Raw genomic sequence first — 57,671 nt, forward strand, 5'->3', positions numbered from 1 at the left:
TATATCAGAAAAAAAACACAAGCGGAGATCGCCGCGGCGTATAAGGTGTCGCACGTGCAGATCGGAAATTATCTGAAAGAGGCGCAGCGGAAAGGCATCGTTACGATTTCGGTAAATCTTCCGGTGAGTAAAGACGAAACGGACAACCTGAACGAGCTTTTTAAAACGATTTTTCATATAAAAAATATCGTGCTCGTGCAGGGCAGCGACAATTCGGATAAAGCGCTCGAGCGCGTTGCGGAAAAAGCCGCTTCGTATATGCTCGAAACGCTTCCGAATAACGTGTCGAGCATCGGTATCGGCTGGGGTAAGACGATGCACGATGTGACGCTTGTAAAAAATCGGGGAGAGCGGAAATCGAATTGGGTATATTACCCAGCGTGCCTGCTCGAAGCCGACGGCGATAATCCGTATTTCGATACGGTGCGCCTTACCCGTAACCTTGCACAAAATTGGGGAGGCAAAGTCGACGGCGCTTTCATAGATCGTTTGCTTATCGAAAGGAAATTCCCCGACCGGCGGATCGCGTTGAAAGAAAACGGCGCATGGCGGTCGCTTCATGTCCTTGTTGCGGGATTGGGATGCGCGACGAGCCGCTTTCCTTCGCAGCGCGAGGGGATGTTTACGAGCGAAGTGTTTAAGGAAATCAACACGAAAAATATCGTCGGCGATATCCTTCACAATTATTACGATATCGACGGCAATCTGTATACGATCGCAGGCAACGAAATACTCATCCCCGTCGACGATATCGCCCGCGTTCCGTGGGTCGTCGCGGTCGCGTGCGGTTTTACAAAAGTGGAAAGCATCATCGGCGGTTTGCGTACCGGTCTTATCGATACGCTCGTAACGGATATTCAGACGGCGCATCACGTCATCGATTATTTAAAATGACTGCCCGAGCGCGCGGCACACACGGGAGGATGCAGTCGATGGAAAGGTTTCTCATCGTCGTCGCAGGAAAGGCGGGAAGCGGAAAGACGACGCTTGCAAAAAAGCTTGCCGCTTTGCTCGGCTTACCGTATTTCGATTACGATACGCTCGTGCAGCCATTCCTCGAAGCGATAGAACAGAAGTACGGCATCGGAGAAGACGGCAGAAATCGATTTTACCGATCGTGGCGGAGCGCGAGCTACCGCACGCTGTGGGATGTTGTTTTGGAAAATATCCGGCTCGGACAAAGCGCCATTCTGTCGGCGCCGCTTTCCGAAGAGTTGCGCGATGCGGATTATCCCGAAAAGCTCTTTGCAAAATCGGGAACGCCGTTTTCGCTTTTGCTGTGCTATATGGCGCCTCCGCCCGATATGCATTATACTATGCTCGCACGGCGCGCGTCGAAGCGGGATTCCGAAGTGCTCGGCGATCGGAAAAAATTCGATGCTGAGTATGCGGTGCAAAAGCCCGCATGGGATAAAAACTGCGTGCTCCTGCTCGATTCCGGCGACATCGATACGAATATGAAGCTCGTATTGCAGGCGATCGAAGAGAGAAATTTTAAAATCGGAGAGAGCTGATCCGTATTTCGATTTTTCGGCGTCTGCGAAAGTCATCCGACGCAAAACTGCAGTCGGCATTTTTTCAGCGAAAGCTGCAAAGATTGTTTTGAACATATTTTTTGGAGGTATATATGGCATTGGTAACGATGAAGTATGAAATGACGAAAGCGGAAAAAGGAAATTACGCCGTTCCCGCGTTTAACTTTTTTTCGTTTTCGAATCTTATCGGCATCGCACAAGGAGCGAAAAATAAAAACAGCCCCGTCATTGCGATGGCAACGGTAAACGGCATGAAGATCATGGGCGAAAAAGCGACGGTGAAGATGTGCGAAGGCGTTTCCGAAGATTACGGGATCAATATGGTACTGCACCTCGATCACTGTCAAGATTACGACATGATCCGCCGCTGCATCGACAACGGTTTTACATCGGTCATGATCGATGCGTCTTCGAAAAGCTATCAGGAAAACGTCGACATCACTTCCCGCGTCGTCGAATACGCTTCCAAGTACGGCGTAACGGTTGAAGCGGAACTCGGTCACGTCGGCGGAAAAGAAGACGACATCTCGGTTGATGAAATGTCCGCGCTTTTTACGCAGCCTGAAGAAGCGGTCAAATTCGTCAACGCGACGCACGTCGATTGCCTCGCCGTCGCAGTCGGAACCGTACACGGTTTTTACAAAGCGACGCCCAAACTCGATTTTCCGCGCATTGCAAAGATCCACGAATTGCTTCCGAACGTTCCGCTCGTGCTGCACGGCGGGACGGGTGTGCCCTATGACGACTTCCGCGAATCGATCAAACGCGGCGTGCGCAAAATCAATATCGGTACGGAATTCAAAGTGCACGGCGTTTTCGACGTTGCAAAAAAAGGATTTGCGGAATCGCAGAGCGAAGATCCGCGCGCCGTTGCAAAGCCGGTTATCGCAAAGTGCGCGTCCATCGCCGAAGAATTGATCGACGTGATGGGCAGCGCGAATAAAGCGGGCTGAGCCGAATTGCCGCTTGGGTATGCCGTGTTTTAATAATTTCGAGGATAATACTATGAGCGAAAAAACTGTGCTTGTCGTCTGTTTGAATCCGACATTTGAATTGACCGTCATACTCGATTCGTTTTATGAAAACGAAGTGAACCGCAGCGGCAATTATTTTACCTTTCCTTCGGGAAAGGGCGTAAATGTCACACGCGTGCTGACTCAGCTCGGCACGCGTGCGACTGCGTTGACGCATCTCGGCGGAAACGGAGTGCAGGAATTTATCGACCTGTGCGATGCGGAGCATATCAAGCTCGCGTATTTTACGACGGAGAGTCCCATCCGCACGTGCATCAATATCGTCAACAATGAAAAAAAGACGAGCACGGAAATCGTGGAGGAGCCGCTGCCGGTAGAAGAAGGCGCCGGAGCGCGCGCGTTCGATTTATTCGATTCGCTCATTCCGGACACCGACGCTCTCATCATTACCGGCACTCGCGCCCGAGGTTACGGAGCCGATCTCTATCCGCGCATGGTGCAGCGGGCAAAAGAAAAGGGGAAACTCGTCGTACTCGATATGCGCGGAGACGACTTACGGAATTCGCTTGCCGCTCGTCCCGATGTCATCAAGCCGAATCTTTCCGAATTGATGGCGACAGTGGAAAACGGACGCATCGTTTTGGAAAACGAAAATTCCGATGCGCTCTTTGAAACCGTTCGTTCGGTTACGAAAAACATATTCGATACCTACGGGGCGAAGAGCGTCATAAGCCGCGGCAAATTCGATACGTGGGTGTATGACGGAAGCGAGTTTTTCGCTCTCCCGAATAAAGACGTACCCGTCGTCAATACGATAGGCTGCGGAGACGCGCTCACGGCCGGCATGACGCATCGCCTGCTTTCGGGCGATGCGCTGAAAGACGCTGTGAGCTTCGGTATGGAGTGCGCGCTGAAAAATGCGCAGTCGCTTCGGCACGGATTGCAGTGACGGACGGACATAAAAATAGAGACTCCGAACAGCAACGCCACCCGGAGCCTCTACCGTCCAACATAGTTGGACATCGGAGAGAGTTTATCAGCTTATTTACAAGCTTGCTTAAAATATACTATAGTGGCGGCGTAATGTCAAGTATTTTTTGTAAGTTTTTTCGGAAAATCAAATTGATCGATATCGCCGTGTTCGCCGTCTTTGCGGCCGTCACGGTGTATGCGTTTTCGTTTGCGTACAGCGGCGGCGTTGAACGCAGGGAGCTCGTCGTGCATACGCCTCGCGGCATCTTTGCGTACGATATGTCGAAAGACAGAATTATCGATATCGAAGGCGCTATCGGCATATCCCGCATCGAAATCTCAGACGGTGCCGCGCGTTTTCTCGATTCCCCTTGTCCGAATAAAACCTGCGTGCAGTCCATGCCGATACGCGAAACGGGAGAATGGTCTGCGTGCCTTCCGAACCAAGTGTTCCTCAGAATAGAAGGCGGCAGCGCAGGCTCCGTCGATGCGACGGTGCGCTAGAGACCGAACGCAGGGGCGCTGAACGCACGCATAAGTTTTTCGAGCCTTTTGACTGGCTGCATTCGATGACGATGCCCTTGACGAGTGCCTCCGACAGACGTGCCTCCGACGACGTGCCTACGACGATTGCTCTTTCCCCCGCGATCCGCTATACTGTACCCTATATCGAAATACGGATCTGAGTCTATGGCGAAAAAAATCGAAAAGCCGGTGATATATTCCGCCCTTGAAGTTGCCAACATCTGCGGCGTTGTAAATCAAACGGCGATCAACTGGATAAACAGCGGCTATCTCAAAGCCTTCAAAACGCCCGGCGGTCAGTACCGCGTGTACCCCGACGATCTTGCCGATTTTATGAGCGAGCGCAATATGCACATCCCGATGAAACTGCTCAGCGCGTGTACGGATCGGGAGTCATACAATTCTTCGACGCTGCTCGTCATTGACGACGATAAAACCTTTAATACGCTCGTCGCCGATTTTCTTCACGACCGTTTTCCGGATCTTGAGATAATTCAAGCCTTTGACGGCTTCGATGCGGGCGTGCAGCTTTTTTCGAAAAAACCTCGATGTATCGTTTTGGATCTCAATCTTCCCGGTATCGACGGCTTCGAGCTTTGCCGCAAAATCAACGCCGACAATTCATACGGAAAACCCGCCGTCATCGTCGTAACCGCGCTGGAAAGCAAAGAAGATGAAAACCGCATCGTCGATCTCGGCATCGAAAAATTTTTCCGGAAACCGCTGAAACTCGAATTGCTCGCCGACGCGATCGACCGCGTATTCAAAGATTGATACAAGGATTCATAAGGGCGGCTTTTTGCGATTGCATCGCAAAAAACAGGCTTTTCGGGGTTCCGCCTTTCGGCTTCATTCCTGCGCTCGCTTTATGCTCGCTTCGGAACTTTCGCCCCTCCAATCCTTGCCGCATTCAATTTTAATAATCGAAGTAAACTCGGTAGTGAGCGAAACAAACGAAGTAAAGTACGGCTCTATTCGTGCGGAGTGGTTATCTCACATGCCGACTCGTGGTTGTCGATTTGATTATTTTTATATTATATGTGATAATACCCCATTATGGAAAATTCAAAACGAAGCGTTACCTGCGGAGAACTGCGCAAAAGCGATGTCGGCAAAACCGTCGTCTTAAACGGCTGGGTACACCGTACGCGTGATTTGGGCGGCATTTTTTTTATCAGCCTGCGCGACCGCTACGGCATAACGCAAGTGCTCGTCGAACCCGATGCGGCACAAAGCGTCAAAAAAACAGCGGCTTCGCTCAAAAGCGAATACTGCATTGCAGTACACGGCACCGTTTCCGCGCGGGGCGATAAAGACGTCAACGCCGACATGCCGACGGGTGAAATCGAAGTTGTCGCGTGCGATATCGAAATTTTTACGGCTTCCGATCCGCTGCCCTTTGCGATCGACGAAGTGCACCAAAAAGACGGAAGTATCGTATTGCCGAATGAAGATTTGAGGTTAAAATACCGCTATCTCGATTTACGCCGCGCTCCGATGCAGCATCATATCATATTGCGCTCTCAAGTGACTTTCGCCGTCCGCGAATACCTCACGCAGCAGGGCTTTCTCGAAATAGAAACGCCGACTTTTATTAAATCGACGCCGGAAGGTGCGCGCGATTATCTCGTGCCTTCGCGCGTACATGCGGGGAAATTTTATTCGCTGCCGCAAAGCCCGCAGCTCTACAAACAGCTTTTGATGGTTTCGGGTTTCGATAAATATTTTCAGATCGCCCGATGTTACCGCGACGAAGATGCTCGCGGCGACCGGCAGCCTGAGTTTACGCAGATCGATATGGAGATGAGCTTTACCGACCGCGAAGAAGTGCTCGGCGTAACCGAAGGCATGATGGGCTGGGTTTTTAAAAAGACAATGAACGTCGATTTGCCCGCTCGCTTCGACCGGCTTTCGTGGGAGGATGCGTTCGATTTGTACGGTTCGGATAAACCCGATCTCCGCTTCGGTTTGAAAATGCAGGATGCGGCTTTTATGGCAGAACTATCGGATTTCAACGCGTTCAAAGCGGGAGCTGCAAACTCAGGGCGCGATATCGAACGGCACAAACGCTCGGCGATAAAAGCGCTCGTCGTCAAAAACGTCGCCGACAAGTACAGCCGGAAAATGATCGAAGCGCTCGAAGCGGTCGCAAAGACGTATAAAGCGAAGGGGCTCGCGTGGATGAAAGTCGACGGTGAGGGCGCGTTCGAAGGCGGCATCTCTAAATTCTACGCGGGCAAAGAAAAAGATATTTGCGAAAAGTTCGGCGCCGAAAAAAACGATTTGCTTTTGTTTGTGAGCGACGAAAGATGGCAGACCGCCTGTGTCGCCCTCGGTGCCGTGCGCAAGCAGCTCGGTAAAGAGCTCGGCCTCTATGATCCCTCCGATCGGTTTCACTTTGTGTGGATTATCGACTTTCCGTATTTTGCATGGAACGAAGACGAGGGCAAATGGGAAACGGAACATCACATGTTTACGCTTCCGCAAAAAAAATATTGGGACACGCTCGAAAGCGATCCGGGTGTCGTCAAAGGCGATCTCTACGATTTGGTGCTCAACGGCTACGAACTTGCATCCGGTTCCATGCGTATCAACGATCCCGAACTGCAAAAACGTATTTTTAAAATCGTCGGCTACAGCGAAGAGCGCGCGCAAAAAGCGTTCGGTTTTCTCGTGCGCGCATTTCAATTCGGCGCTCCTCCGCACGGCGGCATCGCACCGGGTCTCGACCGCCTCATCATGCTCATGGAAGGGGAAGAGAGCATCCACGAAGTGATCGCTTTTCCGAAAAACAATTTGGCCGCTTCTCCGATGGACGAAAGTCCGAGCGAAGTGGAGCGGATGCAGCTCGATGAACTGCATATCGCGGTGACCGAAAAGGAAGATGCAAAAGACGTATGAAAAACGTTTTCGATTTTAATAAGATCGGAGAAAATCGCGCTTTAATAAAACGCTGTTTCGGAGTGCCTTTGTTCAGACAATATTTTCAAAAAGCGATATTCGCCTTATTAATTATTATTTTTTCTACTTGCTTTACTTCCTGCGAGCGTTCCGAGGGGCCGCGTACCGAAGCGCTTATGGGAACAGTATGCACGGTGAACGCGTACGACGACGGCACGAAATCGCTGTATGACGAACTCTTTGCGCGGCTGCATGAAATCGATGAAACATTCAGCGTCACTATCGAATCGTCGGAAATCTCGGCGATAAATAAAGCTGCCGGTGAACGAAGCGTTTCCGTTTCTTCCGATACGGCTTACGTCGTCAAAGCGGCGCTTTCTTACGCGGAACTCACCGACGGCGCATTCGATCCGACTGTCGGTCCGCTCGTAAAGATTTGGGGCATCAACACCGATCACGCGCGTGTGCCCGCGCAGAGCGAAATCGATGCGGTGCTGCCCTTGATAAACTGGCGCGATGTTTCCGCAGCGGACGATAATACCGTCATGCTCAAACGGCGCGGTATGGCGCTCGATTTGGGCGGCATCGTCAAAGGCTACGCTGCAGACGAATTGACGAAAATTTTAAAAGCGCGAAAAGTACGCCGCGCCATCGTCGATTTGGGCGGCAACATCTTCGTGTACGGCAAAAAAAAGGACGGCTCTCCGTGGCGTGTCGGCATTAAAGATCCGAACGATCCCGAAGGTGTGCCGGCTATCGTTTTGAATGTGGCAAATTCGACGATCGTGACGAGCGGCGTCTACGAGCGTTTTTTTACGGAAAACGGCGTACGCTATCATCACATACTCGATGCAAAAACGGGATACCCCGCCTCAAGCGGTTTGCTTTCTTCGACGATCGTATGCGAATCGAGCATGGCGGCGGACGCGCTTTCGACGAGCGTTTTCGTGCTCGGCAAAGAAAGCGGTATGGAGCTGCTGCACAGGATACAGTCGTCGGCCGGTACGCCTCTTGCCGAGATTCCGGGGCTTCACGCGCAAGTGCTCGGCATATTTATCGAAGAGGACGGAAGCGTAAGCGCATCGAAAGCGCTTGAAGGTTCGCTCGAAGCGGCTGCCGTAACGTTCGAATAGCCGTCAGCGTGTCCAATACGCTTCGGCTCTCGCGATGATTTTTGCAAGCGCCGAATCGTCGGGGGGAAGAGCAAAGAGGCTCCCCGCGCCGCTTTCGGGATTTCGCCTCAGCATTTCTTTTTTTTCGACGATATACGCACCCAACTCCGCACTCAGCTCACGCGCAAAAAAGAGGGTGCGTTCTTTGAACGTATCGGATGCCGCCGTCTGCAGCGTGTACGCCTCATTTGCATTCCCTATGTCATCCGCGTCGTTTGCATATCCTGCGTTTTCTGCATCGGGAACGCCTGCCGGCTGCTTTCCGGATTTTGCGCTTGTGCCGAACAACTCTTTCAGTCTGCATCCGTTTTTCGAAAGCTCAAGTTTTTCCTCCGCGGCGAATCGCGCGATAAAAGATGCCGTATCGTCCGCGATCTTTTGCGTTTCGCGTTCGGCTGCCCGAAAAGCTTCGGATGAAAAAAATTTGCTCGAATGGATAAACGCGTACATTTGAAAGAGCGGTTCGATTTCGTACGAACGGAAATACTGTTTGACGATTTTTGCAAGCGCATCGGAAAACGAAAGCTGGGCGAGTGAATCCGCGCTTTCGGGAATAAAGCGGACGCCGCTCATATACTCGGCACAAAAATCGATCGCCGCTTCACAGATCGCATCTCTGCTCGAAAAGTGATTGTAGAGAGAGGCTTTGTTTACGCCGAGGAGAGAAGCGATGTCGGCAAGGGAGACTGCGCCCGCGCTTTTTTCAAACGCACACGTGAGAAAGGCTTGTATTATTTTATCGCGGTCGATCCGTTTTTTTGCCATGCCGTCATTATATCGAAATGCGGCGTACGTGTAACGGGTGCGGACGGCATACGCGTTTATTTCATCGCGAGCGCTGACAGACCGTCGGCTAATAATTGACATTTTGGGTACCGAATTTTATACTTTCGTAAACGGACAAAACTGCATACGCAGTCTTTTGTCCCTTTTTTCATTTTGTACAGGAGACATAACAGTATGAAAAGAATTATGTTTGCACTTTTTGCTGCGGCAGCTTTATTCGGTCTGATTTCGTGTTCGAAAAAAGCGCAGGTGAACATCGCTTCGGCGGAAGATTTGAACGGAAAAACACTCGGTTGTCAGGCGGGAACGACCGGTGAAATTTACATTCAGGAAGAAGTGAAGGGCGCGACGCTGAAATCCTTTAAGACGGGCATGGATGCGGCCCTCGATTTGAAAAACGGTGCGATCGATGCGATCGTACTCGATGAGCTGCCCGCAAAAGAAATCGTAAAGCGCAACCGCAGTTTAAAAGTGCTCGACATCCGCTTTGCAACCGAAGAATACGCGATCGCCGTAAAAAAAGGAAATACCGCTTTGCTCGATTCGATTAACAAAACGATCGCCGCGATGAAAGCGGACGGAACCTATGAAAAGCTCGTAAAGACGTTTATGCCTGCCGACGGCGAGATCGTCGTCCCTGAGACGATTGTGTCGAACGGGAATCAAATTATTAAAATGGGAACGAATGCGGCATTTCCCCCGTTCGAATACATCGAAGGTACGGATCCCGTCGGTTTCGACGTGACGATGAGCCAGATGATCGCGCGTGATCTCGGGAAAAAACTGCAAGTCATCGATATGGCTTTCGACGGATTGATTGCGGCTCTTCAATCGGATGCTATCGATTTTGTAGCGGCCGGCATGACAGCGACCGACGAGCGCAGAAAAAACGTCGACTTTTCCGAACCGTACTATTCGTCGAATCAGGTTATCATCGTCAGAAAATAATTGATAGATCGAATATCGAGTTTGGAAAGTATTAGCTAATAGCGCTGTGTTTACGGCGAGAACCCGCCCGCTTAGCCGCGGTCGAGCTTTTTAAGTTAGGCTTCCGTAAGCCTAACGCTCGAAACGGCACGCAGCCGGAACCTCGCCGTAAACATAAGTTTATTTGTTTTCCAAACTCGCCATTCAATTGTTGCGCGAAATGGTTGGAAAAGGACTATCTTAAAAATTACTTATTTTTTCGACAGTCCTGCGAGTTTTAGAAAACTCGAAATTGACCCTAATATTGACTGCAACGTTTTGAGCCGGATATCGCATTCGGCTCAAAGCGATTTACGAGGAGCGGATTGTGTTTCAAATGTTTTATGACACGATGATTTCGCATATGCGCTGGAAGCTCATATTTTACGGGCTCGGTACGACACTGCTCATTGCGATCTGTGCCGTCCTCATCGGTTCGGTGCTCGGTTGCACGTTCGCTCTTTTTAAGATTTCAAAAAATAAAGTGCTGCAAAAGATTTCGCAGATCTACACGACGGTTATACGCGGCATACCGATGGCGACGCAGCTGATGATTTTTTATTTTGTGATCTTTTCGCCGATCGGCATAAGCAATGCGGTGCTCGTCGCGATCATTGCCTTCGGCATTAACTCCGGCGCCTACTGTACGGAAATTTTCCGTGCAGGCATTCAGGGAGTCGATGCGGGACAGACGGAAGCGGGCCGCTCGCTCGGTCTTTCGTGGCGGCAGACGCTTGTTAAAATCGTTATGCCGCAGGCGTTCCGCGTCATCATTCCGACGTATACGAGCGAGTTTATCGCACTCATCAAAGAAACGTCGGTTGCAAGTTTTATCGCGGTAGTCGATCTGCAAAAAGCCTGCGACAATATCCGCAACGCCACGTACAACGCATGGCTTCCGCTTTTGTCGTGTGCGGCGGTCTATCTCTGTCTCACGGTCGGCTTGACAAAACTGTTTTCGATTTTTGAGAAAAGGATGGCGCGCAGTGATCGAAGTTAAAAATTTAATAAAAAGATTCGGAGGAGACGCAGTTATCAACGATATCTCCGAAGCGATCGTTAAAGGCGAAAAGATTGTCATCATCGGACCTTCGGGTGCGGGCAAGAGTACCTTTTTGCGCTGCCTCAATCTGCTCGAACGTCCCGACGGCGGCAGTATTTTTTTTAACGGCGTCGATATAACCGCCGAAAAGACGAACGTCGACGAACTTCGCGCAAAGATGGGTATGGTCTTTCAGCACTTCAATCTTTTTCCGCACTTGACCGTTTTGCAGAACATCACGCTCGCGCCCGTCACGCTCAAGCGTCAGACGAAGACTGAGGCCGAAGTGAATGCGATGAAACTCCTCGCAAGAATCGGTCTTGCCGATAAAGCTTCGACTTATCCGTCGAAATTGTCCGGCGGACAAAAACAGCGCATCGCGATCGTACGCTCCCTCGCGATGAATCCCGACGTGATGCTCTTTGACGAACCGACGAGTGCGCTCGATCCCGAAATGGTCGGCGAAGTGCTCAACCTCATGAAAGAGCTCGCCGAAGAGGGCATGACGATGGTCGTCGTTTCGCACGAAATGGGATTTGCGCGGGAAGTCGCTACGCGTGTGCTCTTTATGGACGGAGGAGTCATTGCGGAATCGGGAACGCCGGACGATATTTTCAACCGGCCGAAGTGCGAACGGCTGCAGCAGTTTCTAAAATCGGTTTTATAAAAATTATTAATCCTATGCCTGAGACGGGTTTGTTGTTTTCGCCGAAGGATTTGCGGCGTCTCATTTTGCCGCTCATCGTCGAACAGCTCCTTTCGATATTTCTCGGTATGGCCGATATCGTTATGGTGTCGACACTCGGCGAAGAAGCGGTGTCGGGCGTCTCTCTCGTCGATTCCCTGAACGTATTGCTCGTCCAGCTCTTTGCAGCCCTCGGTACGGGAGGCGCCGTCGTTGCCTCACAATACATCGGGCACGGCGCTCACGATATGGCGTCGAAAACCGCAAAGCAGCTTCTTTATACGATCGTCGCCGTCTCTCTTGCCGTTTTAGCGCTTTGTCTCGCGTTTAACCGCCAACTCCTTTCGTTTTTATTCGGCAGCATCGACGACGGCGTTATGAGCGCTTCCCGCACGTATTTTTTTATTACGATTTTTGCGCTCCCTTCGATCGGTTTGTACAACGCGTGCGCGGCGCTGTTCCGCGCTCAGGGTAATTCCCGCGTGTCGATGCTCATCTCGCTTTTGATCAATGTTTTGAATATCGGCGGCAATGCGATACTGCTCTACGGCTTTCACCGAGGAGTCGAAGGAGTGGCGTTTCCGACGCTCGTGTCGCGAACTGCGGCAGCCGTCGTTTTGCTCGCGCTTTTGTACAGAGGCGGAACATACAACGGACATCCTGCCGTTTCGATACGCGGCATATTCCGTTTCGAATTCGACGGAGGAATCGTCAAACGCATCCTCTCGATCGGGGTTCCGAACGGACTTGAAAACAGCATGTTTCAAATCGGAAAGATACTCGTACTCTCGCTCATCGCGACGTACGGTACGACGGCGATCGCCGCAAACGCCGCGGCGAATACGCTCGCTTCGTTTGAAACGCTGCCCGGTTCGGCGATGAGTCTTGCCATGCTCACGGTCGTAGGCCAGTGCATCGGTGCGGGAAAAGCGGAACAAGCCGAATACTATACGAAAAAACTGCTCGCGCTCGCATTCGCTTCGATGGCCGTGCTGAATGTGCCCTTCCTTTTGTGTGCGCCCACTCTTTTGCGCCTGTATGCGCTTTCACCCGAAACGACGCGCCTTGCGTGGTATATGACGCTTTTGCACGGCGTGTGCGCCATGCTCATTTGGCCCGTGTCGTTTACGTTTCCGAACTCGCTCCGCGCCGCCGGAGACGCCGTGTTTACGATGATCGTTTCGATGATTTCGATGTGGGTCGTACGCATCGGTATGAGCTATGTGCTCAAGTGGACGGGGATGTTCGGCCTTACGGCACAATTCGGCTGGCCGCTTTCCTTCGGCGCCCTCGGCGTCTGGTTTGCGATGATACTCGATTGGATCGTGCGCTCATCCTGCTTCGTCTGCCGTTTCCGAAGCGGCAGATGGAAAGAAAAGCGCATCATATAAAAACCGCCGCAGTGCGCGGCGATAAAGAATCGACAAGGGATTTGATCTCTTCAATTATAATAAAGGCAGTGACATCCTGCGTACGTGTAAACCGTTAAAAGAGTATACGCTATTCGTAGCTGCCGTACGGAAGCACACAAAGCTCGACAGTGAAAACGGTTTTAAGAATGCGATTACGGAGTGCATTCAAAACGACATTTTATGCGAATATTTACAACGGAAGTCGAAGGAGGTACGATAACAAGTATCGGCTGAAATTGCGCCTCCGCTTGTTATCTCGAGTTTGCGCTGCAAACTCGACTATAGTACGTGTGCGCTGTTGCGCACAGAAAAAACTTTTTCGGAAGTTACAACTTCCTGCAAAAGTTTTTTGAGAGGAATAAATATGTTATCAGCCGAATATGATTACGATGTCGATATAGCTGTGCAGCGGGAAGAAGCGTCGCACCAAAAAGCGCTTCAAGATGCAAAGAACCTCAAGCGGCTCGGTGTTTCCATAAGCATTATCACAGAAGCCGTCGGTCTCACTCGAGAAGAAGTCGAAACGCTGTAAATCGTTCCTTAAATAAATATATTTCATAACATGTATCTGCAATCCGATATCCGATTAGACAGATATATTGATTCGCGGGATTATAAATTTAATAAATAATAAAAGAACGATGCTTATACAAGCCGTGATAATCATTACTGCGGTAAACAGGGTAAATAAACAGTTACTGTACCAGATCGATTTTGATACGGCTTTTTTATGTTTATTCGAATCTGCCACATAATACATTCCGTTCTTGCGGCAATCGTTTATCGCATTGCCTCCGATTTTTTTATCAAAAAATTTTAAAATGGTTATGGATACTGAAGCACTTATGACGACAATAATGGAACTTATATACGGTTGTTCCCTCACAATTTTATGAATCCCCTCAAAAAATTTTCCTGAAAAAAATTGCCGATCGACCGCCATAAACAGACAACTCAATACGGTATACAGCAATATTCCTAATTGCATTTTTCTTAAGAGCGTTTTTTTACAGTCCTTATAAACCCATATAAAAACGATGGCACATAATAAGAATATCGGCCAGAATCCGGAAATGCCGTGCAATTCGAGGAAATCCAAGAGATGACCGAATATGGATTTAAGCATTTCATGCTTATAGTTTTTGACGACTGTTTTCTTATTCTGAGGTTTTATAAGTTACAACATCGCATTTTTAAAGTTACCTCTAAAAACTGCAGTTTTTAGAGGTTCCCTGTATTGAAATTCGCTATTGAGCCCGTATTCTTTTATCTCACGGCTGCAATCGTGACTTTTTGTACGCCTTCTGAATAAGGCGCGACCGTATAGGGCTTGAAATAAACGGTGAGTTTTTTGCCGTCGTACGTGAACGTTTGGTAATTGCCGGCTTCCGGTATGGTGCCTTCGGCTATCCAGTCCGTGCGCGCTTTTTGCGCTTCCGCTCCGTTTCCTCCGTAGTTTAAGCGCTTCATAAAATAATCTTTACATTGCGTTGCGATATCTTTGATCGATAAGCCGGACGCTTCCGTGATCGACACTTCTTTTTTCAGCGCTTTGTCGTAGGTGATCGAGTCGAGCAGCGTTTCTCCGTGTGCACCTCCTTCATAGCGGTACGCCGTAAAGAGCATCGAAATATAGTTGTCGCTTACGATGATCGAATCGCATACGGCTTTATATTCGAACGGCGGAATTTTTTCGGCGGAAGCGCTCTTCGCGCTTTCGATTTCCTTTCTCGTTTTTTGTGCGGACGATTTGAAGTCATCGTACGCGCCGAGCGTGCGCGATTTGATAAGAGAATTGAGATCGTCGAAGCCCGCGAACTGCGGATAGACGACTTTCGCTTCGAAGGCGGCGTTTTTTTCGGAAACCGTCGTCATTTTGTAAGGAGCCGCTCCCTTTTGAGATGCGGTTTGACATCCTGCGAATACGAGAGACGCAAGCACTGCAGAATACACGATGTGTTTGATTTTCATAAAAACCCCTATAAAAACTTTTGGCAAACGGCGGCGATTGTATTAAAACGGATACGCATCTGCGCTTGCCGTTTCGGATTTGCCGCCTATTCACATAAATGAAAAAAAATATTACTATCAATAGTTACAAGAAGGTTATGGGGAGTCTGCATGATTTACGGTATTTTAATCGAAGGCTTGATATACGGCATCATGGTGCTCGGCGTTTTCGTGTCTTTCCGAGTTATCAATTTTTGCGATATGACCGTCGACGGAGCCTTTCCGCTCGGCGGCTGCATCCTTGCCGCATGTCTGCTGCACGGCGTACCGCCCGTCTTTGCGCTTTCGCTCGCATTTTTCGGCGGCGCTTTTGCAGGGCTCGTCACGACGCTCATCTATACGCGCTTTCGCATACCCGATCTGCTCGCCGGCATCCTCGTCATGACGATGCTTTATTCGATCAATCTCCGCATCATGTCAAACCGTGCGAACATATCGTTTTTGCGCATCGAAACGATTTTTTCAAAGAGCGCCGCATGGACGGAACGCGTCTTTCCCGCACTTCCTCCTGAAGCGGGCATCCTTTTGTTTTTAATAATTTTCGTCGCCGTCTTAAAAGGACTCCTCGATCTCTTTTTTCACACCGACATGGGCTTGACGATGGGTGCGCTCGGAGCGAACGAACAAATGGTCGTTTCTCAGGGCGTCGATCCGAAAATACTCCGCGGCATCGGCGTGTCTTTCGGCGACGGACTTGCAGCCCTTTCGGGTGCCTTTGCCGCAATGTACAACGGCTTTGCGGACGTGGGAAGCGGTACGGGCGTCATTGTCGGAGGGCTTGCCTCCCTCATGCTCGGAGAGTTTATCATCCGTTCGAATAAAATTTTCATGCAGACGCTCCGCGTTTTGCTCGGATCGATTTTATACCGCGCGCTCATGTTCGCAGGCAGAAGCTACGGTTACCGGATCGGCTTGACGAGCAACGATCTGAAACTCGTCACGGGCTTGCTTATCATCCTGTGCCTCGTCATATCCAATTTGAAAGGCAAGGCGAATTTTAAATCGCATCTTTTACGGCCGGCGAAAGCGGGAGGCGAAGCATGATTGAATTGAAAAATATTGCGATAACGTTCAATCCCGGCACCGCAGACGAAAACACGGCGCTGAAAAATATCGACTTGACGATTAATAAGAGCGACTTTATCACGGTGATCGGATCGAACGGAGCGGGAAAGTCGACGCTGTACAATGTCATCGCCGGTACGCTCTCTCCGACTGCCGGAACGATTTCGCTTTCGACGGACGGCTCGGTGCGCGACATCACGAAAGACGAAGAGTACAAACGGGCACTGTACATAGGGCGCATCTTTCAAAATCCTCTGCTCGGCACTGCGGGGAAAATGTCGCTCGAAGACAATATGATGATATGCAGCAAAAAAGGCTGGAAGGGTTTGAAGATCGGCTTGAATGCCCGCACGCGCTCATATTTCCGAAGCGAACTCAAACAGCTGAACATGGGACTTGAAGAGCGCCTCTCCGACAATGTCGAACAGTTTTCAGGCGGACAGCGGCAAGCGTTGACGCTGCTCATGGCGGTTATGTCGCGTCCGGCTCTTCTTTTGCTCGACGAACATACTGCAGCCCTCGATCCTTCGAACGCGGAGCTCGTTATGAAGCTGACAAAGCGCTTTGCGGAATCCTACAATCTTACCGTGATGATGGTGACGCACAATATGCAGCACGCGCTCGACTACGGCAATCGTCTTATCATGATGGATAAAGGTGAAATCATCTTCGACATAGCCGGAGACGAAAAAAAGAATTTGACGATGGACGATATCGTACAGCGCTTCCGCTCCATAAAAAAGACGGAGCTTACGAGCGACCGCATGATATTGCAGTGAAAGAGCGTCGCAGCGTTTCCTTCGTTGCTCTCGTATAAATTCGATCGAAGCGCCGCCTTGCCGCCCCTGTCCGAAATGACGGACGCTTGCCGTTCATGCGGAGAAGCGTTATACTTTTCAGCGCAGATGTTACGTTTGTGATAGCCTACAGCCGAATCCCTTGCGGCGGCATTACCGGCGCCCACGGCGCGCCGCGTATCAGCATCGACAAAGTATATCAACTACCTACATTATTATTTTTCCTCGAGGTGTTTTATGAACAAGTACTTCAAACGGTATGTAGTCGATGCGTTCGGCGGAATGTCGCTCGGCCTTTTTTCCACGCTCATCATCGGATTGATTATAAAGCAGATCGGCGGATTCTTTCCGTCGGCAGTCGGCTCGGGAGACGCAGTCGGTGCGAGCGCAAGCGTCTATGCATTTCTTGCGTATGCGGGAAGATTTTTTATGCTCACCGGTCAAGTGCTCACCGTACTCACCGGAGCCGGAATCGCGTGCGGAGTTGCGCATTCGCTCGGTGCGCCGAAGCTTGCTTTGTACGGAAGTATTCTTACCGGTACGATCGGCGCGTATTCCGTAAAATGCCTCGCCTATGTAAGCGCGGGGCAGGCGGCTTTTATTGCGCAAAACGGGGGCGTGCTTTTGGCGGGACCGGGAGATCCGCTTTCGGCTTTTGCCGCGGCTTTAGTCGGTGCCGAATGCGGGAGGCTCGTCGCGGGAAAGACTAAAATCGATATCGTCGTCGTGCCCGCCGTAACCGTCATCGCAGGTGCCGCCGCCGCATTGCTTTTGGGGCCTTCCCTTGCATCCGCATCGGCCGCTCTCGGAAGCGCCATACAAAAGGCGACCGAACTCGAACCCTTTTGGATGGGCATCGTGCTTTCCGTCGTCATGGGGATGATTTTAACGCTGCCCATAAGTTCCGCGGCTATCGCGATCATACTCGGCATGACGGGGATCGCGGGAGGAGCTGCGACTGCGGGCTGCTGCGCGCAGATGATCGGCTTTGCCGTCATCAGTTTTCGCGATAACGGCTTTAACGGTTTTTTCGCGCAGGGACTCGGAACGTCTATGCTGCAGATCCCGAACATCTGCAAAAACCCCTTCATATGGATTCCGCCGACACTCGCTTCGGCGATCACCGGCCCCGTCGCTTCGTGCCTTTTTAAGATGCGTACGCTTCCTGCGGGAGCGGGTATGGGAACGAGCGGACTCGTCGGACCGATCATGACGTTTCAAGCGATGCAGGGAGCCGAGAGCGCTTTTCTTATCATCGTAAAGATACTTGCAGTCGATGTGATTTTCCCGGCCGTACTCGCATACGGCTTTTATGCCGCGCTTCGCGCCAGGGGCTTGATCCGCGACGGCGATATGAAACTTGCCGCGTAGCGGGAATCCGTACGATGGTGTGCGGCTCATCCGCGTTCCGGACGCGCGTCGGCGGAAATCCGTACCGCAAGACATGAAAGAGCGAATATGCTAAAATAGACCATTCTGTCATATCCATTTGGAGGATCACAATGACCAGTTTCGGTATGTGGGGCATCATCCCCCCGCTTTTAACAATCGTGCTTGCGTTCGTCACCAAAGACGTGATCGTATCGCTCTTTCTCGGAATTTTATCGGGCACGCTTATCGTCGCAGGAGGCAATCCCGCCCTTGCGCTCATGCATCTCACCGATGCGCTCGCTTCTTCTCTCGCCGACGGATGGAATATCCGCATTTTTCTTTTTTGCGCGCTGCTCGGAGGCCTTGTCGGTATGCTGTCGAAGACCGGAGCCGCAGGCGCCTTCGGCAGATGGGCATCGCTGAAATTGAAAACGAGCAAGGGCTCGCTTATCATGTCGTTCATATTCGGTTTGATAATTTTCATCGACGATTATTTCAACTCGCTTACCGTCGGTACGATCATGCGTCCGATCTGCGATAAGACGAAAGTCGCGCGCGCAAAACTTGCCTACGTGCTCGATTCGACGGCGGCTCCCGTGTGCATCATCGCTCCGATTTCAAGCTGGGTGGTCACCGTCATGTCGATCGTAAAGGGTGCGGAAGGCTTTGATGCATTGCAAATGACGCCGTTCGAATTTTTTATACGTTCCATACCGTACAACCTCTACGCGCTCGGCACGCTCGTTTTCGTACTCGTTATCATTTTAACAAAACGCGACTTCGGTCCGATGAAATCTTCCGAAGCGCGTGCGGCGGAAGGAAAACTTTTTTATGAAAGAAAATACGGAGCGGTTGCGGGAGAAGTCGAAAACACCGTAAACGATTCGGCAAAGCCTGCCGATATGCTCTTTCCGATCATCGTCCTCATTGCGACGGCGCTGATCTTTTTTCCGGTGACGACGTGGATGAGCGCAGTCGACGGCAAATCGATTATGTCGTTCACCGATGCCGCACGCTCGATTCCGCTCGGAGACGCATTCAAAGATACCGACGCGTCTGTCGCGCTTTTTTATGCCATCATCTTTACGATATTCGCAACGTATATTTATTATATCGCAAGAAAATTGTTAAACTTGAGCGGAGCGGGTGAAGCGCTCCGCGACGGTATCAAATCGATGATACCGGCTCTCATCATTTTGTCGATGGCGTGGACAATCGGAACGATTATTAAATCTTCGCCTTCCGACGGAGGACTCGGACTCGGCGTCTATCTTTCGGAAATCGTCGTTACGCGCCGTTTTCCGCTCGAACTCATTCCCGTCATCGTCTTTGCACTTTCGGCTCTCATTTCGTTTGCGACCGGCACGAGCTGGGGTACCTTCGGCATTATGATTCCGCTTGTCATGCCGATCGCGACGGGACTTGCGCAGGCGAAGGGCTTGCCGCAAGAGGCATTCGTCAACGCATGCATGATCTGCATCGCAGCCGTCGTCGGAGGCGCCGTGTTCGGCGATCACGCATCCCCCATTTCCGATACGACGATCCTTTCGTCCACGGGAGCGGGCTGTCCGCACCTCGAACACGTCGCGACGCAGATGCCCTACGCGGTGTTTATCGCGCTCTGTTCGGCGATCGGTTTTATCGCAGGCGGTTTTTCGGAAAATATAATTGCCGCGTGGCTTTCGTTCGCGCTTGTCCTCGTTATCGGCATCGTATTTTTGCCGAAAGCGATGAAATCGAAATAACGCAATTTCTAAAATGAAACTCTCGGCGGGGCGCTCGCCGAGAGTGTAGGGTACGTGCCGTGTTCGAATCGATTTAATAATTTCCGTTTACGCGGTTTTTACGGCGCTGAGCACTTTTCCGATCGAATCGTGGATGACGAGCGTTGCGATCGCATCGCCTTCCGTTGCGACTTTATTGATGACGACGAGTTTGTTTCCGCGGTAATAGTTTACGAGGCTTGCTGCGGGGTAGACGACGAGAGAGGTGCCGCCGATGATGAGCATGTCCGCGTCCCGTATCGCGCGAATGGCGCCTTCGATGCAGGCTCCGTCGAGACCTTCTTCGTAAAGCACGACATCGGGCTTTACGATGCCGCCGCACTTTGTGCAGTGCGGAATGCCGTCGGGAGCGTTCGCGCTTTCGGCGATAAAATCGATATCGTAGGGAGAACCGCATTTCATACAGTAATTGCGCAGCGTGCTTCCGTGCAGTTCGAATACGTTTTTGCTTCCCGCCGCCTGATGCAGTCCGTCGATGTTTTGCGTGACGACGGCGGTGAGCTTTCCCGCCTTTTCGAGTTCCGCAAGTTTTTTGTGCGCGACGTTCGGCTGTACACCTTTAATAATGAGCTTTTCGCGGTAAAAGCGGTAAAACTCCGCGGGATTCGCGTCGAAAAAACTCCTGCTGAGCATTTGTTCGGGAGGATATTTCCATTTTTGGTGATACAGTCCGTCCGTGCTTCGGAAGTCCGGAATGCCGCTTTCAGTAGAAACTCCTGCTCCTCCGAAAAATACGATAGAGCGGCTTTCGTCTATCATGCGCTGCAGTTTTGCAATCGCTTTATCGAAATTATTGTCGTTCATAGCCTCAGTATAGCGTATTTTGCCGCACGGCGTCAGTTCCTTTGTACGTATGTAAGATGATAAATGCGGTCGCTTGCGTTTTATTTTGTGTATATCGATTTACCCTATCTCTGTCGTCCGGAAGCCTCTAATCTCTTGCAGCATTCTTGACAGTACGGTCGAAATTTTGTTATAGTACATAAAAAGAATACGGGGGTGTAGCTCACCTGGCTAGAGCGCTTGCATGGCATGCAAGAGGTAGTCGGTTCAAGTCCGATCATCTCCAATTTTAGGTAAAACCTGACTTTCCTGCCTGTTGATATATTGATTAAAACTAGGTCTTTGTGATAGTATTGTTGGCAATTCGGGCCATTAGCTCAGTCGGTTAGAGCAGAGGACTCATAATCCTTTGGTCGTTTGTTCAAGTCAAACATGGCCCACCTCAAGGATTTGCGATTCGTTTCGGATTGTAAATCCTTTTTTTATTCGTGCGGAGGGTTTAATACCCCGACGCGAGCGTCGGGGTTGTTGATTAATTTCGGGAAAGCAAACGTTCATTGAAATTCAACAGTCGAACAAAATATCAATTTTGGAGAATGTTGAATTAGTGCGCACCTTGCGGACGTTCCTATATCTTAAACTTCCCGACTTCACGCGCCAAATTGTCGATACTCTGTTTGTTCTTTTGTGTGAGCGTACTTACTTCCTGTACGGCTTTATTGATTTCCACGGCGCCCGTGGCCATCTCGTTCATGCTGTCGGTAATGATGCGCGTCAAATCGTCGAGTTTACGCATTTCCTGTGCGACGCCTTCGCCGCCTTTGAGCATCTCTTCGGAACCGGACTGTACTTCCATGGTTACCGAGTTGATCTTTTTAATTGCCGCGAGCACTTCTTTACTGCCGTTTTCCTGTTCTTTCATCGCTTCGGTGAGGCGGGCGCTCATGTCTTTAACCTGTTCGGCTAAGTTGAAAATCGCATTGAATTTTTCTTCGACGGTTTTGGAAGACGTCGAAAGCGTTTCGATCTCTCCGGAGAGCGTTTTCAGCGTCGACGTTATCGCTTTTCCCTGAGTCGCCGAATCTTCGGCAAGTTTGCGGATTTCATCGGCGACGACGGCAAAGCCCCTTCCAGCTTCGCCCGCATGGGCCGCTTCGATGGCGGCGTTCATGGCGAGCAGGTTCGTTTGACTTGCAATATGCTGAATGACGCTCGACGCTTCCATGAGTGAACCCGATTCTTCTGTGATTTTTTGCGCTATATCGTTTGATGTGACGAGCGTGCCTTTGCCCTCGCTGGTTGCGGATGCAAGATTTTTTATGGCTTCATCGGTTCTGTCGAGCGTTTGTCCGATCGCGGCGATGTTCGCAACCATCTCTTCCACCGATGCGGAAGACTGAGTAACGCTCGCCGCCTGTGCTTCGATGCTGCTGTTCAGCTGTCTTATCGTCCGGATGATCTCTTCGATCGTTGCCGCCGTTTCGGTAACGCTTGCGCTTTGCGTCAGCGTCTGTTGTTTTACGCCGTCGATATTCGCGCTGATTTCGTGAACGGCGCTCGCGGTTTCGGTCATATTCGATGCGAGGTCGTTTCCGATATCGGTCATCGTATCGCTGTTCGTATCGACGGTACGTATGGACGAACCGATCTTTTCGATCGTTTCGTTAAAGTATTTGCATACGTCCGTCACTTCGTCGTTGCCGCTTATCGGCAAGCGCACAGTCAAATCGCCTTCGCCTTGTGCGATATCTTTCAGGGCGTTCGCTGCGAGCCGAACGGGTTTAACCATTTGCGTAGCGATAAAATAAATAATACCGAATACCGTAATTAAAATGAGTATGCCGATGATGAGCATCCAACGGCTCAATGCATTCACTTCTCCCATAAATTCTTCATACGGAGCGTTGATAACGACCGTCCAGTCGGCTGCATGAAGCTTTGCGGATGCCGCGACTTTTGAAACGCCTTCGTATGTATACGAACCTATGACAGGTTCTGTCGAAGCTCTGGCTTTGGATTCAAATGTTCCGATGGAAACCAGTGAGGGATCGGTTTTTGCCTCTTCGGAAGCGTTGGACATTTGCGTTACAAGTTCGGCATCCTGGTCTGCGATGGATGTTCCCGTTGACCCGATGATGTAACAGTTTCCCGTTTGTCCGATGACGATATCTTTGATATTATCCCGCAGTTGGAGACCGGAAATGTCGGCGGACAAAACGCCGCAGATGTTTTCGCCTTCATCGTAGATCGGAACGGCAACCGTAATGACGAGCGTATGATTTGCCCGTTCGATATACGGTTCGGAAATAAAATCTTTTCCCGAAAGCGCGTTTTGAAACCATACCCTGTCCGCTACTTGGACTGTACCGCCGTCATAATAAAACGTTCCCCGCGGATCGCTTATATCGAGTTCGACGATGGAAGCGTTTTGCGCCGCTTCTTTTTTTAACAATGCGACTCGTTCCGCGTATGAATAAGAAGAATCGTACAGTGCGGGTATGCGCGCTATGCCTTCGAGAAATTGGAAGAGAGCATTTATTCTGCCGTCGACGATTTCAGTCGTGTCAATAGCTTTGTCGGTGAGATGCGCTTCTACTTTTTCGATGACCGCTTTACGCGCGGTATGAATCGCAAGAACGCTTTCGATCAATATGGCTAGGGCGATCAGACCGCCGAAAATAATAATTAATTTTTTACGGATCGAAAACAGCTTTTTCCCGGTTGCATCGTTTATCCCAGTCTTAATGGGCGCGGCGTTCTTTTCCATAATTCGGCGAGGCTCCTTTTTTCGTATATCTGTCGGAATGACCTTTCACTCTGTTTGTTCAGTATATGTATTTTAGCGAATTACGTCCACTTGCGCAAACGTATCCGTTTTCAAGCGTGACGGGCACGGCTGTTCCGTACGATCGCCGTTTCAGTCTGCAATCTTCGTTCCGATAAAGCTTTTGCCGTCGAGGATATTTTTTATATTTTCGATATTTTTTCCGGATGCGCAAATCACCGTCAAAGAAAGAGAAGCGGCTTTTTTGCTTGCGATCGGATCGAAAGGCACGTTTTTCCCCGGCGTCCACGTATCGCCGACGATTTTTCGGAAGTCTTTCCATGAGATTGTATCGATGGGCTTTGCATCGGGATTGGTGCGAGGATCGTCGGTGTACACTTTTTCGATATTCGAAAGATTGACGACCGTGTCCGCGCCGAATTTTTCGGCGAGCAGTACGGCATCGTTATCCGTCGAAAAGCCCGGCTTCCATCCCGACGCGACGAGAATTTTTCCGGTGAACGATATATCCGCCGTCGGATCGGAGACGACATCGTCGAGGCACAGCTCTCCGCAGCAGGCTTTTAAAAGCTCGGCATTGAGCTTAGTCGCCATGATACCGATCCGGTCGGCCGCATCGTCCTGCATTTTTCCGACCGATTTTTCGAGCACGTCTCTGTAGGCGCTTTGATAGATGCGGGCGGGCGCGCCGCCTCCCGAAACGAATATGAGGCGTCGTCCCTGCTCTTTACCGAGCCACGCGCGCGCCATTGCGATAAAACTGTTCAAGAATTCGACATCAGGTTTATCCGGGGCGATGATCGATCCGCCGACGGAGAGGATTTTCGTTATCATAGCGCCATTATAAAACCAATCGATTGCAAACGCAAGGTGTCGGGTGTAAACTCATCCTTTTCGAAAACCGCACACTTTACGAAATCGAACTGCTATCGACTCAGCGATTCGAGCGGAATGAGAGCCGGAGACGTCGTCGGATTTTCGAGTGCGAGGTATTGTTCGAGAAGCGCCTTTTGCTGTGCGCTCAAGCGGGAAGGCACTTGCACGACGATTTTAACGTAGAGGTCTCCGCGGCGGGAAGTGCCCGTGTACGGTACGCCTTCGCCTTTGATACGTAAAAGTTTTCCGTTCGACGTCCCCGCAGGCACTTTAACGCTCACGCGCTTATCGTCGAGGAGCGGTATCGTTATCTCGGCACCGAGGGATGCCTGTGCCATCGTGATCGGGACGGCGCAGTAGAGATCCTGCCCCGAACGCTCGAAAAAGCGGTCTTCGGCGACGTGGATGACGACGATCAAGTCCCCCGCCGGTCCGCCGTTTTGTCCCGCATCTCCCTGATGGGGGATATCGATTCGCTTGCCGTTGTCGACGCCTGCTGGAATCGTCAGCGTCATCATTTTATTTTTTTCCTGCACGCCCGACCCGTGACATACGGAACACGGCTTGTCGATGATCGTTCCCGTTCCGCGGCAGGTCGGGCAGGTTTGCTGCATTGCAAAAAATCCCGAACTTCGCCTGATCTGACCCGTTCCCTGACACGAGGGACAAGTTTTGCGGCTTGAGCCGACAGCGCCGCCCGTGCCGTGACAGGTCTCGCAGACTTCGTTATGCGTAAAGCGGATTTCGGCTTTCGTACCGAATACCGCAGCTTTAAATGATATTTCCAAATCGTAGCGGAGCGTCGCACCCTGAGCATGCCCGTCGGAAGATCTCTGCGAAGATGAAAATCCGCCGCCGAAGATGTTTTCGAATATGTCGCCGAATCCGCCGCCCATGCCGCCGAAAAGATCGCTGAAATCGTGAAACGCGTGAGAATATTGCGCCCCGCCTGCCGCGCCGTCGACGCCTGCAAAACCGTATTGATCGTAGAGGGGACGCTTTTTGTCGTCGGAAAGCACTTCGTAGGCTTCCGTCGCTTCTTTGAATTTTTCTTCGGCCGCTTTATCGCCCGGGTTTCTGTCGGGATGATATTTTATCGCAAGTTTACGGTACGCCTTTTTAATTTCGTCGAGCGAAGCGCTTTTTTCGACTCCGAGCACTTCGTAATAATCACGTTTTTCCGCCATATCTTCTGCCAAAAATCAATATTGGGCAAAACCGTCTCTGAAAACTGCAATTTTCAGAGATGCCCTATTAAAAAAAACTATAGCATAAAAAACACCTCCGACGCAATCGTACGGAGGTGTTTTCACGCCTTACGGGAGCCGCCGGATACAACGCCTGCGGCACTCATATCCGTTGCAACATACCGGACTTCGCAAAATCGCTGAAGCCCTGTATGCGCTTTATTTGTCGTCGTGCACTTCGTATTCGGCGTCGTCGGCTTTGCCTTTATCGAAACCGCCGGACTGCGAGGCGCCCTGATCGTGGCCTGCACCGCCGCTTTGGGCTTGGCCCCCCGCGCCCTGCTGTTGAGACGCCTGCTGTTTGTACACTTCTTCGGCGATCTTGTAGGACGCCTGCTTGAGCGCTTCCGTTTTCGACTTGATCTCTTCGACGTTGTCGCCTTCGAGCGCTTTTTTCAGCGCCGCAACGGCATCGTCGATCGCCTGTTTATCCGCAGCGTTTACTTTGTCGCCCAAATCTTTCAGCGTCTTTTCCGTCGCGTAGATAAGGCTGTCCGCATCGTTTCGCGCATCGACGCTTTCGCGTTTGGCTTTATCGGCCGCGGCGTTCGCTTCCGCATCTTTTACCATGCGGTTGATCTCTTCTTCGCTCAAACCGCTCGAAGACGTGATCTGGATGTGCTGCTCTTTGCCCGTACCCAAATCCTTTGCGCTGACATGGACGATACCGTTCGCATCGATGTCGAAAGTGACTTCGATCTGCGGTACTCCGCGCGGAGCGGCAGGGATGCCGACGAGGTCGAAATTGCCGAGCGTGCGGTTTTGCGCCGCCATCTCGCGCTCTCCCTGCAGTACGTGAATCGATACCGCCGTCTGTCCGTCGGCCGCCGTCGAAAAGATTTGGCTCTTTTTCGTCGGGATCGTCGTATTGCGCGGAATGAGCTTCGTAAAGACACCGCCCATCGTTTCGATGCCGAGCGAAAGAGGCGTTACGTCGAGGAGGAGCACGTCTTTTACGTCTCCGCCCAAAACGCCGCCCTGGATCGCCGCGCCTACCGCGACCGCTTCATCGGGGTTTACCGAGCGGTTGCCTTCTTTTCCGAAAATCGCTTTGACGACTTCCTGCACTTTCGGCATACGACTCGAACCGCCGACGAGCAGGACTTCGTCGATTTTATCCGGCGTAATGCCCGCATCGCTCATCGCTTTTTTGCACGGCTCTTTCGTCGCGTCGAGCAAGTCCGCCGTCATCGCTTCAAACTGCGCCCGCGTCAGCGTTTTTTGCAAGTGCTTCGGACCGGAGGCATCTGCGGTGATAAAGGGCAGATTGATGTCGGCCGTCGTCTGCGACGAAAGCTGGATCTTCGCGTTTTCCGCCGCTTCGCGCAAGCGCTGCATCGCCATAGCGTCGTTCGACAGATCGATGCCGCCAGTGTCTTTTTTAAACTCGTCGACAAGCCAGTTGATGATTCGCCTGTCCCAGTCGTCGCCGCCGAGCTGCGTATTGCCGTTCGTCGATTTGACTTCGAAGACGCCGTTACCGAGCTCGAGGATGGAAATATCGAAAGTACCGCCGCCCAAATCGTAGACGGCGATCGTCTTTTCTTTACTCGAATCTTTATTGAAACCGAAGGCGAGAGAAGCTGCAGTCGGTTCGTTGATAATGCGCTTGACGTCAAGACCTGCGATTTTGCCGGCATCCTTTGTCGCCTGGCGCTGCGCGTCGTTGAAATACGCGGGCACCGTGATGACCGCTTCCGTCACCGGCTGACCGAGATAATCCTCCGCCGTCTTTTTCATCTTTTGCAAAATGAAAGCGCTGATCTCCTGCGGGCTGTACTGCTTTTTTTCGCCGTTCTGTTCGATTTCGACTCTCACGTCTTCACCGTGGTCGATAACCTTGTACGGCAGCTTCGTCGCTTCTCCCTTCAATTCGGAAAAGCGGTGCCCGATGAGGCGCTTGATGGAATACACCGTATTTTTCGGGTTCGTCACCATTTGGTTTTTTGCCGGAAGCCCGACGATGCGGTCGCCCTTCGACGTAAAGCCGACGATGGACGGAGTCGTTCTCCCGCCCTCCGAATTCTGAATGACGACCGGTTCGCCGTTTTCCATAACGGCGACGCATGAATTCGTTGTTCCTAAATCAATACCGATAATTTTTCCCATTTCAATATCTCCTCAATTATTTCGAATCGGATTTCTGTCCGGCTTTTTCGTCCGATTGAACCGAACCGTCGGGCATTGTCACCATAACTTTTGCGTGTCTGATAATCCTGTCTTTTAACTTATATCCCTTTAAATATACTTCTTTTAAAACCGGTTCGGCAACAGCACCCTCTACACTGCCGATCGCTTCGTGTTCGTCGGGGTTGAACGCATCGCCGGGTGCCCCGTAGCTCGACAGATTGTATTTGTCTTCGAGCATTTTGACGAGCGATGCGTTTATCATTTTTACGCCGTCGGCGATCGATTTTACGTCTTTAGCGCTCGACGCAGCGTCCGTCGCACGGTCGAAATTGTCGAGGCTGTCGAGCAGATCGTGCAAAAGATTTTCGTTCGCGTAGTCGAATACGTCCTGTTTTTCTTTCAGCATACGCTTGCGGTAATTGTCGAAATCGGCCGCACGGCGCAGCACTTGATCTTTCAAATCGGCATTTTCTTTTTTGAGCGCGTCGATCTGCTTTTGAAGCTCCGAAACCGTATCTCCTGAAGACTCCTCCCCCGATGCTTCGCCCGATTTTTCGAGCGCAGAGGTATCCGGCTTTTCAGCCGATTTGCAGTCCGCTGCATCTTTTCCGCCGTTTGCTTTCTCTTCACCTGTCGGCGGCATTCCGGCATGCGTGCCGTTTTCCGTTTTTTCTTTTTCCGATTCACCCATGTACTGTCACCTGTAAAAATATCTGAAGAATACAAAGCTGTCCGAAAACTCCGGTTTTCATAATGTATCCTTATATACTATAAAAATACTAACGGAGCGGAGTAAGCGTCAAGAAATTTATACCCAGGGGGAGGGCGTTTCGACGGGATGCCGAAAAACCGAGTGACTTTTGAAACGGATCCGGCGGCAATCCGTGTTGCGCGGCACAGCGTAGGGGTGTTAAATCCTTCGCACGAATAAATTTTTTTCTTGCGTTTTGAAAATATCGTGATATAATCAAAGTATTAATCTGAACCGAAAGGATATTCAATCATCGATATGTCGTCAATTCGGTTTTTTTATGTTATGGAGGATTTTATGAAAAAGTTGGCAGGGGTACTCGTATTGTTTGCGCTGGTTTTCGTCGGATGTAAAAAAGCCGATAAAAAGGCAGCTGCAAGCGACGTAACCGGTAAAGTCGTTATCTATACGTCGATGTACGAAGACGTTATAGATGCGGTCAGCCAAAAGCTCAAAGCGCAATTTCCGCACCTCGAAGTGGAATTCTTTTACGGCGGTACCGGAAAAATCCAAGCTAAAATCGCTGCGGAAAAAGACAGCGGCAAACTCGGCTGCGATATGATGATGGTCGCCGAACCCGCCTATTCGCTCGAATTAAAAGAAAACGGTATGCTGCACAATTACGTGTCATCGGAAGCGGCTTCTCTTTCGTTCGAATACGATAAAGAGGGCGCATGGTATCCCGTACGCATCTGTACGATGGTTCTCGCCTACAATCCCGAAAAATATTCTACAAGCGACATTCCGACGACGCTCAAAGATTTCGCGCTCGATCCGCGCCTTACCGGCTACAGTTCCATGTCGAACCCGCTCACGTCGGGCACGGCTATGGCTTCGATCGTCGGTCTCCTCGACGCATACGGCGAAGATTATTTTGTCGGTCTCGGAAAACAGCGCGTCGCCATCGAATCCGGCTCCGTCGCGCTCACCAAGCTCGAAACCGGTGAATGCAAAGAGATCATGATACTCGAAGAATCCGTATTGAAAAAACGGCAGGAAGAGGGTTCGAAGCTTGCTGTCATCTATCCCGAAGACGGAGTATTGTGCATCCCGTCGACGGTTATGACGGTCAACGAAAAATGGTGTGCGAACAACAACATCAAAGCGTGTGAAGCGGTGACCGACTGGCTGCTCGGTAAAGACGGACAGCAGTGCATGGTAGACGGCTGGATGCATTCGGTCAGGGGCGATGTCGATTACGTTCCCTACGATTCCATTCCGAACAAAGAAGCGTACGCGAAGACGATCCCGATCGATTGGGAAAAATGCTACAAAGAGCGCGATTCGATCCGCACGGCATTCGAAGAGCACGTCACGATTAAAAAAAATAAATAATTATCGATTCCGAACTGCGCACGAAGCGGCATGCTTTGTGCGCGCTTTTATTTGTAAAAGAATAACCAAAGGAAAACAAATTGGAAAATCAAAAAAAACTGTATTTCGATTTCAAATGGGTGATCATCTTTTTGATTGTGGGATTCCTGATCATCTTCCAAGTGCTGCCGCTTGTCTACCTGCTTGTCCGCTCCATGTTTATCAACGGACGTTTTTCGCTCGAGGGATTTAAAAACATCTACTCATACGCGCTCAACTGGACCTGCTTAAAGACGACGCTCGTCGCAGCGACGCTCACGATGATCTTCGGCGTACTGCTTTCGTTTCCGCTCGCGTGGCTTGTCGGCCGCACGAATCTCTACGGTAAAAAAATATTCCGCACCGTCTTCGTCATGACCTATATGGTGCCTCCCTATGTCGGAGCGATGGCGTGGCTCAGGCTTTTGAATCCGACCGTCGGCACGATGAACGTCGCCCTCGCAAAGATTTTTCATCTGTCGCAGAATCCGTTCAATATCTACACGGTCGGCGGCATGGTATGGGTGTTGACGACATTTTATTATCCTTATGCGTTTATCACGATTTCGCGCGCTATGGAAAAAATGGATCCGTCGCTCGAAGAAGCGTCCCGCATATCGGGAGCCTCTCCGATGAAAACGCTTTTTACCGTTACGATTCCGCTCGCGCTTCCGAGCCTCATCGCCGCAGCTTTGCTCGTATTCGTCGCAGCCGCTTCGTGCTACGGCATTCCGTCGATCATCGGAGCGCCGGGTCAGATATATACGGTGACGACGCGCATCATCGATTATGTGCAGATCGGAAACGATGAAGGACTCACGCATGCGACCTGCCTTGCCGTCTTTCTCATGGCGGTCGCATTGATAATTTTGTACGTGTCGAATTTCATCGTCGGAAAAAAAGAGTACATCACCGTATCGGGAAAATCGACGCATCCGTCCATCGTCGATTTGGGAAGATGGAGAATACCCGTTACGATCCTCGTCGTACTCTTTGCGATCCTCGTCGTCGTCATTCCGTTTTGGACGGTCATTTCCACGTCGGTTACGATGAACATGGGCAAAGACGTGTTCGCCGAAAACAATATCACGTGGCGTTATTGGAAAATCATCTTTTCGCGCAAGTCGATTTTAAATTCGTTTAAAAACAGCATCACTTATGCTTTCCTTGCCGCAACTTTCGGTATGCTCGTCAGCGTCGTTATGGCGTGGCTTTTAAAACGCACCGAAGCGAAGGGACGCGAAATTCCGGACTTTTTAATAACGGTCGGAAGCGGCACTCCGAGCGTCGTCATCGCCCTTGCGCTCATCATGACGATGACCGGCAAATTCCGCATCAACATCTACAATACGATAGGCATCATGGTTATTGCGTACATGATCAAATACATGATGATGGGTATGCGTACCGTCGTATCGGCTTTTACGCAGATAAGCCCGTCGCTCGAAAGCGCCGCTCAAATTGCGGGCGCGGGCTGGGTGCAGCGCTTAAAAGACATCGTGCTGCCGCTTATAAGCCCTTCGGTCGTCGCCGGCTGGTTTCTCATCTTTATGCCGTGCTTTTACGAGCTGACGATGTCGACGCTTTTGTATTCGAACAGTACGAAAACGCTCGGCGTGGAATTGTTTACGTATCAGACTTTCCACAGTCAGCAGACGGCATCCGCACTTGCAACGGCGATCCTCGCGATCGTCATCATCATGAATACGGTGCTGAATAAATTGACAAAGGGCAAATTTTCGATTTAGCTTCGAGCGCGCGGGGCGCAGGTCGCCGCAAGCCCTGCGAAATTTTTATTTATAAGTTAGGATAGTTTAGGAGAAATTATGTCAACGGTGAGTATTAAAAACGTAACGAAAGTATACGACGATGAAACGGTCATCGATACGTTCAACGCGGAGATAAAAGACGGAGAGTTCATAACGCTGCTCGGCCCTTCCGGCTGCGGCAAAACGACGCTTTTGCGTATGATAGCGGGCTTCAGAAAACCTTCGACCGGTTCGATTTCGATCGCCGGAAAAATCGTGTCGGACGATACGACTTTCGTGCCGCCGGAAAAGCGCGGCATCGGCATGGTCTTTCAAACCTACGCGGTGTGGCCGCACATGAACGTGTTCGACAACGTCGCTTATCCGCTGAAAATTCAAAAGCTGAAAAAAGACGAAATCAAAAAGCGCGTCGGTGCGATCCTCGAAATCGTGCATTTGAGTCAATACGAAAAACGTATGCCGTCCCAGCTTTCAGGCGGTCAGCAGCAGCGCGTAGCGCTCGGAAGAGCCCTCGTCGCCGAGCCGAAACTGCTCCTCCTCGACGAACCGCTTTCAAACCTCGACGCCAAGCTGCGGGAAAGTATGCGCTTCGAAATCAAAGATATTCAAAAAAAGCTCGGCATCACCGTCGTCTATGTCACGCACGATCAAGTCGAAGCGATGACGATGAGCGACCGCGTGTTTTTAATAAACAACGGCGTCGTACAGCAAGTCGGTTCTCCGCTCGAAATCTACCGCAATCCCGTCAATCAATTCGTCGCAAACTTTGTCGGAAAAGCGAACTTCCTCAAGGGGACGGCGTCCGACGGCCGCATTTCGATTGCAGGAACGAATCAAAGCGTGCCGTATTCGGGAAATCTTTCGGGAAACGTCGTGCTGACGCTGCGTCCGGAAAATGTAAAGATCGTTCCGTCGGGAGGAGATCTCACCGGCACGATTCAAAATATGTACTATCTCGGAGATGAAAACGACTGCCGCGTCGACTTGGGCGGCGTTTCGCTTCGCATCATCGCAGATCCGCACAGCTTCGATTCGCTTTCAGCCGGTCAAAAGATCGATATGAAAATTCAGGATGAATTGGTATACGCCGACGACGGCAAAGACGATCAATATAAAATTTTGACGTGATGAAAGGACGGGAGCCGTATCGGAGCGCTTTACGGCTTCCGTTTTTCCGCGCGCAGCTTGTTTTATTCGTGCGGAGGGTTCAATATTCCGACGCCGCTTGAAGCTTCGCTGCGAGACTGTGTCGGACTTGTTGATTAAAAAAGAATTCATAAAAAAATCACCTTTTTTTCTCATATCGTGTTATAATTTACGAGTGTACGTCGATAAAGCGAACACGGAGATGCGGTGAAAATTTCGTATAATGAATTTCATGTAAGTAAAAAAGTCAGAGACCTCTGCCGTTTCAACGAAACGCTGTTCGCTTCTTCCGGCAACGTAATTTTCTCCGACCTGTATCAAGTGCGCACCTTTGCCGAAAAACTGAACGCCTACTTCGATAAACGAAACGAACACGAAAAGCGCGTGTCGGCAGGCGAACTCAACGCGATGGGTCTTATCGATGAAATCTTCCATTACGTGTGTATGCTGTATCGAAGAGATGCGGCAGGGGAGTCGTTCAGCGCCCTCCTTGCAAAACTCGATGACGAATTCGGAGTCGCACAGACGGACGCTCTCCTCTTGTCGTTTATCGCCGAGTTTCCGCCGGCGGCCGTTCGTAACGGTACGGTGAGCGCCGAAGAGTATCTTTCCGAGACCGCATTCGACGAAGGTGCGAATCGCGAGCGGACAAATCGTGAACAGACGCTTGAAGAACTTATACTCCTGCACCTTGCAAACGAAAATCCCGCATTTAAAAAATTCGCGATTTTGTTTGACGATGCGAAACTCGCTCAAAACCCGTTGTATGGGAAGTCATGGGAAAGTATAAAAACGCATTTCGCTCTGCTTCCGCCGTTCGGTCCCTTCGCTCACGACCTCATTTCCATGCTGAAAGAACCCGTTGTCTACAGTCCCGAAAGCCTCAAAGGTCAGCTCGATTACATCCGCCTGCACTGGGGGACGATGCTCGGGGATATGATCAAGCGCCTGCTCGCCGGCATCGATACGATGCAGGAAGAAGAAAAAGCGGCGTGGCAGGGCGGGGGTGAGATCGAAGCGGTGCCGTACAGCTACGAAAATCTCACAAAAGAATACGAGCGTTTCAGCGCGGACAGCGCCTGGATGCCGCGCGTCGTGCTCATTGCAAAGATGGTGCTCGTGTGGCTCGATCAGCTTTCAAAAAAATATTCCCGCGCGATTACCCGTCTCGACGAAATCCCCAACGAAGAGCTCGACACACTTCGGGACGAAGGCTTTACGGGGCTCTGGCTCATCGGCTTATGGGAGCGGAGTTATGCGAGTAAGCGCATCAAGCAGATCAACGGAAATGCGGATGCGGCAGCGAGCGCATACAGCCTCTATGATTATGAAATCGCGCACGATATCGGCGGCTGGGATGCGCTCATAAACCTGCGTACACGGCTATGGCAGCGCGGCATCCGTCTCGCATCCGACATGGTGCCGAATCACACGGGTATGGATTCGAAGTGGGTCGTCGAAAAACCCGACCTCTTCATTCAGCGAAGGGATTGCCCCTTTCCGCACTACACGTTCAACGGCGAAAATCTTTCGCGCGACGGGCGGGTCGGCATCTATCTCGAAGATCACTATTATACGAAAACGGACTGCGCCGTCATCTTTAAGCGAGTCGACAACTATACCGGAGATGTGCGCTATATCTACCACGGAAACGACGGCACGGGTCTTCCGTGGAACGATACGGCACAGATCGATTTTTTGAATCCTGTTGCGCGAGAAGAAGTGATGCAGGAGATCGTCAACGTCGCGAAAAATTTTCCGATCATCAGATTCGATGCGGCGATGGTGCTCGCAAAAAAACACATCAGACGGCTGTGGTACCCTGAGCCGGGGCACGGAGGGGACATCGCGACGCGGAGTGAAACTTCTCTTTCGACGGAAGAATTCAATCAGGCGATCCCGAACGAATTTTGGAGAGAAGTCGTCGACAGGATCGCAGCCGAAGTTCCCGACACGCTCTTGCTCGCCGAAGCATTTTGGATGATGGAAGGTTACTTCGTCCGTACGCTCGGTATGCACCGTGTCTACAACAGCGCGTTTATGAACATGCTCAAAAAAGAGGAAAATCAAAAATACCGCGATACGATAAAGAATACGTTGCGTTTCGATCCGCAAGTGCTCAAACGCTTTGTAAACTTCGTCAACAATCCCGACGAAGAAACCGCCGTCGCGCAGTTCGGTAAGGGCGACAAATACTTCGGCGTGTGTACGCTCATGGTTACGATGCCCGGTCTTCCGATGTTCGGACACGGCCAGATCGAAGGTTTCGAAGAAAAGTACGGCATGGAATATACGCGCGCATATCGGAATGAAGTTCCCGACGAAGGGTTCGTCGCGCGTCATCGTCGCGATATTTTCCCGCTTATGAAAAAGCGCCGCCTTTTTGCGGACGTCGAAAATTTTTTATTTTACGATCTGTGGAACGAAGGCAGCGTCGATGAAAACGTATTCGCCTATTCGAACTGTGCGGACGGAGAATGTTCGATCGTCGTCTACAACAATACGTACGGGAGATCCGCAGGGTGGATCAAAGATTCCGTGCCCTATGCCGTTAAAACGGGAAGCGGCGAAAACGACAGACAGCTTGTAACGCGGACTATAGTCGATGGACTGCATCTCAGCGGCGAACGCGATACGTACTGTATTTTCTATGAACAGCGGTTGGGGCTCTATTATATACGCGAAAACGGCGATATTCGTGAAAACGGATTGTTTATTTCGCTGAACGGATTCGAATCGCAGGTCTATACGGGTATCCGTCAAGTTAAGGACACCGACACGCATAAATACCGCACTTTGTGTGAAGCACTCGCAGGTCGAGGCGCAGAAGATTTGGATACGCTTTGGGAAGAGATCGAATACTGGGAATTGTATATGCCACTCGAAGCCTTCGCGATTTTTTTGATTGCGAAAACGGAATCGCTGCTGTATTCTGCGGACAGGCCGTACTTGGATAAAAAAGCACTTGCAGATAAAGTGCAGTCGCTCATGGATGAAGTCGAAGAAACTGCGCTTGCATTCTACGCCGTAGCACGACGGTTTGCCGAAGACGCGGGTTTTAAAGTCGCGCCGCCTGAAAAACAATTTCGACAATTTAATAAAATGTTTTCCGCCGTTGTGTCGTCCCTTACGGATGCCGCTCTTTGCGACCTGCACTCAGACGATTATGAAAAATTATTAAAATCTAAATCAGGCGGAGATTTTATCGCATTTGCGGCATCTGTCGAAAAATCGATTCCGTTATTATTAATTTGTCTTGCATCGGTCGGAGAACTCGCCGCATGCGGATGCGCGAAAAGATTTAATTTCGCACGGAAATTTGCCGAACATATAAAACGAACGGGATGTGCGAACGCGCCCGATAGGCATCAGCTGATGCGTGTCTTTGCTCTTGCACCTCTTGCCGAAAAAACAGTATTATTAAATAATTTGAAGAAAGCAGCTTACGGGCTTGCAGCGCTTTTCGTGCAAAGCGAAGACGCGGCGCTGCTCTCGGGAAATAATTTCTTCAACGGCATACAGTGGTTTAACAAAGAGTTGTCGGACAGCAGCTTGATATACTTTACCGCTGCGGCAACATTGTATGCACCGGAAGGGAAGAAAGACTTTGTTCGTGCATTGTATTTTCTTCTCAATGATGCTAAAATAAACGCATCGTTTAAGAGCGAATTATTTATTAATCAATTCGCACCCGGAAAAGGTTCTAAAGCTTTACCTCCCGTCGGGAAGAGAGAAGCTTCAAAGATAACAACCGCCGGAGTATCCGGCAAGAAGCACAAGGAGCTGACTATGGAGACAACCACAGCAAAAAAACCGGCTGAAAAAAAAGCAGCGGTAAAAAAGACCGTTGCTAAAAAAACGACGGCGAAAAAGCCGGCGGCGAAAACTGCAACAAAGAAGGCTGCAGTAAAAAAGGCCCCCGCAAAAAAATCGGCTGCGAGCAAAACCGTCGCAAAGAAAACAACGGTAAAGAAACCCGTTGCAAAGAAGACGGCAGCAAAAAAAACCGTCGCAAGCAAGACGACGGCGAAAAAAACGACCGCTAAAAAGACTGCCGTAAAAAAGACACCTGCAAAAAAAGCTCCGGCAAAGAAGACCGTTGCTAAAAAGACGACGGCAAAGAAAACCGCCGAAAAAAAATAATCAAAAGCAATTAATTATTTGTGATAAAAGCGGTGCATGGACGCCGCTTTTTGTTTTTACGACGGTGTTTCCCCTATCGTAAAAAATGCGGTTTCGCTTTCCCAATCGAAGACGGTGTTTTCGCGTGCGCTTTCGAGGAGACGCACGATTTTTTCGAACTCTTTCGATGAAAGCGCATCTGCGATCCGTGCGCCGTATGCGGACGATTTCGCATCGAACCACTTTGCAAGTTCTTCTTCCGTGATCCGCCGTTTTTCGACAAAGCGGCGCGATAAGCTTCTTACAATAAAGCCTTTGTTTTCGAATGTGCGGACGACGGACGATGCATCCCAGTTGAAAAGAGGGTTTTCCGTATCGCCGAAAAATTCGTCTTCCGCCGCTTTCATTTTTGCAAGCGTGTCGGGGTGTTCATGGAACAGGCGGGATCGGCAGCATGATGAGATCGTCGAAGTCGACCGCGTTGTACAGCTTCAATCCCCGCTCGTACGATTCGTAGAGCGCGCGGTACATATCGTTTATCTCTCCCAATTTTTGATGTCTAAAAAGAGGTTCGCGATTTTGTAAACGGCGAGCACGTCGGACGTAAACTGCAGTTCGCGCGCGGCTTTATTCGGAAAAGTCAGTGCAAGGATCACGCTTTGAGGGATGCCCTTGTCGAGGATGTGCGCGATGCGGTACGTGATGACGCGCGTTTTGCGGCTTCCTGCTCCGGCGATGATCAAAATCGGTCCGTCGATTGTCATGACGGCTCGCAGCTGTTCGGGGTTGAGTTCCGTTTCCAATGCATGTATGTCGAGTTCGGACATGGCGCACAATGTAGTACTCGGAACGCTTTTTGTGCAAGCGCACACGGGGTGAAAATGAAAAATATACAATATATCTCCATTTTCCGGATAATGTAAACGTTTATCATTTACTTTTTCGGAACTAAGGCGTGTTACTATGTATTATATTGATAATATTTGATATTTAGTGATAAAATTTTTTTATAATTTTATTTTTTTTTCTTGACAGCGCTATATTATGTGGTATACTTGTTGATAAAGTGTAAACGTTTATCATTTTTGTCGGAGGCATACTGTTATGGAATATGTTGTCAAACCTTCCGTTTTGTCGGGGCGGAGTGCAATTCCGGGAAATAAATCCGGTACGGCGCGCGGAATTGTTTTCGGCTCTCTGGCAAGCGGCAGAAGTATTTTATACAATCCTTTAAATAATTTGGACAGTTATTCGATCGTATATATGATGCGTGCGCTCGGAGCTGAAATCGATACGTCCGATAATGCAAAATGGATTATCGACGGCGTGGACGGAAAACCGAAACAACCGGCATGCGTGCTCGACGCGCAAAATTCCGGAACGGGATTTTATTTTGCGTTGGCCGTAGCGAGTCTTATCGACGGATACAGCGTTCTTACCGGCGACTATCAAATTTGCTACAGACCTGCACAGCCGATGATCGATGCGATCAATTCGATGGGCGGTACCGCTTTTTCGACGCGCGATTCCGGTACGGCGCCGATTGTTGTGCGGGGACCTATCAAAGGCGGAGAATTTTCAATGCCGGGTGTCAACTCGCAATGGATGACACCCTTTTTATGCGCGTGCGCTTTGACGGAAAAAGGCGCGCTGATTCATGAAACAAATCTATTGGAGCATCCCTATGTCGATATGACAATCGGTATGCTGCGAATTGCCGGTGTTACCGTTGAAAATCGCAATTACGATGAATTCTACGTACCGGGAAACCAAAAGTTTCATGCGTTTGAATATACGTTGCCGGGAGATTGGGGTTCTGCCGGTTATCCGCTGGTTGCGACCGCGATTTCGCCGGGTTCAAAAGTACAATTTACGGGTCTCGATATCAATGATTTTGCGGGAGAGACCGCATATGTACAAATTTTAAAAGATATGGGTGCTCGTGTCGAAGTTATCGATGAAGGCAGAGGTGGTGTCATCGTTGAGGGATGTGCCGATTTGCAGGGTATAGAAATAGATTGCTCCGGTACTCCCGATGCGGTTCCTGCGCTTGCCGTACTCGGAACACAGGCTTCGGGAAAAACGGTGCTGAGGAATATCGGTGCCTGCCGTTTAAAAGAAACCGATAGGGCGAAATCGATAAAAGAAGAATTAACAAAAATGGGCGCACGGCTTGAAGAAACGGAGGATACGCTGACCGTTTATCGTTCCCGGCTGCACGGTACGCATATCAGCGGGCATAATGATCATCGCATCGTCATGGCGATGAGTGTCGCCGGTCTTGCTGCAGAAGGAGAAACTGTCATCGATACTGCCGAGTGTTCTGCTGTATCCTTTCCGAATTTTTTTGAAGTGATGACTTCGATACGGGCTGATATAGTACGCAGGTGATTTTGAATACTTGATGTTTTCTGCAAAATTTTTTATAGGAGGTTATATGAAAAAATTATTAAGTGCGTTGTTGATTTGCAGCGCAGCGATGACGGGTGTTTTTGCCGACGGTCAGTCTAAAGTGAAGAGAATCTCCATCGGCACTGCAGGAACTGCGGGATCCTTGTATCCTATGGGAGTCGCAATGGCCGCGACGATTACCAAACACGTTCCCGGTATTGCATGTACGGGTGAGGCGACTGCCGCATCCGTAGAGAATATCAGAAATTTGACTTCCGGAAAGCTTGCGATGGGGATATCGCAAAGCGAAATAGCGTATTTGGCATATAACGGACTCGGGGATTTTTCAAAGAGAAAAGCCGGTGATCTCCGTGCTATGTTCAGTACCATCTACAGTTATGTTCAGATTTTTACAAAGGACGGCAGTCCGATACATAAGGTCCAAGATTTAAAAGGCAAATCCGTCGGTGTCGGTGCGGCAGGTTCCGGAGGAGAGATGGCATCGCGCATGATTCTGGATTATTATAAAATCACTTACAAAGATATCAAACCTCAGTTTATTCCCGAATCGGAAGCCGTGTCCGCTTTGAAAGACGGTAAAATCGACGCATTTATCTGTACGCATCCGCTGAAATCCGCCGCTTTGACGGATCTGACAACATCGACAAAGGTGAAAATGATTTCGATAGATGATGCCGATTTTTATAAACATTTTCCGTTTTGGACACGCTATACGATTCCGGCGGGAACATACGAAAATGTATCATATCCGGTCGTTGTCCCGATAAGCCGCGTCAATATGCTGACTTCGACGAAAAGCACTTTGACGGAAGACGATGTATATGCCATTACAAAAGCCGTTTGGGAAAATCGTGACGAGTGGAGCGGTGCAACGAACTCCGTAAAAAAGCAAGTCGTGTGGGATACGGTGATAAACGAAATTTCCGTTCCGCTGCACGCCGGTGCGGTAAAATATTTTCGAGAAAAAGGCTTAACGATTCCCGCTTCTTTACTGCCGCCTGAAGCGCAACGGTAAACTTGCAGCGCTATCGTACGGTTTGCCGAGTTTTCTTGCAAAAGCAATGGGGCACTGAATATGGAAAAAAATAAACAAAAGAACGATATCGTTTTTGCGACTATCTTGATACTTTCGATTTTTATTTGTGCTTTTCATATATTCATTACATTGACGGTGAGTGTCAGCGTAATGCAACAGCGAGTTGTGCATGTATTTACATTGATGCTTTTGTGGTATGTCTATCGTCTTAAAGAAAATCCGGCAATCGATTTGAGACGAATACTTTTTGCCGTTGCAGCGGTCGTTATATGTACGGGCGGTATTTATTATGTACTGCAGTGCCGTACGGATGCGCTTATGGAAAAAGGAATTTTCGGCATCACTTTCAGCGATATCGTTTTCGGTGTACTGTTGATGTTGTTCGTTTTGGAAATCGCCCGAGAAACGATAGGGATCGCGTTGCCTATTATAGCCGCCGTGTTTTTGCTTTATGCCTTTAGCGGTCCCTATCTTCCCAATATTATAGCGCATAGAGGATACGATATACCGTACATTATAAACTATGTGTGCTGGACGAATGAAGGAATCTTCGGAACGCCTGTGGGAGCTGCCGCTTCGTTTGTCGTTTTATATATCATCTTCGGTGAACTGCTCGATCAGTTCGGTTCGGGTAAATTCTTTATCGATATATCGTATGCGTTGACGGGGCGGATGCGGGGCGGGCCTGCCGAAGCATCTGTTTTGTCCAGTGCATTGATGGGATCCATCAACGGCAGTGCAGTCGCCAATGTGGTTACGACGGGGACGTTTACGATTCCGCTCATGAAAAAAGTCGGGTATCGTAAAGAATATGCCGGCGCCGTGGAAGCAGTTGCATCTACCGGCGGGCAGATTTTACCGCCGGTTATGGGCGCAGCCGCTTTTGTTATGGCGGATATGACCGGGATTGCGTATTCAACGATTGTCATTTCCGCGCTGATTCCCGGTTTGCTGTATTATATCAGTCTCGGTATAGCCGTTTATCTTGAAGCGGGGAGAATGGGGATCAAAGCGGAAAGCGACGTACGGTTCCGTACGGTAGGAGCTATATTAAAAGAGGGCTGGTATCATATCGTTCCTCTGGCAGTTTTATTAATTTGCTTGTTGGTATGTAAGTTTTCCGCAAATTACAGCGCAATCTTTGCGATTCTTTCCGTGTCGATTATCGGAATTATAAAAAGCGTGATTTTCGAACATACGTTTCCTCTTGAACAATTTAAAAATATGTGTATCCGTGCCGCGCGTTCGAGTGTTGCCGTGTCTGCCGCGTGTGCTTGTGCCGGTATCGTTATCGGCATTGTGAGTATGACGGGACTCGGCGTACGTTTTGCGCAGATAGTGCTCGATGTTTCTCACGGACATCTTTTTCTTATGCTGCTTATGACTATGGTCGCATGCATCGTTCTCGGAATGGGATTGCCGTCGACGGCCGCATACGTCATCGCGGCAACAGTTGCTTCTCCGGCATTGATTCAAGCGGGCGTATCCGCCATTGCGGCAAATCTATTTGTTTTTTATTTTGCGATTATTTCGTTTATCACACCTCCCGTTGCGATAGCGGCATATGCCGCTTCGGGAATCGCCGAATCCGATGCGATAAAGACTGGATTTCAAGCATTTTTGCTCGGCCTCGCGGGGTTTATCATTCCGTTTATACTGATCTATCATCCGGGTATTTTGATACTCGGTACATCGGTTCTCCCGACGATTCGAGCTGTTGTCATCGCGTTTTGTGCCGTATGTATGACGGCAGTATGTATTGAAGGTTGGCTGGGAACGCCCGTATCCGCCGCATACCGCGTATTCTGTTTTATTGCGGCCGTCTTATTATTGATACCGACTGCCGGTACGATGGCGATCGGGCTTCTTTTATGTACTGTATTAATAATTTTTTCTTTTGTTAAAAAGAAACGGAATCGCGCGCAGTAAAATAATTGTTCAGTTCGGAAAACAAGCGATATAGGTTACTTGTTTTTCAAAACGGTCGTTGTTTTATCCGGTACGAGCGTTACATCGAGTGCGATATCGTGTACCGATTTATTATCTATGACGTTCTTTAATGCTTTTACGGATTCTTCTCCCATTTTTTTTAATTGCAGTTCTACTTTTGAAAAATGCGAAGCGCCGTTGCGACCCTTTGCATCGAATATGACGATCGATATGTCATTAGGAATATTCAAGCCTTGCGATCGTAACTGCTCGGTACATCCCGTTGCGATAATCGGATCCATGAGGATAATACCGGTACACGATCCCATCTGTCCGAGAATGGCGGTAGCGGCATCTTTTCCGTTTTCGGCGGAATAAGTCGATATGATTATTAAATTCGGATTGACTTCGATATTCGATTCGGAGAGCGCTTTGATATATCCTCTGAGTCTGTCGCACGAAGAAAAGGTGCTGCTGTACGGATCGTTGAGAAATTGCAGAAGTTCGGTTCCCGTTTCGCACGGCGGATTCCAAAAACTTGCAACGAATGCGATATGCTTTCTCCCCATTTGAAGCAAAAAGCGTGTTGCGAGGTAGCCGCCTTTTTCTCCGTTGTGATATACATGAGGTATGTTTGGGAACAGATTTCGTCTGGCAGCGATAACGAGCGGGAGATTCCGAAAGCTCTCGATACTCGGTATGTTTTTTGCTCTGGCTACGGGGATGTAAATCAATCCGTCGAGAATGGAGTGCGAAAACTGCTCGATAATTTCATTTTCTTCTTTTTCCGAACCTTGACAAGATGCGCACAAAACGGCCAGACCGTTTCGGCTTGCTTCTTCCATGATCCCTTCGGCAACGGCTGAAAAAAAATAATGCGTCAGCTTCGGTAAAATCAATCCGATTATCCCGGTCCGCTGCCCTTTCATAAAGCGCGCGGCGATATTCGGTTTATAGTTTGTTTTTTCAAGAACCGCCCGTATTTTCTCTTCGTTCGATTTCCGTATCGATTGTCCGTTGAAATAGCGAGAAAGCGTTGCAATGGAAATTCCGGAAAGGGCTGCGATGTCTTTTATTGAATACTCTTTTATCTGTTTCCGCGTCATTCTTGTATTTTCCGTTCTTTATTTTCCTCTATCGTAAAAAATGTGGTTTCGCTTTCCCAATCGAAAACGGTATTTTCTCGCGCACTTTCGAGGAGGCGCACGATTTTTTCAAGCTCTTTCGATGAAAGCGCATCTGCGATCCGTGCACCGTATGCGGACGATTTCGCATCGAACCACTTTGCAAGCTCAGCTTCCGTGATCCGCCGTTTTTCGACGAAGCGGCGCGATAAGCTTCGTACGGTAAAGCCTTCGTTTTCGAATGTGCGGACGACGGACGACGCATCCCAGTTGAAAAGCGGGTTTTCCGTATCGCCGAAAAATTCGTCTTCCGCCGCTTTCATTTTTGCAAGCGTGTCTTCGTATGCGCCGAGCGTTGCGGGCGTGAGTATCTGCGTTTCGACGATGCGGCTCAGGTATTGTGCGCTTTTGGGAATGCGCTGCGCGATGACGGCGAGCCATCCTTCGGCGAAAACCACATCACCCGACTGTTCGCTTTCGGAGGTAGGGGAGGGCGCTTCTTTTTTTAGTCCCGTGTGCGAAAGAGAAGCGGCTAGGGATTCGATCGATGCGGGTGAGGTAAAAGGATTTCGGAAAAAGAGGCGGTCGAATTCGGCGCCCCGATATGCGAACTGCAAGACGATATCGGAAAAGATTTCGCTTGTAATGCCTTCTCCGCCCGCTCCTTCGGGAAGTACTTGCAGGACGGGTTTATCCAAATCGCCGAGCGTCCTTCCGTACTGTTCAAGGATTTCTTTTCCTTTTTCGGTACGGCACAGCCCGCACGTCATCCCTTCGGGCGTTTTCCGCGCGACGTCCCACAACAAAAGACCGTCGTCCGCGTTCCACACGAGCGAGCGGTGATGGCGGAGAAGGCCTGCAAGTTCGGTCATCGTATCGCGCACGGCGAGAAGCACTTCCGCACGGTTCGAGTCGAGACGCGCCCTCCACGATTTATCGGCTCTGTCGAGCGCCGTCTCTTTTGCCGCGTCTGCGGGGCTGAAGGTGAGGTGTTCGCCTTTTTTATTATTAATAAAATGTACTGAGTCGAGCTTCGTGCCGGCTGCCGTTTTATACTGCGTACTTTCGCCGCCGCCGGCCGAGGGTGCTTCCCGTTCGAGAAGTGAAGCGATTTGAATTTCGCGCCTTGAAAGCACGTCGCCTCGTATCGTTTTTTCGTAGCCCTGCGTACCCGGCGTATAAAAAACGCGGCCGACGAGAGCGTCGGGTAAATACTGTTGTGCGACCCAGTGATCGCGGTATGCGTGCGGGTAGAGGTAGCCTTCTCCGTGACCGAAACCTTCGGCATCGCGGTTTCCGTCGCGCAAGTGATTGGGCACTTCCGCGTCTTCTTTTTCCACCGATGCAAGCGCATCAAAAAACGCCATACTGCTGTTCGATTTCGGCGCGGTCGAAAGATAGAGCGCCGCGTGTGCGAGAAAGTAGCGCCCCTCGGGCATGCCGACCCGGTCGAATGCGTCGGCACAGCTTGCGACGATGCTCACTGCGTTCGGATCTGCAAGTCCCGTGTCTTCGCATGCCGATATGAGCATCCTCCGGAAGATAAACGAAGCGTCTTCTCCGGCGGCGACCATGCGCGCGAGCCAATACATTGCGGCATCTGGATCGCGCCCCCTCAGGCTTTTAATAAACGCGCTGATGATATCGTAGTGATAATCGCCGTCGCGGTCGTAGAGTACGACTTTTTTTTGAATCGATTCTTCGGCGGCTTCGCGGCTTATGTAGATCGTCGAACCCCACGCAGGAACGGGAGGCGAGGCTGCGGCATCCCATTTTTCTGGTGTCGTTTCTACTGCGAGTTCGAGCGCGTTCAGCAAACTGCGCGCGTCTCCGTTCGCCGTTTCGATCAAGTGTTCGAGTGCGCCTTTTTCGAATTCGACTTTCCAATGACCGTAGCCGCGCTCTTTGTCGCCGAGCGCCTGTTCTGCCGCTTTTCGCAAATCGCCGTTTGTCAGCGGTTTCAGTTGAAACACGCGGCTCCTGCTCACGAGCGCTTTATTGACTTCGAAAAACGGATTTTCGGTCGTCGCTCCGATTAAAATGATCGTACCGTTTTCGACCCACGGCAGAAGGGCGTCCTGCTGCGCTTTGTTCCAGCGGTGCACTTCGTCGACGAATAAAATCGTGCGGCGGCTGTAAAGACTGTAAAAGTCTTCGGCCTGTTTGATCGCCGTTCTGATGTCGGCGACTCCCGTGAGTACGGCATTCAGCGTGATAAAATTACTTTTCGTATGATTTGCGATGACGCGGGCGAGCGTCGTTTTTCCGCTTCCCGGCGGTCCGTAAAAGATAACCGACGAAAGCTGATCGGCTGCGATCGCGCGCCTCAAAAGCCTGCCCTTGCCGACGATGTGATCCTGCCCGATGTATTCGTCGAGCGTTCGCGGTCTCATCCGTGCGGCCAGCGGTTCGCGGAGCGCGTGTGCGTTTTTAAAAAGATCGGCATCGTTCGAGTGGGGCATGATATCAGTATACATCAGTACCACACGTTTGACTATCGGAAATCAAATTTCAATCAAATGCTCCCGAAACGGGAATATCGTCAAAATATCTTCCTTAATTCATTTTGATTTTCATGTACAATCGATGATCCGTTCCGTCAGTTCCGTCAGGTCGATTGCAAAAGAGTGTATGCGCATGTATACTGTTGGTGAGTCGGATATAGAATGCCATACGGTATTCGGTACGGCATAAATTATTAAAAAAGGGGATCGCTATGGAATCGAAATCTGTCGGCATACTCGGAAGCGGTGCATGGGGTACGGGTTTGGCCCAAGCGCTCGCCCGCGGTAATCATCGGATACGGATGTGGGCGCGCGAACAGGACGTCGCCGACTCGGTCAATAATGATCACGAAAATAAGCGCTATCTCCCGGGCTACAGGCTGTCGGAAAACATCACCGTTTCAAACGATATCGCCGAAGTCGCTTCCGATAAAGAATTTTTAATAATCGCTTCTCCGTCGCTGTATATTGCCGACACGGTAAAAATGATCACTGCTCTTCCCGGTATCGCCGACGGCAGTACCTGTATCGCCGTTCTTACGAAAGGCTTTGTTCCGGCCGCCGACGGGCCGAAGCTCGTGCTTACGACGATAGAAAATCTTTTGCCGGGCATCTACAAGGGATGCACGGTTTACGTGTCGGGTCCGAGCCACGCGGAAGAAGTTGCAGTCGGGAAAATTACGGGACTCGTCGCCGCGTGCGAAAACCCTCGCAATTCGATCAGAGTGCGGGAGCTTTTGCGCGTGCCGGGGATTTTGCCCTATTCGTCGTTCGACGTCGTCGGCGTGCAGATCTGCGCCGCCGCGAAAAACGTCATCGCCGTCGTATACGGTGCGATGGATGCGCTTGCCGAAACGTCGGAAGAATTCGGCGACAATGCGGAATCCCTTTTGATGGCCGCAGGCTTAAACGAAATTCAAACGCTCGGATTTGCGATGGGTGCGACGCACGCGGAAACTTTTACGTCGATCGCGGGCGTGGGCGATTTGGACGTAACGTGCAAAAGTAAATACGGACGAAACCGCCGCTTCGGACAGGATTTGATAAAAAAAGATATCATGTCGCAGTTTTCGAATCTCGACGATTTGATCGAAAATATGACAAGGCTCGGCTATCTTTCCGAAGGTGCGATCGCGTGTAAATACGTGCACGAAATCGCGCAACGGAAAAATCTCAAACTGACGATCTGCGACGGACTGTATCGCATATTGAACAAGGAGATTTATCCGCGCGATTTTATCGCACAGCTTTTGACGCAGGAAAAATAAGCGCGAGGGCGAACGTACGGGCATTCCGTCCGCAGCACAGTGCCATCGCACTCGTTCCGTGAGGTGCTTTGTTCGGAGCGCGCCGCATTGCAAAAAAGAAGCGAGGCGGGTATAATCTGCCTATGCTTGAAAAATTAACAAATACCTTTTCATCGATTATCCAAACGGTGAGCGGAAAATCGACGATCACCGAAAAAAATATTGAAGATACGGTCGAGCGCATTAAGACGGCGCTCCTCGAAGCCGACGTCAATCTCCGCGTCGTGCGCCGCTTTGTCAATTCGACGATCGAAGAAGCGAAGGGCGAAAAAGTTCTTCGCGCCGTCGATCCCGGCGAACAGTTCGTTAAAATCATTTACGACAAACTCGCCTCTATGCTCGGAGACGCGAAAACCGATCTGCATTTAAAAGGGCCTGACACGCAGTCTGTGATTTTGCTGCTCGGTTTACAGGGGTCGGGTAAAACAACCGCGGCGCATAAACTCGCATACCGCTTGGCAAAAGAAGGACGGAAGCCGCTGCTGGCCGCGTGCGATTTGGTCCGCCCTGCCGCCGTCGAACAGCTTTCGCAGCTCGGCGAAAAAATCGGTGTGCCGGTATTTAAAGAAGAAGGCGTATCCGCCGTTCGCGTTGCAAAAGATGCGCTCGACTATGCGCGGAAAAATTCGCTTGATACGCTTATCGTCGATACTGCGGGGCGCTTGCAGATAGACGACGCAATGATGGCCGAACTCGTCGATATTAAAAAAGCGCTTTCTCCCGACGAAACGATCCTCGTCGCCGATGCGATGACCGGTCAAAACGCGGTAGACATCGCAAAAACTTTCGATGAGCGGCTTTCGCTTTCAGGCGTTATTTTAACAAAATTCGATTCCGATGCCAGAGGCGGTGCGGCTCTTTCGCTTAAAACGATGACCGGTAAACCCATTCTGTTTATCGGTACGGGCGAAAAAACCGAAGACCTCGAAGTCTTTCACCCCGATCGCATCGCAAGCCGCATCCTCGGCATGGGCGATATCGTTTCGCTCGTCGAAAAGGCGCAGGAAACGGTCGACCGCGAAGAAGCGGAAAAGCTGCAAAAAAAGATGGCGCGCAACGAGTTTACGCTCGACGATATGCTCACGCAGTTTCGGCAAGTGCGCAAGATGGGCAGTATGCAGCAGCTTATGGAGATGATGCCGGGCATCGCACAGCAGATGCAGGGGCGCGATTTCGATACGGACGGCATGAAAAAGCAGGAAGCGATTATCCTGTCGATGACGAAAAAAGAGCGGGCGAACCATTTTATCATCGGACCCGCGCGCCGTAAGCGCATCGCAAAGGGATCGGGGACTTCGGTCGCTGACGTCAACAAATTGATAAAGCAGTTTGAAAAGACGAAGCTCGCGATGAAAAAGCTCAGCAAAAACCGCGGTATGCAGGCGCAGTTTATGAATCAGCTCGGCGGCGCCTCCCTCGACATGGAAGCGCTTGCAAGGAAATTCGGCAGATAGCGGTATCCCCATCGACTACGGCACCGTGATGACCGATGCGACGCGACCGTCTTTTGTATACGCTTTGTTCGGATTCGTCGAGTCGGTGAGCGCATCCATTCCCGAATAATAATTATAATAATGCGTGCCGGACGGCAAGGGCAGTGCGATTTCGTACAAGCCGCGCGACGTTTCTTTCATTTCGTAAATCCACGGATCCCAGTTCGTAAACGAGCCTGCAAGGTATATCTTTTGATGCGTATTTGCGCGGCAGATAAATCGGACGATTTTTTCAGACGACGCGTTTGTCGCGATGGGCGCGGTTTTTTGCGGCAGATCGGAAGCGAAAGTAAAGCGTGAAAGAGAGATGCCTGCTTTTTCGTCATAGTAGCTGTCGGGGTTTGCGGGATCGGTTGTCCACAATCCGTCGATAACGAGGCGGTACGAAAGGCTTCGCGCCGCTTCGGGACGATGTAAAATATAAAACAGTACCGAACCTTTTGCTTTTCCGTCCATGTCGCGCATCGTATGTATGCGGAAAGGATGGATCGTTTTGTATCCTTCAAAATCGAATGCGATTCCGGTAAAGCGCGATTTTGCGTCGGCGGTAAAAACGACCGTACCGTCTTTTTCGTACGGCACGCCGACGCCGCGGATTTCGAGAACGGTTTCGTCGTTATAATCCGCCGCAAATATGTGACAAAGCGATGCCGTAAGCGCGCACAGCAAAAAAAGAAAGCGTTTCATACTACGATTATCGGCAAAACGGCGCCGAAGATTTACCGTGTCGGTAAAAGAACATGGGCGCGTCGCGCGAGACTTTTCTAATGTACGCGCAAAAATCATCCGTTATTATAATAGGTCGAAAGTCGAGTTTCGAAAGTATTTCTAAATAAAGATATGCTTTCGGCGAGAACTTCGTTCGCTGCGCTCACTACCGAGTTTGCAACGCAAACTCGCCGTGTATATGCCGCGGTCGAGCTTTTAGGGTACGCTTCCGTAAGCCTAACGCTCGAAACGGCACGCAGCCGGAACCTCGCCTCCGCATCATTTTATTTACTTTCGAAACTCGCCATTCAGTTGGTGAACGAAACGGATGGAAAATTTCGAGTTTTAGAAAACTCGAAATTAGACCTAATAGAGAATACGCAGGGTAAACGCACCGGAGATGTATACCTGCAAAGAAAGTGTACAGCCAAATAAAAGGCGGAACGCGAGGCAGCGGCACTGCCGCCGTTTTTTGAATGCTGTTAACTTTAATAAAAGTATATTTTCCGGTGCGTTTGCCTTGAGGGTACGGTCAAATACTTGTAAAGACGGGCGTTTTAACGATACAATAAATCGGGTGGATTATGCCGGGGTTAAGCCAGCTAAAGAAATTCAATTCAGATATTCTCGCACTCGGCAATGAGGTACACGAGCGTGCATCCCGCGGCGAAAAGCCGATCCTGATTCCGTTTTCGAAAACGATACGCGATGTCGATGATTCCGAAGATTTTGTTCTCGGTATGCCTGAAGTTCCGGAGCAGACGGTACCGTCGCAGGCTTCATCCGACGCTGAAGATTTTTCCGATATTACCGGAACGGGAAAAAATGATGCGGCGTCCAAAGAAAACGGCGAAACGTCTTCAGCCGCCGTTCCCGATCTTTCCGATTTGCTCAATCCCGTTATCCCTTCCGCATCGGCAGGAGAGGCGGAAATGCCCGACCTTTCCGAATTCGCCGATGAAGCGGAACAAAAAATCGAAGAAGCTGAACCGGAAGAAGTGTCGATTGCGGATATGAATCTCGACGATCTGCTCGGCGATATGAGCGGAGTGGAAGCGGAAGCGAGCGATGTGCTGCCGGAAGAAGCCGCGTCCGATGTGCCCTCCGACGAGGGCGGCGAGCCGCCCCGTACATCCGCGTCGAACCGAAACGGCGGCCCGTCCCGAACGAGCGCCGTTTTGTCGGATGCATTTTCTCTTCCCTCCGACGACGCGTTTTCGTCGGCAGTATCGGATATCCCCGCTCATACCGACCATGCTCATACCGTGCCCGATCTTCCATCGCTTGATGCGTTTACGCTTTCTCCGGAAAATGATTTTTCCGTTCCTGCGCCCCTTGTAGATGAAGCGCCGTCCGAACGTCAAGTGCGCTCCGAGCATGAGGCGCCGTCCGGACATCAAACGCTTTCCGAACACGTTCTGCCGTCAGAAGATGCGGGACATCTTGACACTTCCTCATTAGCAGCTCCTTCTCCAACTCAACGGAGCGCGGATCAAAAAACGGACGAAGCTCCTCCTCCGGCGGTCGAGTCTTCGGCTTCCGATTGGGCGGATGATTTCGATACGGGCGGACAGGCGATCGATATGAATATCGAAATCCCCGGCGATATGCCTGAGGGTGAAATCGAAAGTGCCGTACAGTCCGCAGGTAAAACCGCACTTCCCGAAAAAGATGCGGATCGCGTATCGGCTTTCGGCAAAGCGCCTGAAGAACAAAAAATCGTCCGAGCGTCCGGTGCGGATGAAACATCGTCCGATGCGGGTACAGACCGAACGCAAAGCAGTGCGTCCGGGACGACTGTAAACGGAGAGCCGCTTTCTCCGCTTGATGGCACTCCCGACAGTTTGGAACTTCCCGATTTCGATTTTTCTTCCATGTTCAATGATGACGGGCTTTCGCCTGCGGCCGATCTTTCCGAAGAGAAAAAAACATCTTCCGGCTTTTACGAAGCGGCACCCGATACGGCTTTCGGTCCCGATGAAATTTCTCTCAGCGGTGAAGGAAACGAAATCGCTGAAAAACCGCTGCGGCAAACGACGGATGAAATTTCTCTCAGAGATGAAGGGGCGGAAAATGAAGGAACGATGCAAAGGTCGGGCGCACTTTCCTCTTCTGACGAGATTTCTCTCGGCGGCGATGCGGCGGAACCAAGCGAAGAAACGCCTTCGGATATGCTTGCCGCCCGCTTGCCGCAGGAAACTTTCGATCCCGATACTTTCGATTTCGACCTCGATATGGGTGACGGAGAGACGGACGACGGCGGGACGACGGCTCGCGGTGAAACGGGAGCGATCGGGAGCGATGAAAAATCCGGCGATACGACATCGGAAAATGCGGACGACGAAGAAAAGGTTCCGATAGAACATTTCGATACATCCGAAATGGAAGGGCTCGACTTTACGGTCAAAGAGCCGGAAAAATCCGAAGCGGATAAAACCGACTTCGAACTCGGCATGCACGGCGATCTCGGCGATTTTGAAATACCCGGCTTTTCCGATACAACAGAAGTCAAAACCGATAAAAGCGGCCGCATCAAACTTCCTACTCCCGATTTCCGCGGAGCGACCGAAGGCGAAAAGCCTCCGAAAAATACGCTTACCGATGCGCAGTATAAAAAATTTCTTGCAAACCTCGCGCTCTATCCGCTCAACGTGCGCCTTGCCGTTGAAAATCTGCTCGTCGCAAACGAGTTTACCGACGACGCGCAGTTTGAAATCGTTGAAAAAATTCTCAACAAAGCGCCCGCGCGTCAAGTTGCTTCGACCCTCGAAAAGATGCTCGATATCGCCATTCCTGTTCCGCGCGATTTTGAGCGGCGTACCGTAGCCGAATACAATGCATATAAAGCGTCTTTTCAGTATCAGCTGCAAAACAGGATCGTTCCGGGCATCGTACTCGCCCTTCTTTCCGCTGCAGCCGTATTCGGATTAATAATTTTTACGCGTAATTTTATCTGGCGCCCGCTGAGAGCGAACGGCCTGTACAAACAGGGATACGCGCTCATTAAAGCCGACGAATACCCTCAGTCGGAAGCGCTGTTCAATGAGGCCGCCGGCGTGCAGCTGCAAAAAAAGTGGCTTTTCAAATATGCGCGCGCATACCGCGAACGAAAGCAATACCTTAGGGCGGAGCGGATGTATCGCAATATCCTTTATTATTTTAATTACGATAAGGAAGCGGGTATCGAATACGCGCGCATGGAATGCGACGATTTGGCAAATTATGAAAAGGCCGAAGAGATCGCACGGCGGAGCGTGCTCGACTATCACATAAACGATGCCGACGGTATCCTCCTGCTCGGCGATATCTTTCTCGAATGGGCGACTGAAAAAGACCCTTCGAAATTCGAAGAAGCGCGCAAGCAGTATGCATCCCTCGTGCAGCTCTACGGTCCGACCGATCAATACCTCGCGCGCATGATGCGCTATTTTGTGCGCACCGACAATCTCCGCGAAGTGCTGCAGCTCAAAGACCGATTTTATCCGAAAGCGAAATCGCTCGATGCCGACGATTGGACGGAAATGAGCGGGTATCTTCTCGACAAATTGTACGGGCCGCTTCCGCCCAAGGACGAATACCTTCGCACGAAGATCGAAGACGTGCGCGATATGCTCGACCGTGCGGTGAACGCCGATCGGTCGAACCCCGTCGCCTTCTACAATCTTTCGCGCTACTTTGTGCAGATGCACGATTCGGAGCGTGCCCTCAGAATGCTCGAACACACGGTCAAATTGTTTGAAGAGAAGTCTCAAAATCTCCGCCGCCGCGACATCTACAAACAGATCGATTCGTACCGCCTGCTCGGCGAGCAGTACGTTCTGGGCAAAGAATATTTGACGGCCGAAGAAAAATACACCGACGGGATTTCGCTGTACGAGAGGGAAAAGGCGAACAGCGGTTTTGCCGGAAACGAAGCCATCGGAAAACTCTATGCCGATTCAGGCGATATCGATTATTTTATCCGCGGCGATTACGAGGGCGCATATAACGATTATCTTTCGGCGATCCGCACGCACTACGATACGGCATCCCTGCATTACCGCGTCGGTTTTATACAGTATTCCAAAAACGATTTGGACGGCGCGGTCGGCTCTTTTATCAAAGCGGGAGCCGAAAAGCCGGACGACGATCATTTGCTGCTTGCGATGGGCAATACGCTTTCACTCCGCGATTCGGACTATGCGGCTGAAGGCTACTACACGCAGCTCGTACGCAACCTCGACGACGAGTTCGCAAAAAAAGGACTCGCGTTTACGCAGACGAAAGCCGCCGAAGACGCGCTCACGGAACTCTACTTGAAGGCGGCGAATAATCTCGGCGTGACGCTTTTCCGTCTCGCCCGCCGTACGGGCAACAGCCGAATGAATGCCGATGCGATGGTACAGCTTTCCGTGTCGATGCGGGCGTGGGATGCACTCACGCGAAACGAAGCGACGATGGTGCGCCTTCCCGGCGGCAATCTGGCCGAACAGAATATGCGCTATATGAGCCGTCCGATGCCGGATTACGAACCCGCGATTTATACGGATATTCCGAAGATTCTCACCGGTGAAAAGGAATTGACGCAATGAGCGCCGACGAAAACAGAGCCGGCATACTGCAGGCACAATACAGAAACAGCATAAAAAAAGAACTCGTCCGAAAAACGATCCACATTTGCAGTGCGCTTATCCCCACTCTTTTGACCTTTGCGTATTATCCTGTTATCGGCTGTCTTGCAGTCGTTCTTGTGCTCTACGTCGCGTCCGAAACGCTCAGAAAATGCGGCGTCTCCGTTCCCGTCGTATCGCATATAACCGAAGTCGCCTCTCGAAAGCGCGATGAAAATAAATTCGTGCTCGGCCCCGTAACGCTCGTGCTCGGCATTATCGTTACCGTGCTTTTATGGAAACCGGAAGCCGCCCGCATCGGCATCTATGCGCTCGCGTTCGGCGACGGGCTTGCGAGCCTCGGCGGAAAACTTTTCGGCCGCACGGTCATTCCGTTTACGCACGGAAAAACGGTCGCAGGAAGCCTCACGTGCTTTTTCGCGGTATTGTGCTCGTCGTTTTTTGTGTGCAAAAACGGATTCGTATCGCTTGTGCTGGCACTTTCCGCCATGGCGATAGAACTCGTTCCTCTCGGCGATTTCGATAACCTCGTCATCCCTGTTGCGATCGGCGGACTATCAACATTATTAATACGCTGATTCTATTGCCACAGGTATTTTCGGTGCAGACTTTTAAGGTATGCCGCAGTTCCCGCGAAAAGCAATATGCCGCCCCCAGCTGCCGCCGCGTATGACGTCGCATAGCACGAGAATTCGTATCCGAGTGCAAGAGATGCAAAGCCGAACAAGGATGCATCCTTCGTCCCGAGCGACCATGCGTTCATGAAAAGCGAAAAAATCGCCGCGGCGAGGATGAGCGCGCGAATTACGATGAACGCTTGGCCGTTGCCCCATTTTATGCAAAAGTTCGGAAGTACGACTGCGGTGTTGAGCGGCATCAGCATCGAGATCATAACGGAAAGCACAACGAGTATGACGAGGTTCCGCTCGACGTGCTGGCGCGCCTCCGTTCCGCTGAAAACCGCGCCGAACAGCAGCGCCGTCGGAGCGAGTGTCCTCGCAAAGAGAACGACTCTCCCTGTAAAAAGCAAAAAAGCCGAAAGCTCGTGCCACAGATTGAAAAGCGGTACGCACAGCCGCACCGTTTCCGCAAAACAGCCGATGAGAAACAGGGCGAAAAAAATCACTTCCGTCGACTGCGTTTTTTCAAATTCGACGTAGAGGTAGATAACGGCAAGCAGCGCATACAGCGCGAAGATAAAGAGCGAGGCGATTGTCGCGATAAACGAATAGCCTTTCGTATAAAAACCGGCGATGTGTTCGGCCGGAAAAACATCGGGGCGAGTGAGCGTACCCGAGTAGATCGAATATCCGAGCATCGCGGAAGCGCCTAAAAGAAATAGCGAAAAAACAATAATGAGAGCGAGAAAAAAATAATTCCGCGTTTTAATAGTCATAGAAACGATGATACCCGTAACGGAAATAATAGTAAAGGACTTGTCGTGAAATTCCGACAATATAAAAAACGGGAGGATGTCGTATGAAAAAAATTATTGCAGGCGGAGTGATTTTCGCACTGTGTCTATCTTTTGCGCTTGCCGGCGACGCTGCGGTTTTTGTCGATGCGGGATTTTCATCCGACGGGTCGGTATACCTCTTCGGGCAGTACGGCAAAACCGACAAATCGTTTCGAGGCTGGGCGGAAATCTATACGGTCGATGTCGCAAAGAACGATTTTGTTAAGGGTGGCACATATAAAATACAACCGTCTTCCGTTACGGCGGGGAAATCGGGACGTGAAGTGTACGATTCTCTCGCGGCAAAAAGCTATTTAGATACGAAAAAATATAATTGCACACCCGCCTCTCCCGATCAGATACTCTACCTCTGCGTAGATGAAAGCAAAGACGGAAGGGATGAAATCGTTTTTAAAGACTTTGCCGGAAAACTCGGAAGCAAGTCGACATACCGCATACGGCTCATCCCGACGGTGAGCGGCGCGGGCGAAAACGCGAGATCGTCGTTTTACATTTTAATGGAAAAGCTCGATGAAAACGGCAGCGTCGTAAGCCGGCAAAAAATCGGCTCACCCGATGTCGTCAGAAAAGGAGTCACGTCGTACAAGATAGAAAAAATACTGTGCAATAAAAGCGGCGACGGCATCGTCTTTATCGTCGCGAAAACAATGGAAGATAAAACGGGAATACTCATCCGCTATATGGCGGAAACGGCAAAACTCTCCGATTGAATCCGGGTTTTGTTGAAAGCATCGGGCGAATCAATAAGCTCGATGCAGAGCGTCGGGAATGTAAAATCCCGTCCGAATAAAAGCTTGTGAACGCCGCATCGCATAAGCGTGAAACACATATCGCGCAAACATGAAGTGCGGCGCTTTTCGTTTATTCGGTCGATGTGTTTGCAGCTCAGTCGGCGCGGATGCTTGCGTTTTTGACGATGACATCGTGCGCGGAACCTTCGCGAATCGACGCTTGGCTTACGAGCGTGATCTTCGCTTTTTGTTGCAGTTCGGGGATCGTGAGCGCACCGCAGTTGCACATCGTGTGGATCACTTTGCTCGTCGTCGTCTGTACGTTGTCGTGGAGGCTTCCGGCGTACGGAACGTAACTGTCGACGCCTTCTTCGAACGCCATCTTTTTTGCGCCGCCCAAATCGTAGCGCTGCCAGTTGCGCGCTCTGTTCGAGCCTTCACCCCAATATTCTTTAACGTAATTGCCGTTGACGATAAGCTTATGCGTCGGGCTTTCGTCGAATCTCGCAAAGTATCGGCCGAGCATGACGAAGTCCGCGCCCATCGCGAGCGCGAGCGTTATATGATAGTCGTGTACGATGCCGCCGTCCGAGCATATCGGAATATAAACGCCGGTTTTTTCGTACCACTCGTCGCGCGCTTTCGCCACTTCGATCGTCGCAGTCGCTTGTCCTCTTCCGATTCCTTTTTGTTCCCGCGTAATGCAGATGGAGCCGCCTCCGATCCCGACCTTAACAAAATCGGCGCCCGATTCGGCGAGAAAGTTAAAACCGTCTTTGTCGACGACGTTGCCGGCTCCGACTTTGACGCCGTCTCCCCATTTTTTGTGGATGTCTTTGAGCGCGCGTCGCTGCCATTCGGTAAACCCTTCGGAAGAATCGAGGCAGAGTACGTCGGCACCCGCATCCAAAAGAAGGGGCACGCGTTCCATATAATCGCGCGTATTGATACCGGCGCCGACCGTGTAGCGCTTTTGCGCGTCGTGAATTTCGAGCGGGTGCTCTTCGCGGTTTTCGATGTCTTTTCGGAATACGAGCGACTGCAGATTGCCGTTTTTATCGATGATCGGAAGCTGATTGATTTTGTGATCCCAAATCAAATCGTTCGCATCGTCGAGCGAAATGCCCGCTTCCGCTTTTATTAATTTTTCAAACGGTGTCATATAGTCGCGCACTTTCGCGCCGCTTTCACAGCGGTTGATGCGGAAATCTCTCTCGGTGATGATGCCTGCGAGCTTTCCGTTCGGGCTTCCGTCTTCGGTGACGGCGACCGTCGAGTGTCCCGTTTTTGCGATGATGGCGGTGAGTTCTTCGAGCGTCTGATCCGGGCGAATGTTTGAATCCGACGGTACGAATCCCGCCTTGTACGACTTGACGCGCGC

42 protein-coding genes, 2 tRNA genes and 2 pseudogenes (2 of these 46 only partly in view) are annotated in these 57,671 nt (G+C 50.6%); 32 read left to right on the forward strand and 14 right to left on the reverse strand.

The genetic code is table 11. From position 1 onward, the window contains the following. From H9I36_RS00860 to H9I36_RS00895, 8 genes are all read left to right on the forward strand, one after another. Positions 1-894 carry the 3' portion of a sugar-binding transcriptional regulator gene (locus tag H9I36_RS00860; protein ID WP_187383499.1) on the forward strand. It extends 42 nt beyond the left edge of the window, so only the last 894 of its 936 coding nucleotides appear in the window; its start codon lies off the left edge, out of view; its stop codon occupies positions 892-894. 38 nt (positions 895-932) lie between these two features. Continuing rightward, entirely contained in the window at positions 933-1,514 is a 582-nt protein-coding gene (locus tag H9I36_RS00865; RefSeq protein ID WP_187383500.1) for a P-loop nucleotide/nucleoside kinase family protein, read from the forward strand. 113 nt (positions 1,515-1,627) lie between these two features. After that, positions 1,628-2,488, forward strand: coding sequence for a class II fructose-bisphosphate aldolase (locus H9I36_RS00870; protein WP_187383501.1), 861 nt, complete (start codon positions 1,628-1,630; stop codon positions 2,486-2,488). Positions 2,489-2,540: 52 nt separating this feature from the next. Beyond that, positions 2,541-3,458 (forward strand): 1-phosphofructokinase family hexose kinase, encoded by a 918-nt coding sequence (locus H9I36_RS00875; protein ID WP_187383502.1) that lies wholly within the window; start codon positions 2,541-2,543, stop codon positions 3,456-3,458. A 134-nt stretch (positions 3,459-3,592) separates the two neighbouring features. Next, complete coding sequence (locus H9I36_RS00880) at positions 3,593-3,985, forward strand: NusG domain II-containing protein (protein WP_187383503.1); 393 nt, start codon at positions 3,593-3,595, stop codon at positions 3,983-3,985. A 186-nt stretch (positions 3,986-4,171) separates the two neighbouring features. Beyond that, positions 4,172-4,780 (forward strand): response regulator, encoded by a 609-nt coding sequence (locus tag H9I36_RS00885; protein ID WP_187383504.1) that lies wholly within the window; start codon positions 4,172-4,174, stop codon positions 4,778-4,780. 282 nt (positions 4,781-5,062) lie between these two features. Further along, positions 5,063-6,907: an aspartate--tRNA ligase gene (gene aspS / locus H9I36_RS00890; RefSeq protein WP_187383505.1), complete on the forward strand. Its 1,845-nt coding sequence runs from the start codon at positions 5,063-5,065 to the stop codon at positions 6,905-6,907. After that, positions 6,904-8,040, forward strand: a complete 1,137-nt coding sequence (locus H9I36_RS00895) for an FAD:protein FMN transferase (RefSeq protein ID WP_187383506.1) — start codon at positions 6,904-6,906, stop codon at positions 8,038-8,040. Before aspS ends, H9I36_RS00895 begins: the two co-directional genes overlap by 4 nt. A gap of 3 nt (positions 8,041-8,043) precedes the next feature. Here H9I36_RS00895 and H9I36_RS00900 read toward each other — a convergent pair whose 3' ends face one another. Next, complete coding sequence (locus H9I36_RS00900; protein ID WP_187383507.1) at positions 8,044-8,844, reverse strand: TetR/AcrR family transcriptional regulator; 801 nt, start codon at positions 8,842-8,844, stop codon at positions 8,044-8,046. Between the two features lie 195 nt (positions 8,845-9,039). On the opposite strand from H9I36_RS00900, the gene H9I36_RS00905 reads away from it, so the two are divergent. The 6 genes and pseudogenes from H9I36_RS00905 (at position 9,040) to H9I36_RS13000 (ending at position 13,502) form a co-directional block, all read left to right on the forward strand. Further along, the gene (locus H9I36_RS00905) at positions 9,040-9,813 is read left to right on the forward strand and encodes a transporter substrate-binding domain-containing protein (RefSeq protein ID WP_187383508.1); all 774 of its coding nucleotides are present in this window, start codon (positions 9,040-9,042) and stop codon (positions 9,811-9,813) included. Between the two features lie 355 nt (positions 9,814-10,168). Then, the gene (locus tag H9I36_RS00910; RefSeq protein ID WP_239446902.1) at positions 10,169-10,831 is read left to right on the forward strand and encodes an amino acid ABC transporter permease; all 663 of its coding nucleotides are present in this window, start codon (positions 10,169-10,171) and stop codon (positions 10,829-10,831) included. Next, positions 10,818-11,540 (forward strand): amino acid ABC transporter ATP-binding protein, encoded by a 723-nt coding sequence (locus H9I36_RS00915; RefSeq protein ID WP_187383509.1) that lies wholly within the window; start codon positions 10,818-10,820, stop codon positions 11,538-11,540. Before H9I36_RS00910 ends, H9I36_RS00915 begins: the two co-directional genes overlap by 14 nt. A 14-nt stretch (positions 11,541-11,554) precedes the next feature. Beyond that, on the forward strand, positions 11,555-12,949 hold the full coding sequence (locus H9I36_RS00920; RefSeq protein WP_187383510.1) for an MATE family efflux transporter: 1,395 nt from the start codon (positions 11,555-11,557) through the stop codon (positions 12,947-12,949). A 52-nt stretch (positions 12,950-13,001) separates the two neighbouring features. Then, positions 13,002-13,184: pseudogene (locus tag H9I36_RS12995) on the forward strand (hypothetical protein); the annotation flags it as partial. A 150-nt stretch (positions 13,185-13,334) separates the two neighbouring features. Beyond that, positions 13,335-13,502, forward strand: a complete 168-nt coding sequence (locus H9I36_RS13000) for a hypothetical protein (protein ID WP_187383511.1) — start codon at positions 13,335-13,337, stop codon at positions 13,500-13,502. 734 nt (positions 13,503-14,236) lie between these two features. Here H9I36_RS13000 and H9I36_RS00930 read toward each other — a convergent pair. Continuing rightward, on the reverse strand, positions 14,237-14,941 hold the full coding sequence (locus tag H9I36_RS00930) for a DUF3298 and DUF4163 domain-containing protein (protein WP_187383512.1): 705 nt from the start codon (positions 14,939-14,941) through the stop codon (positions 14,237-14,239). A 150-nt stretch (positions 14,942-15,091) separates the two neighbouring features. On the opposite strand from H9I36_RS00930, the gene H9I36_RS00935 reads away from it, so the two are divergent. The 4 genes from H9I36_RS00935 to H9I36_RS00950 all read left to right on the forward strand — a co-directional run bounded on the left by H9I36_RS00935 (position 15,092) and on the right by H9I36_RS00950 (position 19,958). Beyond that, the gene (locus H9I36_RS00935) at positions 15,092-16,024 is read left to right on the forward strand and encodes an ABC transporter permease (RefSeq protein ID WP_187383513.1); all 933 of its coding nucleotides are present in this window, start codon (positions 15,092-15,094) and stop codon (positions 16,022-16,024) included. Beyond that, entirely contained in the window at positions 16,021-16,824 is an 804-nt protein-coding gene (locus H9I36_RS00940) for an ABC transporter ATP-binding protein (RefSeq protein WP_187383514.1), read from the forward strand. The genes H9I36_RS00935 and H9I36_RS00940 overlap by 4 nt, the downstream gene beginning before the upstream one ends. Before the next feature lie 255 nt (positions 16,825-17,079). After that, positions 17,080-18,213: a PTS sugar transporter subunit IIC gene (locus tag H9I36_RS00945; RefSeq protein WP_187383515.1), complete on the forward strand. Its 1,134-nt coding sequence runs from the start codon at positions 17,080-17,082 to the stop codon at positions 18,211-18,213. A 131-nt stretch (positions 18,214-18,344) separates the two neighbouring features. Next, the gene (locus H9I36_RS00950) at positions 18,345-19,958 is read left to right on the forward strand and encodes a Na+/H+ antiporter NhaC family protein (RefSeq protein ID WP_187383516.1); all 1,614 of its coding nucleotides are present in this window, start codon (positions 18,345-18,347) and stop codon (positions 19,956-19,958) included. Between the two features lie 87 nt (positions 19,959-20,045). Here the strand turns inward: H9I36_RS00950 and H9I36_RS00955 are convergent, their stop codons facing one another. Then, on the reverse strand, positions 20,046-20,801 hold the full coding sequence (locus H9I36_RS00955) for an NAD-dependent protein deacylase (protein ID WP_187383517.1): 756 nt from the start codon (positions 20,799-20,801) through the stop codon (positions 20,046-20,048). A 191-nt stretch (positions 20,802-20,992) separates the two neighbouring features. Between H9I36_RS00955 and H9I36_RS00960 the strand changes: the two genes are divergently transcribed. After that, positions 20,993-21,066: transfer RNA gene (locus H9I36_RS00960), tRNA-Ala, on the forward strand. Between the two features lie 80 nt (positions 21,067-21,146). Continuing rightward, positions 21,147-21,220, forward strand: a tRNA-Ile gene (locus H9I36_RS00965). A 188-nt stretch (positions 21,221-21,408) separates the two neighbouring features. On the opposite strand, the gene H9I36_RS00970 is transcribed toward H9I36_RS00965, so the two are convergent. The 5 genes from H9I36_RS00970 to H9I36_RS00990 all read right to left on the reverse strand — a co-directional run bounded on the left by H9I36_RS00970 (position 21,409) and on the right by H9I36_RS00990 (position 28,509). Beyond that, complete coding sequence (locus tag H9I36_RS00970; protein WP_187383518.1) at positions 21,409-23,547, reverse strand: methyl-accepting chemotaxis protein; 2,139 nt, start codon at positions 23,545-23,547, stop codon at positions 21,409-21,411. Positions 23,548-23,697: 150 nt separating this feature from the next. Continuing rightward, the gene (pyrH, locus tag H9I36_RS00975) at positions 23,698-24,396 is read right to left on the reverse strand and encodes a UMP kinase (RefSeq protein ID WP_370586936.1); all 699 of its coding nucleotides are present in this window, start codon (positions 24,394-24,396) and stop codon (positions 23,698-23,700) included. Between the two features lie 95 nt (positions 24,397-24,491). Beyond that, positions 24,492-25,628, reverse strand: a complete 1,137-nt coding sequence (gene dnaJ, locus H9I36_RS00980; RefSeq protein WP_187383520.1) for a molecular chaperone DnaJ — start codon at positions 25,626-25,628, stop codon at positions 24,492-24,494. 219 nt (positions 25,629-25,847) lie between these two features. After that, positions 25,848-27,797: a molecular chaperone DnaK gene (dnaK, locus tag H9I36_RS00985; protein ID WP_187383521.1), complete on the reverse strand. Its 1,950-nt coding sequence runs from the start codon at positions 27,795-27,797 to the stop codon at positions 25,848-25,850. 16 nt (positions 27,798-27,813) lie between these two features. After that, positions 27,814-28,509, reverse strand: a complete 696-nt coding sequence (locus H9I36_RS00990; RefSeq protein ID WP_187383522.1) for a nucleotide exchange factor GrpE — start codon at positions 28,507-28,509, stop codon at positions 27,814-27,816. Positions 28,510-28,866: 357 nt separating this feature from the next. Between H9I36_RS00990 and H9I36_RS00995 the strand changes: the two genes are divergently transcribed. The 4 genes from H9I36_RS00995 to H9I36_RS01010 all read left to right on the forward strand — a co-directional run bounded on the left by H9I36_RS00995 (position 28,867) and on the right by H9I36_RS01010 (position 36,980). After that, on the forward strand, positions 28,867-29,904 hold the full coding sequence (locus tag H9I36_RS00995) for an ABC transporter substrate-binding protein (protein ID WP_187383523.1): 1,038 nt from the start codon (positions 28,867-28,869) through the stop codon (positions 29,902-29,904). Between the two features lie 80 nt (positions 29,905-29,984). Then, positions 29,985-31,670 (forward strand): ABC transporter permease, encoded by a 1,686-nt coding sequence (locus H9I36_RS01000; RefSeq protein WP_187383524.1) that lies wholly within the window; start codon positions 29,985-29,987, stop codon positions 31,668-31,670. A gap of 78 nt (positions 31,671-31,748) precedes the next feature. Next, positions 31,749-32,819: an ABC transporter ATP-binding protein gene (locus H9I36_RS01005; protein WP_187383525.1), complete on the forward strand. Its 1,071-nt coding sequence runs from the start codon at positions 31,749-31,751 to the stop codon at positions 32,817-32,819. Between the two features lie 225 nt (positions 32,820-33,044). After that, a complete protein-coding gene (locus H9I36_RS01010) occupies positions 33,045-36,980 on the forward strand; it encodes a histone H1-like repetitive region-containing protein (protein WP_187383526.1) in 3,936 nt (1,311 codons plus the stop codon). Between the two features lie 329 nt (positions 36,981-37,309). Here the strand turns inward: H9I36_RS01010 and H9I36_RS13100 are convergent. After that, positions 37,310-37,786, reverse strand: a pseudogene (locus H9I36_RS13100) (UvrD-helicase domain-containing protein); the annotation flags it as partial. A 277-nt stretch (positions 37,787-38,063) separates the two neighbouring features. Between H9I36_RS13100 and aroA the strand changes: the two are divergent. From aroA to H9I36_RS01035, 3 genes are read left to right on the forward strand one after another with little or no spacing between them, the layout of a single operon-like run. Further along, positions 38,064-39,350 (forward strand): 3-phosphoshikimate 1-carboxyvinyltransferase, encoded by a 1,287-nt coding sequence (gene aroA / locus H9I36_RS01025; protein WP_187383527.1) that lies wholly within the window; start codon positions 38,064-38,066, stop codon positions 39,348-39,350. 46 nt (positions 39,351-39,396) lie between these two features. After that, complete coding sequence (locus H9I36_RS01030) at positions 39,397-40,386, forward strand: TAXI family TRAP transporter solute-binding subunit (RefSeq protein WP_187383528.1); 990 nt, start codon at positions 39,397-39,399, stop codon at positions 40,384-40,386. 60 nt (positions 40,387-40,446) lie between these two features. Next, on the forward strand, positions 40,447-42,336 hold the full coding sequence (locus H9I36_RS01035) for a TRAP transporter permease (RefSeq protein ID WP_187383529.1): 1,890 nt from the start codon (positions 40,447-40,449) through the stop codon (positions 42,334-42,336). A 35-nt stretch (positions 42,337-42,371) separates the two neighbouring features. On the opposite strand, the gene H9I36_RS01040 is transcribed toward H9I36_RS01035, so the two are convergent. Both H9I36_RS01040 and H9I36_RS01045 read right to left on the reverse strand, forming a co-directional pair. Then, the gene (locus tag H9I36_RS01040) at positions 42,372-43,442 is read right to left on the reverse strand and encodes a LacI family DNA-binding transcriptional regulator (protein WP_187383530.1); all 1,071 of its coding nucleotides are present in this window, start codon (positions 43,440-43,442) and stop codon (positions 42,372-42,374) included. Further along, positions 43,439-45,922 (reverse strand): AAA family ATPase, encoded by a 2,484-nt coding sequence (locus H9I36_RS01045; RefSeq protein ID WP_187383531.1) that lies wholly within the window; start codon positions 45,920-45,922, stop codon positions 43,439-43,441. The genes H9I36_RS01040 and H9I36_RS01045 overlap by 4 nt, the downstream gene beginning before the upstream one ends. Before the next feature lie 254 nt (positions 45,923-46,176). On the opposite strand from H9I36_RS01045, the gene H9I36_RS01050 reads away from it, so the two are divergent. Both H9I36_RS01050 and ffh read left to right on the forward strand, forming a co-directional pair. Beyond that, complete coding sequence (locus H9I36_RS01050) at positions 46,177-47,232, forward strand: NAD(P)H-dependent glycerol-3-phosphate dehydrogenase (RefSeq protein ID WP_187383532.1); 1,056 nt, start codon at positions 46,177-46,179, stop codon at positions 47,230-47,232. Between the two features lie 122 nt (positions 47,233-47,354). Then, entirely contained in the window at positions 47,355-48,725 is a 1,371-nt protein-coding gene (gene ffh / locus H9I36_RS01055; protein ID WP_187383533.1) for a signal recognition particle protein, read from the forward strand. 15 nt (positions 48,726-48,740) lie between these two features. On the opposite strand, the gene H9I36_RS01060 is transcribed toward ffh, so the two are convergent. Then, entirely contained in the window at positions 48,741-49,451 is a 711-nt protein-coding gene (locus H9I36_RS01060) for an early set domain-containing protein (protein WP_187383534.1), read from the reverse strand. A 605-nt stretch (positions 49,452-50,056) separates the two neighbouring features. Between H9I36_RS01060 and flcA the strand changes: the two genes are divergently transcribed. After that, entirely contained in the window at positions 50,057-54,043 is a 3,987-nt protein-coding gene (flcA, locus tag H9I36_RS01065; RefSeq protein WP_187383535.1) for a periplasmic flagellar collar protein FlcA, read from the forward strand. Then, entirely contained in the window at positions 54,040-54,660 is a 621-nt protein-coding gene (locus tag H9I36_RS01070; RefSeq protein ID WP_187383536.1) for a diacylglycerol/polyprenol kinase family protein, read from the forward strand. Before flcA ends, H9I36_RS01070 begins: the two co-directional genes overlap by 4 nt. Positions 54,661-54,662: 2 nt before the next feature. Here the strand turns inward: H9I36_RS01070 and H9I36_RS01075 are convergent, their stop codons facing one another. Beyond that, on the reverse strand, positions 54,663-55,478 hold the full coding sequence (locus tag H9I36_RS01075; protein WP_187383537.1) for a hypothetical protein: 816 nt from the start codon (positions 55,476-55,478) through the stop codon (positions 54,663-54,665). 83 nt (positions 55,479-55,561) lie between these two features. On the opposite strand from H9I36_RS01075, the gene H9I36_RS01080 reads away from it, so the two are divergent. Further along, complete coding sequence (locus tag H9I36_RS01080; protein WP_187383538.1) at positions 55,562-56,269, forward strand: DUF2259 domain-containing protein; 708 nt, start codon at positions 55,562-55,564, stop codon at positions 56,267-56,269. A gap of 175 nt (positions 56,270-56,444) precedes the next feature. On the opposite strand, the gene H9I36_RS01085 is transcribed toward H9I36_RS01080, so the two are convergent. Continuing rightward, positions 56,445-57,671, reverse strand: the 3' portion of a protein-coding gene (locus tag H9I36_RS01085) for an IMP dehydrogenase (RefSeq protein WP_187383539.1). 285 nt of this gene lie beyond the right edge of the window; only the last 1,227 of its 1,512 coding nucleotides appear in the window; its start codon lies off the right edge, out of view; its stop codon occupies positions 56,445-56,447.

The sequence above is a fragment of the Treponema sp. Marseille-Q4130 genome, assembly GCF_014334325.1.
Lineage (GTDB): Bacteria > Spirochaetota > Spirochaetia > Treponematales > Treponemataceae > Treponema_D.

Coding starts and splice junctions, on each gene's coding strand:
- H9I36_RS01075 (WP_187383537.1), bottom strand. CDS start 55,478: ATGACTATTAAAACGCGGAATTATTTTTTTCTCGCTCTCATTATTGTT.
- H9I36_RS00895 (WP_187383506.1), top strand. CDS start 6,904: ATGAAAAACGTTTTCGATTTTAATAAGATCGGAGAAAATCGCGCTTTA.
- dnaK (WP_187383521.1), bottom strand. CDS start 27,797: ATGGGAAAAATTATCGGTATTGATTTAGGAACAACGAATTCATGCGTC.
- H9I36_RS13000 (WP_187383511.1), top strand. CDS start 13,335: ATGTTATCAGCCGAATATGATTACGATGTCGATATAGCTGTGCAGCGG.
- H9I36_RS01030 (WP_187383528.1), top strand. CDS start 39,397: ATGAAAAAATTATTAAGTGCGTTGTTGATTTGCAGCGCAGCGATGACG.
- H9I36_RS00935 (WP_187383513.1), top strand. CDS start 15,092: ATGATTTACGGTATTTTAATCGAAGGCTTGATATACGGCATCATGGTG.
- H9I36_RS01045 (WP_187383531.1), bottom strand. CDS start 45,922: ATGCCCCACTCGAACGATGCCGATCTTTTTAAAAACGCACACGCGCTC.
- flcA (WP_187383535.1), top strand. CDS start 50,057: ATGCCGGGGTTAAGCCAGCTAAAGAAATTCAATTCAGATATTCTCGCA.
- H9I36_RS00885 (WP_187383504.1), top strand. CDS start 4,172: ATGGCGAAAAAAATCGAAAAGCCGGTGATATATTCCGCCCTTGAAGTT.
- dnaJ (WP_187383520.1), bottom strand. CDS start 25,628: ATGGCGGAAAAACGTGATTATTACGAAGTGCTCGGAGTCGAAAAAAGC.
- H9I36_RS01050 (WP_187383532.1), top strand. CDS start 46,177: ATGGAATCGAAATCTGTCGGCATACTCGGAAGCGGTGCATGGGGTACG.
- H9I36_RS00865 (WP_187383500.1), top strand. CDS start 933: ATGGAAAGGTTTCTCATCGTCGTCGCAGGAAAGGCGGGAAGCGGAAAG.
- H9I36_RS00930 (WP_187383512.1), bottom strand. CDS start 14,941: ATGAAAATCAAACACATCGTGTATTCTGCAGTGCTTGCGTCTCTCGTA.
- H9I36_RS00905 (WP_187383508.1), top strand. CDS start 9,040: ATGAAAAGAATTATGTTTGCACTTTTTGCTGCGGCAGCTTTATTCGGT.
- H9I36_RS00920 (WP_187383510.1), top strand. CDS start 11,555: ATGCCTGAGACGGGTTTGTTGTTTTCGCCGAAGGATTTGCGGCGTCTC.
- H9I36_RS00870 (WP_187383501.1), top strand. CDS start 1,628: ATGGCATTGGTAACGATGAAGTATGAAATGACGAAAGCGGAAAAAGGA.
- aroA (WP_187383527.1), top strand. CDS start 38,064: ATGGAATATGTTGTCAAACCTTCCGTTTTGTCGGGGCGGAGTGCAATT.
- H9I36_RS01035 (WP_187383529.1), top strand. CDS start 40,447: ATGGAAAAAAATAAACAAAAGAACGATATCGTTTTTGCGACTATCTTG.
- H9I36_RS00900 (WP_187383507.1), bottom strand. CDS start 8,844: ATGGCAAAAAAACGGATCGACCGCGATAAAATAATACAAGCCTTTCTC.
- H9I36_RS00995 (WP_187383523.1), top strand. CDS start 28,867: ATGAAAAAGTTGGCAGGGGTACTCGTATTGTTTGCGCTGGTTTTCGTC.
- H9I36_RS00970 (WP_187383518.1), bottom strand. CDS start 23,547: ATGGAAAAGAACGCCGCGCCCATTAAGACTGGGATAAACGATGCAACC.
- H9I36_RS00880 (WP_187383503.1), top strand. CDS start 3,593: ATGTCAAGTATTTTTTGTAAGTTTTTTCGGAAAATCAAATTGATCGAT.
- H9I36_RS01060 (WP_187383534.1), bottom strand. CDS start 49,451: ATGAAACGCTTTCTTTTTTTGCTGTGCGCGCTTACGGCATCGCTTTGT.
- H9I36_RS00940 (WP_187383514.1), top strand. CDS start 16,021: ATGATTGAATTGAAAAATATTGCGATAACGTTCAATCCCGGCACCGCA.
- H9I36_RS00990 (WP_187383522.1), bottom strand. CDS start 28,509: ATGGGTGAATCGGAAAAAGAAAAAACGGAAAACGGCACGCATGCCGGA.
- H9I36_RS01080 (WP_187383538.1), top strand. CDS start 55,562: ATGAAAAAAATTATTGCAGGCGGAGTGATTTTCGCACTGTGTCTATCT.
- H9I36_RS00950 (WP_187383516.1), top strand. CDS start 18,345: ATGACCAGTTTCGGTATGTGGGGCATCATCCCCCCGCTTTTAACAATC.
- H9I36_RS01005 (WP_187383525.1), top strand. CDS start 31,749: ATGTCAACGGTGAGTATTAAAAACGTAACGAAAGTATACGACGATGAA.
- H9I36_RS00955 (WP_187383517.1), bottom strand. CDS start 20,801: ATGAACGACAATAATTTCGATAAAGCGATTGCAAAACTGCAGCGCATG.
- H9I36_RS00910 (WP_239446902.1), top strand. CDS start 10,169: ATGTTTTATGACACGATGATTTCGCATATGCGCTGGAAGCTCATATTT.
- H9I36_RS00945 (WP_187383515.1), top strand. CDS start 17,080: ATGAACAAGTACTTCAAACGGTATGTAGTCGATGCGTTCGGCGGAATG.
- H9I36_RS00875 (WP_187383502.1), top strand. CDS start 2,541: ATGAGCGAAAAAACTGTGCTTGTCGTCTGTTTGAATCCGACATTTGAA.
- aspS (WP_187383505.1), top strand. CDS start 5,063: ATGGAAAATTCAAAACGAAGCGTTACCTGCGGAGAACTGCGCAAAAGC.
- H9I36_RS01070 (WP_187383536.1), top strand. CDS start 54,040: ATGAGCGCCGACGAAAACAGAGCCGGCATACTGCAGGCACAATACAGA.
- H9I36_RS01040 (WP_187383530.1), bottom strand. CDS start 43,442: ATGACGCGGAAACAGATAAAAGAGTATTCAATAAAAGACATCGCAGCC.
- ffh (WP_187383533.1), top strand. CDS start 47,355: ATGCTTGAAAAATTAACAAATACCTTTTCATCGATTATCCAAACGGTG.